This is a genomic window from Aureimonas sp. AU22 (assembly GCF_001463745.1).
Taxonomy (GTDB): Bacteria; Pseudomonadota; Alphaproteobacteria; order Rhizobiales; family Rhizobiaceae; genus Aureimonas.
In genome coordinates this window covers 225557-278198 of sequence record NZ_BBWJ01000004.1, presented here as the reverse complement: position 1 = coordinate 278198, position 52642 = coordinate 225557, and the positions used below count along the sequence as shown (strand labels likewise).

Sequence of the window (52642 nt, the reverse complement as noted above, 5' to 3'; positions counted from 1 at the left end):
GGCGTGCGTCTCCTCGATGAAGCGGGGCAACTCGCCGACGAGCGCGTCCAGTTCGTCCGCCCAGTCATTGCCCTGCGCCGCCATGGCAAGGACGGCCAGGGTCGCGACATAGCTCGACGTGCCGCAGAGGAAGGGCGCGAGGTCCGGGATGTCGAGTGAAAACCGCGCAAGCCCGAGTGCGCCGATCCGTCCGCCCATGCCGTTGGTGAGCAGCGAAACACTAGCGCCGGCAGCAAGTGCCGCCTCGGCGGCTTCCAGCGTGCGGTCGACGTTGCCGGACATGGAAATCCCGATGGCACGGTCCCTCGCGCCGAGAGCAGGTGCTGTGTTCAGGAGGAAGTCCAGCCCGCTGACGCCGCTGGCCCCGGTGCCTCCGAATGCGGCGCGGGATGCGAACCAACCGTCTCCGCTCCCAAAAGCATAGAGACGCCCGCCCGCATCCGGCGTCAATGCGTTCTGGGCGAAGGCGGCGATCTCGTCGCGGCGGGCAAGGAGGCCGGCCAAGACCTGCGGTTGGCGGCGGATGTCGGCGAGCATCGGCTCGAAGCTCGGGGAGACGGCGGCGGGTTGGGGGAGGGGCATCGTTGGGCTCGTCGAGATCGGAATGAACGTCGTGTCAAAGTTTTCCAACCGAAGCCTATCCCAGCACAAGGAAAGTTTTCGAAAATTATGGTTTCGATGTCTTTCGATTTAGATGATTGTGAAAATTTATGCGATCGCGACTTCCAGACCGGACGCCTTCAGTTCTCGAATGGTGTCGGCGGAGGCGCCTTTGTCGGTGATGAGAAGGTCGGCTTCCTCCAGCGCCGCGATGCGAGCGGTTGCGACGTGTCCGAGCTTGGAGTGGTCGGCAAGAAAGATCACGCGGCTTGCAGCCTGGATCATCGCCTTCTTGATTTCCGCCTCCTGCCAGTTGCTGTTGGTGAATCCCTTACGAGGCTCGACGCCGGCGCAACTCATGAAGGCGACGTCGGCATTGATCTCAGCCAGAAGAAGGGTCCCGAACGGGGATACGAGCGAATTGAGTTGTGGGCGGACCGTCCCGCCCGTCACGATGACCGTGACCCCGGGATGGTTCGCCAGCGCTGTCGCAACGTTCAGGGCGTTGGTGACGACCGCTACGTCGGTGAGGCTGCGGGGGAAGGCTGTGGCAAGCGCCGCCATGGTGGAGCCTGTATCGATGATCACGGTTTCGCCGTCCCGGATCATCTCCGCCGCTACGGCCGCGATGGCGTCCTTCTCCTCGCCGTGCAGTGAAGCATTGAGATCGATCGGACGTTCGTAACGACTGGGGCGCACGGCGATGGCGCCGCCCCGGATCCGGCGAAGGACTTGCGCTTTCTCGAGATACAGGAGATCGGCGCGGACCGTCACCGAGGATACGCCCAGCGCTCCGCAAAGGTGTTCGACGTCGACCCGCCCATCCGCCTGAAGCAGGTCGATGATGCGACGGTGTCTTTCGATAGCTTTCAAAGATGGCATCTGGTAAAGCCGAATGGAGGAAAGTCGGGTCGGGTCTCCCGATTATGCTAGCCGATTCTCCTTTTCGCCGCCGAATTTTCAGCCTTTGCGAAAGATCGATCCTTGCGAGCCACCATGTCTCGACCTCTGCCTTCTGTGATCGCGGCCCTTCAGTTTCCCCCCTTCCGAGGCGGAAATCGAATGCCGATCTCCTGGTACGAGGACTATCTTCTCGCCAATGCGGAGGTGTTCATCCAAGGCGGGATCCGTGCGATCAAGATTCAGGACGAGACAGGGGAGACGGGGCCCGCGACGCAGCAAACCGTGGCCCGGATGTCGGTGCTGGGGCGTCTCTTCCGGCGCAGCTTTCCGGATATCCACCTCGGGATCATCGTTCAGGCCCATGACGCCATTGCGCCTCTCGCCATCGCCGATGCGGTAGATGCTGACTTCGTAAGGCTCAAGATCTTCGTCGGGGCGGCTGTCAACGCGGAAGGATTGCGACAAGCGTTGTCGGTCGAGGCGACCGACTATCGTTCGCTGCTGGAACGCAAGGATATTCAGATTCTCGCGGACGTCCACGACCGCACATGCCAACCTTTGTCGCCTGTGCCCCACGAAGCCGCGGCGCTCTGGGCACAGAACATGGGGGCCGATGCTCTTGTCCTCACGGGCGCGACCTTCGAAGACAGTCTGGCGCGCGTCACCGCAGCGCGGAATGCCGGCGTCTCGCGTCCGATCGTGATTGGCGGAAGCGTCACCGCGCAAAATATCCGTCAGGCACTGCAGGTTGCCGACAGCGTTGTGGTCAGCACATCGCTCTTGAAGCGCGGTGCGAGAGACGACCTGGTACAATGGGACGTGGCGGAAGTGGAAAAGCTGGTCGCAGCCGTAGAGGCGGACGGTCCCAGCACTGGGGGCCGCCCGTAACGAAAGCTCGCGTCGAGCGTAGCCTGCTGACGATCGAACCACGGTTCGGCTCGCTCATCGCCAGACATCGCCACATGCTCGTTCGGCCCCGTCTCAGTTGCCCTCGACGCTTTCTTCCCCGTCTGCGTCGAGTTGGTGGGCACGCGCTCACTCGGTCGCCCTTCGCGGTCTCACCTGCCGCAGCATGCCGCCCGTCGATAGATGGCAGTGAGAAGCTAGATTAGATGCCTGCAATCGATAAATGAAATTGGCGGCGGAGGACTCTGGCGGAGGGAGGGGGATTCGAACCCCCGATACGGTTTCCCGTATACACACTTTCCAGGCGTGCGCCTTCAACCACTCGGCCACCCCTCCTGACCGGTCGCGGCTTCGGGCTTGTGGCCCGGGCCTCGGTACGGTGGGCGCGGACTATCACTGGAACGCTTGCTCTGGCAAGCGGTTTCATAGGGGCGCGGGACAAAAGCCACGGGGGCGAGGCGGCGGGCATCCTTCCGCGTTCGCCGCGGTCGACGTTGCGCCGGCGTCGCGCGGAAACCATATCTTGGCGAGACGCCGCACCGCCGCAAGGTGCCCTGTGATATCGACAGGCCGCCGGGTCGCGGTGACCGGTTCGAGGAGGAGGCGAGACGATGCGGCTGCTGGCCTGGTTGGTGCGGATTGCGGGATGTCTTCTCCTGGCGGCGGCAACGGCGCTTGCGGTCGGCGACATTGCCCGGTCGCTGGCATCCGGGACGACCATGCTGATGCCTCTGGAAGCGGCGGCGCGCACCGTGGGCCTCGGCCTCTTCGACGCTGCGACCGGAACCGCGTCAGCCAGCGGCGTCTTCGCGGCGGAGGGGCGGGGCGCCACTCTGGCCAGCGAGATCGGCCGCCAGCCTGCGTCCATCGTCATCGGCCTTGCCGGAATCCTGTTTCTTTTCGTCGGCCGGCCGCCTCGCCGGCCCGCGCGAACCCTGAGGTGAACCCATGTCCTTTCTGGATCGACTGATGAAGAAGACGACCCTGCCGACGGCCGACGAAGCGCTGCCGCGCCGCGCCGGCGCCATCCCGACGGCGGAGACGCATTTCGTGTCGGGCGCGCCCCTGAAGGGCCCGTTCCCCGCGGGCACCCGGACGGCCGTCTTCGGTCTCGGATGCTTCTGGGGCGCCGAGCGCAAGTTCTGGCAGCTGCCCGGCGTGGTGACGACGGCGGTCGGCTATGCCGCCGGCTCGACACCCAACCCGACCTATGAGGAGGTCTGTTCGGGTCGCACGGGGCACAACGAGGTCGTGTTCGTGGCCTACGATCCGACTGTTGTCTCCTACGAGACCCTGCTGAAGACCTTCTTCGAGTCCCATGACCCGACGCAGGGAATGCGTCAGGGCAACGACGTCGGCACGCAGTATCGCTCCGGCATCTACTGGACGGACGAAAGCCAGCGCGTGGCGGCCGAAGCTGCCCGCGATGCTTATCAGGTGGCACTCGCGAAGGCCGGGCATCGCGGCGAGATCACCACCGAGATCATGACTGCGCCGGAATTCTACTACGCCGAGGATTATCACCAGCAGTATCTCGCCAAGAACCCGCGGGGCTATTGCGGCCTCGGGGGCACGGGCGTGAGCTGCCCCGTGGGTCTGGGTGCGGTGGCGGCGGAATAGCTGGGGCCACCGCCTCGCTCGCCCTTGCGGGTGGCGGGGTTCTGCGTTCAGTATGATGGCCAGCCATGCCAGTCCGCGGACTGGCATGGCTGGCCTTTTCACGTGGGGCGATCGCCTTTCGTGATCGGCCGTGGCCGTCTTCGCGAAACAGGGACAGACCCAACCCATGAAGCATCTTCTCGCCGGCCTGATGGCCGCCTGCTCGCTTGGTCTCGTCGGCCAGGCGCTCGCCGCCGAGTTCAAGCCCGCCGTGATCTTCGATCTGGGCGGCAAGTTCGACAAGTCCTTCAACGAGGCGGCCTTCAACGGTGCCGAACGCTTCAAGGCGGAGACGGGCGTCGCGTATCGCGAGTTCGAGATGCAGAACGAGACCCAGCGCGAGCAGGTGCTGCGGCGCTTCGCGCGGGACGGGCACTCGCCGATCATCGGCGTCGGCTTCGCGCAGCAGGCGGCGATGGAGAACGTCGCCAAGGAATATCCCAACCTCCAGTTCGCGATCATCGACACGGTGGTGGATCGTCCGAACGTGCGCTCGATCCTCTTCAAGGAGGAGGAGGGCTCCTACCTCGTCGGCATGCTCGCGGCGCTGAAGTCGCAGACGGGCACGGTCGGCTTCGTCGGCGGCATGGACATCCCGCTGATCCGCAACTTCGCCTGCGGCTACAAGGGCGGCGTGCTCGCGGCCAAGAGCGATGCCAAGTATCTCGAGAACATGACCGGTACCACGGCCGCGGCCTGGAACGATCCGGTGCGCGGCGGCGAACTCGCCCGTTCGCAGATGGACCAGGGCGCCGACGTCGTGTTCCACGCGGCGGGCGCCACCGGCATCGGCGTGCTGCAGGCGGTGGCGGATGCGGGCAAGCTCGGCATCGGCGTCGATTCCAACCAGAACATGCTGCATCCCGGCAAGGTCCTGACCTCCATGGTCAAGCGCGTCGACAACGCGGTCTACCAGGCCTTCAAGGACGCGCAGGGCGGCCAGTGGACGGCCGGCACGCAGACGCTCGGCCTCAAGGAGGACGGCGTCGGCTACGCGATGGACGACAACAACAAGGACCTCATCACGCCCGAGATGACGGCGGCGGTCGAGAAGGCCAAGGCCGACATCATCGCCGGCACGATCACCGTCCACAACTACAACACGGACAACGCCTGCCCCTATTGATCGGGGCGGCCGGTCCGGCATTCGCGGCGGCGCCCCCTTCGGGCGCCGTTTCGCGTTCCGGGCTGCGCAATGCTATGCGCGGGACCGGACGCATCAGGAGGCCGACGTTGCGCAAGATCATCTTCGATACCGACCCGGGGCAGGACGACGCGATCGCGATCCTCGCGGCGCTCGGTTCGCCCGAACTCGAGGTTCTCGGCATCGTAGCGGTGGCCGGCAACGTGCCGCTGCACCTCGCCTCCGCCAATGCGCGGCGCATCGCCGAACTCGCGGGGCGGGCCGACATTCCGGTCCATGCCGGGGCCGAGCGGCCGTTCCTTCGACCGCTCGTCACCGCCGAGCACGTGCATGGCGAGACGGGGCTCGACGGGCCCGACCTGCCGCCGCCCGCCAATCCCCTGGCGCCAGGCCATGGCGTCGACTTCATCATCGACACGGTGCGCGCGCACGAGCCGAAGACCGTGACCATCGCCGCGCTAGGCCCGCTCACCAATGTTGCGCTGGCGCTCCTGAAGGCGCCGGACATCGCCGAGCGGCTCGAAGGCATCGTCCTCATGGGCGGCGCCTATTTCGAGGTCGGCAACGTGACGCCGACCGCCGAATTCAACGTCTATGTCGATCCGGAGGCCGCAGCATCGGTCTTCGCCAGCGGCGCCGACATCACGGTCCTGCCGCTCGACGCGACGCACGGGATGCACTCGACAGCGCCGCGCATCGAGGCGTTCCGGGCCATCGGCAACAAATCGGGCGCGGCCGTCGCGGCGATGCTGTCCTTTTCCGAGGTCTACGATCTCCAGAAGTTCGGCTGGGACGGCGCGCCCCTCCACGACCCGTGCGTGACCGCTTTCCTCGTCAAGCCCGAGCTTTTCGAGGGGCGGCAGGTGAACATCGAGGTCGAAACCGGCAGCCAGCTCACGCGCGGCATGACAGTGGTGGACTACTGGGGCGTCACCGACCGGCCGAAGAACGCGTTCTTCGTCCGATCTGGAAATGCGGACGCCTTCTATGCGCTTCTGACGGAGCGGGTGGCACGGCTACCTTGATCAATAGTGCGGCGGCCGGGTCGCCTCCGCGCTGGGCGCCGCGCTTTCCTCGAGGGCCAGAAGACGCTGGACGAGTGCCTTCAGCGTCTTCTCCAGCCGCTCGATGCGCTGCCCCTGCGCCGCCATCTCGGCGGACAATTCCTCCACCGTCCGGTTCTGATGGGCGAGATCGATCTCGAGTTCGGTGATGCGGGTCTCGTCGCTCATGGCTGCAGCGCCTTCAAGGCATCGCGCAAAACCTCGGGCACGGGTGCCGGCCGGCGGCTCGCCTTGTCGACATGGACATGCACGAACAGGCCCTCGGCCGCCGCCAGATCCTCGTCGTTGCGGAAGATGCCGATCTCGTAGCGGATCGAGGACGCGCCGAGGTGGCCGATCCTGAGGCCCACGCTGACCCGGTCGGGATAGCCGACCTCCGAGAGGTAGCGGCAGCCCGTCTCGGCCACGAAGAACATCGATTCATCAGCTGACAGGCCCGTCCCGAACAGCCAGTTCGTCACCGCCGTATCGAAGAAGGCGTAGTAGGCCGCGTTGTTCATGTGGCCGTACATGTCGTTGTCGGACCAGCGCGTCGTCACCTCGACGAAGGCGCGGTAGTCGGCGCGGCTCTGGCGTTGGGGGCGTGGTGTCTGCGACATGGGCTTTCCCGAGAAAGGCGGTTCAACGGCCCACATGGCCGAGCGCCGGCTGTGGATCAAGGCCGGTCCCGGCCCACTTCACCCCGTGTGCCCGTCTGGCGCTCGGGCACGCACGTCGATAGTCTGGCGAAAACGTAGGAATGGCGACGGGATCGGCATGGCGTCTGCGATCGAGCTGATCGGCATCTCCAAGAGTTTCGGCGTGGTGCGCGCCAATCGCGACATCAACCTGCGTGTGGAAAAGGGCACCATCCACGGTATCGTCGGCGAGAACGGCGCCGGCAAGTCGACACTGATGTCGATCCTCTACGGCTTCTACCAGGCCGACGAAGGCGAGATCCGCGTCGACGGCAAGCCGGTCGCGATCCCCGATTCCAATGCGGCCATCGCGGCCGGGATCGGCATGGTCCACCAGCACTTCATGCTGGTCGAGCCCTTCACGGTGCTGGAGAACATCATGCTCGGGGCCGAGCAGTCGGGTCTCCTGTCGCCCGGCATCCGCCGCGTGCGGGCCGAACTCCTGCGCCTGGAGAAGGAACACGGGCTGGCGATCGATCCCGATGCCGTGGTCGAGACGTTGCCCGTGGGTCTCCAGCAGCGCGTGGAGATCCTGAAGGCGCTCTATCGCGGCGCCGAGATCCTCATCCTCGACGAGCCGACGGGCGTGCTGACACCCGCCGAGGCCGACCAGCTCTTCGCGGTCCTCCGGCAGCTTCGCGCCGAGGGCAAGACGATCGTCCTGATCACCCACAAGCTGCGCGAGATCCTGGACGTCACCGACAATGTCTCGGTGATGCGACGTGGCGAGATCGTCGCGACCCGGCCGACGCGCGAGACCAATGCCGGGGAACTTGCCGAACTCATGGTCGGTCGGCGCGTGCTCCTGCGCGTCGACAAGAAGCCCGCCGCGCCCGGCGCGCCGCTTCTCGAAGTCGACGGCCTGTCCGTGCGCGATGGGCGCGGCGTCGCGATGGTGGAGGACGTGTCGTTCACCGTACGCGCCGGAGAGATCGTCGGCATCGCGGGGGTCGCCGGCAACGGGCAGTCGGAGCTTCTGGAGGCCCTGTCGGGCATCCGGCGCGCCGAGCGGGGCGCGATGCGCCTGAAGGGCGAGGCGCTCGATCCTACAAGCGCGCTCGACCCGGCCGAGATGAGGGCGAGGGGGCTCGCCCATGTGCCCGAAGACCGGCACCATGTCGGCCTCGTCCTGCCGTTCCAGGAATACGAGAACGCCGTTCTCGGATACCATCGCGATCCCGCCTTCGGCTCCGGCCCCTTGCTCGACGTCAAGGCGATGCGCAGGGACGCCGAGGCCAAGATCGCGGCCTACGACATCCGCCCCCCGTTGGCCGAACTGAAGACCGCCAACTTTTCCGGCGGCAACCAGCAGAAGATCGTGCTGGCGCGCGAGATGGAGCGCGATCCGGCCGTGCTCCTCATCGGCCAGCCGACGCGCGGCGTCGATGTCGGGGCGATCGAATTCATCCATCGCCGCGTGGTCGAGATGCGCGACGCGGGCAAGGCCGTGCTTCTCGTCTCCGTCGAGCTCGACGAGATCCGGTCGCTTGCCGACCGCATTCTCGTGATGTTCGCCGGGCGCATCGTCGGCGAAGTCGGACCCGAGGCGGACGAGGGCGAGATCGGCCTCCTGATGGCCGGCGAGACGCGGCGCGAGGCTGCCGAATGAGGGACGCCCGCGTTACGCTCGTCACGCTCGGCGTCTCCGACCTCGCGCGCTCCGCCGGCTTCTACGAGGCGCTCGGCTGGACACGGACGAATGCCGGCAACGACAAAGTCGTCTTTGTGCAAGGGGAGGGGATCGTGCTCTCGCTCTTCGGCGTCGACGATCTCGCCGAAGACGCCGGACTTTCGGCCGAGCCGCTGCCGCGCTTCCGGGGCATCGCGCTCGCCATCAATCTGCCGTCCGTGGCGGAGACCGACCGGCTCTTCGCCCGCGCGGTCGAGGCTGGCGCCGATCCCGTGAAACGGCCAGAGACGGTCTTCTGGGGCGGCTATTCCGGCTATTTCGCAGATCCTGACGGGCACCTTTGGGAGCTCGCACACAACCCGTTCTTCCCGCTCGACGCCGATGGGCGCATCGACCTGACCCCGCCTTCCGAGGAGCCGGCATGAGCCGACCCTATGCCAAGCTGCCCGCCTGGATCGACCACGGCGTGATCCCGCTTCTCAACGTCGTCGTCGCCTTTCTGGTCGCGGGGCTCGTGGTGCTGGCCGTCGGCGAAAGCCCGGTGGAGGCGGCCCGGCTCATGCTGCGCGGCGCCTTCGGCTACGGCGAAGGCGTCGGCTTCACGCTGTTCTACACGACCAACTTCATCCTGACGGGCCTGGCCGTCGCGGTCGCCTTCCACGGCGGCCTGTTCAACATCGGCGGCGAGGGGCAGGCCTATGTCGGGGGGCTCGGGGTCGCGTTCGTGGCGCTGAACCTCGGCTCGGTGCTGCCATGGTGGCTCAATCTGCCGCTCGCGGTCGTCGCGGCCTTCGCGGTCGGCGCCGCCTGGGCGTTCCTGCCGGGCTATCTCCAGGCGAAGCGCGGCAGCCATGTCGTCATCACCACCATCATGTTCAACTTCATCGCCTCGGCGCTGATGGTCTATCTCCTGGTCGGCCCGTTGCGCCCGATCGGCACCATGCAGCCCGAGACGCGCCAGTTCGATTCGGGTGGCCAGTTGCCGAAGCTCGGGAGCCTGTTCGACGCGATGGGGTTCGACCTCGGCGGCGCTCCGCTCAACGTCACCTTCTTCGTCGCGCTCGCCGCCGCCTTCGCGGTCTGGGTGCTGATCTGGCGCACGCGCCTCGGCTACGAGATCCGCACGCTCGGTTTCTCGCCGTCGGCCGCGCGCTATGCCGGCATGAAGGAGACGCCCCTCGTCGTCACCATCATGCTGATCTCGGGCGGCCTCGCCGGCATGATGGCGCTCAACTCGGTGATGGGCGACCAGTATCGCCTCCAGCTCAACTTCCCGGCGGGCGCCGGCTTCGTCGGCATCGCCGTGGCGCTGATGGGCCGGGGGCATCCCGCCGGTATCATTCCGGCTGCGCTCCTCTTCGGCACACTCTACCAGGGCGGCGCCGAACTCGCCTTCGACATGCCCACCATCTCGCGCGACATGATCGTGATCATCCAGGGCCTCGTGATCCTCTTCGCGGGCGCGCTGGAAAACATGCTGCGCCCCGGTGTCGGCGTCATGTACGGCTTTCTGCGCCTGCGAGAGACGGGGCCGAAACCGGTCGGCGGGGAGGCGCGCTGATGGATTTCGCCGGTCTTCTCAATCTCCTGGACTCCACCATTCGTCTGTCGACGCCGCTGATCTTCGCGGCGCTCGCGGGCCTCTACTCCGAACGGTCCGGCGTCTTCGACATCGGCCTCGAGGGCAAGATGCTGGCCGGTGCCTTCGCCTCCGCCTCGGCGGCGGCCGTGTCGGGCTCCGCCGTTCTCGGGCTTCTCACGGGCGTCGGCGTCGCCGTCCTCTTCGCGCTTGTGCACGGTCTTGCTTCGATCACCTATCGCGGCAACCAGATCGTCTCCGGCGTCGCGCTCAACTTCATCGCGTCGGGCCTCACCATCATCCTCGGCAGCGCCTGGTTCATGCAGGGCGGCGTCACGCCGCCGCTCGGGCCGGACCAGCGCTTCCTGGGGATCGAGCTGCCGGGTGCCGAAGCGGTGCGCGACGTACCGGTCCTCGGCTTCCTGTATTCGGGACTCCTGTCGGGCCAGAACGCGCTGGTCTGGCTCGCCTTCCTCGCCGTGCCCTTCACCTGGTGGGTGCTCTACCGCACGCGCTTCGGCCTGCGCCTGCGCGCTGTCGGCGAAAATCCCGGCGCCGTGGATACGGCCGGCATCTCCGTCGCCTGGCTGCGATACCGGGCCGTCGTCATCTGCGGCGTGCTGACGGGGCTGGCCGGCACCTATCTCGCGATGGCGCAGTCCGCGGGTTTCACGCGCGAGATGACGGCGGGGCGCGGCTATATCGCGCTGGCCGCGCTTATCTTCGCCAATTGGAAGCCGGTGCCGACGCTTCTCGCCTGCCTCCTGTTCGGCTTCCTCGACGCCGCCTCGATCCGTCTCCAGACGACGCCGCTGCCCGGCATCGGACAGATTCCGCCGCAGTTCGTCCAGGCGCTGCCCTATATCCTCACCGTGATCCTGCTCGCCGGCTTCGTCGGCAAGTCGCGCCCGCCCAAAGCCGGCGGCGTGCCTTACGTCAAGGAGCGCTGATCGCGCGCCCTCCTCCAACGCTCGAGTCCGCCATGTCCGAAGACCTCTTCCTCAAGGCCCGCGCGGCGATGCGGAAGTGCCACGCGCCCTATTCGAACTTCCCCGTGGGAGCCGCGCTGCGCACCGAGGACGGCCGCATCTACGCGGGCTGCAACATCGAGGTCGTGAGCTTTCCGGAGGGCTGGTGCGCCGAGACGACGGCGATCGCCCACATGGTCATGGACGGCGGCGGCAAGATCGCGGAGATCGCCGTCGTGGCCGAGCGCCTGCGCGCGTGCTCCCCCTGCGGCGGTTGCCGGCAGCGCATCGCAGAATTCGCCCGTCCCGAAACGCGCGTCTTCCTGTGCGATGCGACGGAGGGCGTGATCGAGACCGTGCTGATGGACGAACTCCTGCCCAAGGCGTTTCCAAAGGACGCCGTCTGATGAGCGCGTTGGCCGACGCGCTGCGTTCCCATCTCGGCGCCCGCGTGCCGCGGGTCGCGCTGGTGCTGGGGTCCGGGCTCGGCGCGCTGGTCGAGGCGGTGGAGGACGCGCGTCACATCCCCTATGCCGCCTTGCCCGGCATGCCTGTGTCCGCCGTCAGCGGTCATGCCGGCGAGGTCGTGATCGGGCGGCTGGGCGGGGTCGAGATCGTGATCCTGTCGGGGCGCATCCACTACTACGAAGCGGGCGATCCGGCCGCCATGCGCCCGGCGCTGGAAGCTTTGAAGGCCATCGGGATCGAGATCCTCGTCCTCACCAACGCCGCCGGTTCGGTGAACCCGGCGATCGGACCGGGCGAGGTCATGCTGATCGAGGACCACATCGCCTTCTCCGGGCGCAACCCGCTGATCGGGGAGGCGACCGACGCACGCTTCGTCGGGATGACGACCGCCTACGACGCGGCCCTCAGAACCGCCATGCTGCGCGCGGCGGTGAAGGTGGAGGAGGGGCTCCACCGGGGCGTCTACATGTGGTTCTCCGGTCCCTCCTTCGAGACGCCGGCCGAGATCCGCATGGCGCGGGTCCTCGGGGCCGATGCGGTCGGCATGTCCACCGTTCCGGAGACCATCCTCGCCCGCTTCCTCCAACTTCGGGTCGTCGCGGCCTCGGTGATCACCAACATGGGGGCCGGCATCACCGGCAACGAATTGAGCCACACGGAAACCAAGGAGGTCGCCCCCACCGGCGGGGCGCGTCTCGCCCGTATCCTGCGCGAAGCCCTGCCGGACATCGCCGCGTGATCCTGCCGCAGGAGATCATCCGCCGGAAGCGCGACGGCGGCACCCTCTCCGCCGCGGAGATCGTCGAGTTCGTGGCGGGCGTCACAGAGGGGACGGTGAGCGAAGGGCAGATCGCCGCCTTTGCCATGGCCGTCTTCCTGCGCGGCATGCGGGCGGACGAGACCGTCGCCCTGACGCTCGCCATGCGCGATAGCGGCGAGGTGCTGGACTGGTCCGACCTGCCCGGTCCCGCCGTCGACAAGCACTCGACGGGCGGCGTCGGCGACAACGTGTCCCTGATGCTCGCCCCGATCCTGGCGGCTTGCGGCGCGTACGTGCCCATGATCTCCGGCCGTGGCCTCGGCCATACCGGCGGCACGCTCGACAAGCTGGAGGCCATTCCGGGCTATGGCGTGACGCCTGGGCCCGACGTCCTCCGCCGCACGGTGCGCGAGGCCGGCTGCGCCATCGTCGGCCCCAGCGCCCGCCTCGCCCCGGCCGACGGACGCATCTACGCCGTGCGCGACACGACGGCGACGGTGGAATCCATTCCCCTCATCACCGCCTCGATCCTGTCCAAGAAGCTCGCCTCGGGCGTCAGAACGCTGGTGCTCGACGTGAAGACCGGCTCGGGCGCCTTCATGCCGAGCCTTGACGCCGCCGCGTCGCTGGCCCGCACCCTGGTGGACGTCGCCAAGGGCGCAGGCATCGCCTGCAGCGCCCTTCTCACCGGCATGGACGAGCCGCTCGCCCGCGATGCCGGCAACGCGCTGGAGGTTCGCAACGCCGTCCGTTTCCTTCGCGGCGAGCACCGCGATCCGCGACTGGAAGCCGTGACGCTTGCGCTGGCTGCCGAGGCGTTGAGGGGAGGCGGTCTGGCCGGCGGCCTGAGCGAAGCCGAGGGCGCGGCGCGGCAGGCCCTCGACAGCGGGGAGGCGGCCGAGCGGTTCGCACGGATGGTGGCAGCGCTCGGTGGACCGTCGGATCTTCTGGAGCGTCCCGAGCAGCATCTGGCGGCAGCCCCGGTGGTCCGGCCGGTGCGTGCGGCGCGGGCGGGCGTCGTCGCCGCCATCGACACCCGTGCCTTGGGTCTCGCCGTCGTGGAACTCGGCGGCGGTCGTATCCGCCCGGGCGATCCGATCGATCCCGCCGTCGGTCTGGAGCGCATCGCGCCGATCGGCACCGTCGTGGCCGAAGGGGACCCGATCTGCCTCGTCCACGCGCGGAGCGAAGCCGACGCGAACCGTGCCGGGAGCGCGCTGCTGCGCGCCGTCACCCTGTCCGAGACGGGGGCGGCGACGCAGACGGTTCTCCAGCGCTTCGGCTGAGCCGCGGGGGCGTTCGCCCGATCGCCTCGTCGCCGTGCTTCAATTCAGGACGCGGCGATCGGCCGGCGCGTCGAGCGAGAAGGCGGGGATCTCCACCTCGAAGAGGGTGCCGTCGATCGACTGCATGCGGTAGTGCCCGCGCATGATGCCGGACGAGGTCGTGAGCGGACAGCCGGACGTGTAGGTGAAGCTGTCGCCGGGCTCCAGGATCGGCTCCTCGCCGACGACGCCCGGCCCTTCCACCACCTCGACGCGGCCCCGCGCATCCGTGATCAGCCAGCGGCGGGCGCGCAGCTGCACCGTCTCGCGCGAGCCGTTCTCGATCTCCACCTGATAGGCGAAGACCCAGTGACCGCCCGACGGATCGGACTGGTCGCTGAGGTAGGAGGGTGTGACCCTCACCGTGATATGGCGCGTCGTCGCCTGATACATCTTCGGTTTCGCGTTCGGCGCGGACTGGCGCGGGAAAAGGATGGGCCGCACTCGCCAAATGATTGCGGCAAATCCGAGATCAACGCCCCTGAAGGCCGCGGCGACGCGGTCAGATGGCGGCGAGGGCCCGCTCGATGTCCTCCACGAGATCGGCCGCGTCCTCGATGCCGGCCGACAGCCGCAGCAGCCCCGGGCCGATGCCGAGCTCGACCCGCGCCTCTTCCGTCAGGCTCTTGTGCGTCGTGGTGGCCGGATGGGTGATCAGGCTCTTCGCGTCGCCGAGGTTGTTGGAGATCATGATGATCTCGAGCGCGTTGGCGAACCGGAAGGCCGCTTCCTTCCCACCCTTGAGATCGAGCGCCAGCAACGTCGAGCCGCCCTTCATCTGGCGCGCGATGACCTCCGCGTCCGGGTGGTCGGCGCGACCGGGATAGATGACGCGCGAGACCTTCGGCGAGGCTGCGAGCGCGTCGGCGAGTGCCGCCGCGTTGGCCGTCTGCTGGGCGACGCGCAGCGGTAGCGTCTCCAGGCCTTTGAGCAGGCACCAGGCGTTGAACGGCGAGAGCGAGGGGCCGGTGTGGCGGAAGAAATCCTGCAGCTCTTCGGCGATCCACTGTGCGTCCGAGAGGATCACGCCGCCGAGGCATCGGCCCTGGCCGTCGATATGCTTCGTCGCCGAATACACGACGACGTCCGCCCCGAGCTCCAGCGGCTTCTGCTGCATGGGCGTGGCGAACACGTTGTCGACGATGAGCCGCGCGCCGGCCTCGTGGGCGATGTCGGCGACGGCCGCGATGTCGATGACTTCCAGCGTCGGGTTGGTCGGGCTTTCCAGGAAGAAGAGCTTGGTCTCCGGTCGCACCGCCGCCTTCCACTGCTCGAGGTCGCGCCCATCGACCAGCGTGCAGGCGACGCCCGCGCGCCCGAGCACGGTCTCGATGATGTAGCGACAGGAACCGAACAGCGCCCGCGCGGCGACCACGTGGTCGCCGGCCTTCACCGAGCACTGCAGTGCGGCCGAGACCGCCGCCATGCCCGACGCGGTGGCGCGCGCGTCCTCGGCGCCTTCCAGCGCCATCATCCGCTCCTCGAACATGCGCGTCGTCGGGTTGGCGTAGCGCGAATAGACGAAGCCCGGCTCCTCGCCCTTGAAGCGCGCCTCGGCGGCCTCGGCGCTAGGATAGACGAAGCCCTGCGTCAGGAAAAGCGCCTCCGACGTCTCGCCGAAGTCGGAGCGCATCGTCCCGCCGTGGACCATGGCGGTCGCCGGGCGAAGGGGGCGAGGCGCATCGTTCTTCTTCAGCATGGGACGTCTCCGCGGCCGCTTGGAACAGGGCAACAGACGCAGGAAAGCCGCTCGAAGTGACGCGAAACGGCCTTTAGCGACTTGTTTTACGTGGCTGCAAGCCGGCCGGCAAATCACCACGAACGGTGTCGAGCCTTAATCCTGTCCGCAGCCGAAATCAATCGCCCGTTCCCAAGGCCCGCACGGCCTGCTAACGCGTTGGAGGTTGAGGAGTTGAGTTCATGACCGGCGGCATCCTTCCCGATCGCGAAATCGCGCGTTTGCGTAATGACGGACGCATCCGCTGCGAGCGCCCCTTCGACGCCGACCAGATCCAGCCGGCGAGTCTCGACCTGCGGCTCGGAGCGAAAGCCTACCGCGTGCGCGCGAGTTTCCTGCCGGGGCGAGGCAATCCGGTGGAGGCCAAGCTTGGGCGCCTGTCCATGCATGAGATCGACCTTGCCGGCGGCGCGGTGCTGGAGACCGGCTGCGTCTACGTCGTGCCGCTGCAGGAGGGGCTCGATCTGCCCGCCGACATGCGCGCGGCGACCAACCCGAAAAGCTCCACCGGCCGGCTCGACATCTTCACCCGCGTCCTCGCCGACGGGACGCAGGAGTTCGACAAGATCCCGGCCGGCTACCGGGGGCCACTCTATCTCGAGATCAGCCCGCGCACCTTTCCGATCGTGGTCCGCCCCGGCTCGCGCCTGACGCAGATCCGTTTTCGCACCGGCGACGCGCAGCTCGGGGAAGGGGACCTCGCGGCCCTTCACGGCACCGAGCGCCTGACCAGCGCGGCCGACGCCAACATCTCTGGCGGCGGCATCGCCCTTTCGATCGACCTTGCGGGCGACGACACCGGCCTCGTCGGCTATCGCGGCAAGCGGCACACGGGCGTCGTGGACGTCGACCGGCGCGGGGCGCTGGCCGTGCTCGACTTCTGGGAGCCGATCCGGCGGGGGACCGTCGGCGAGCTCGTTCTCGATCCGGACGAGTTCTACATCCTGGTCTCCAAGGAGGCGGTGCATGTGCCGCCGGCCTATGCCGCCGAAATGACGCCGTTCGATCCCCTGGTCGGCGAGTTCCGCGTCCACTACGCCGGCTTCTTCGATCCGGGCTTCGGCCATTCGGCGGCCGGCGGTTCGGGCAGCCGCGCCGTTCTGGAGGTGCGCAGCCACGACGTGCCGTTCATTCTGGAGGACGGACAGATCGTCGGCCGTCTCGTCTACGAACGCATGGCGGGTCTGCCCGACCGGCTCTACGGCACGGACCTCAGATCCAACTACCAGGCGCAGGGCCTGAAACTCTCCAAGCATTTCGCCTGAAACCCCGCGAGCGCCGCTTGACGGCCGCCCTGCCTTGCGGGCAGTGTCCAACCTGAGCGCGGGCGTAGTTCAGCGGTAGAACGCCAGCTTCCCAAGCTGGATGTCGTGGGTTCGATCCCCATCGCCCGCTCCAACAATTTCAAGCACTTAGAGCGATAGTCGGACCTTTGGTCCGCACCCGTGGTCCCGATATGGTCCCAACGGGCGCGAACAGGGGCGAACAATCACGCCCCCTTCGACGCTATGAACGCTTCGATTTCGGAAGCCCGCCAGCGCTTGCACCGCTTGCTGAGGCGGATCGCAGCCGGCAGCTCGTTCCTTTTTTCCATCTCCCATAGCGTGGTCCGCCCGACGCTGAGGCGGGTCATCACTTCGTCGGTGGAGAGAAGCATTTCGGGAGCCTTGATCGGATCAGGCATCATCGCTCTCTCCCCTTGGTGCCAGTCTCGACCGGCTCGAACGGGCCGTGCGGGTGAGGGTGGCGCGCCGATCCGAGCAACTCGCTGACCGACAGCACGAACGGGATTGCCTGAGGACGTCGGGCCAGCACGTAACCCTCGACCGGCTCGCACATCACTCGGATCGGGCCGCCGGGCGACATCCAGCGTTTAGGGATCGGCGCTCCAGGCGAAATGGCAAATGACTTGCTCATGGCCGCTTCCGCTCGATCGGGAAGCCGTCGGGGCTGACGCGATGGAAGATGCCCCAGCAGGCTTCGTCGAACTGCTCGGCTGTCACGACGAGATCGACCGGCGCAAGCTCGTCATCGGATAAAGCAATGACGTCGCCGAGCGCGGCGGCCCACATGATGCGGAAGGTGCCGGTCACTGGATCGCGGAAGGCGTAGAAGCCGTCGTCCGCGAACTTCTCCGAACCGGTCAGAGCGGCGCGCGGGAGGGTGAGGGCGCCCATCACGAGGCCTCCCCATCGCGCGCAAGAATGAACTCGGCAGCTTCCCGCAGCCGCACTGTTCCGAATGCGGAGCGGATCGCCTGAGCGCGGGTCAGAAAGGCCGACGGAGTGTTGTCGAGGATGGGCGTCGCTTCGTAGAGGCCCCGCTTCCCATCACTCTGCCAGATTGAGAAACGGCAACCGAGTGTTTCCAACCCGACGACGTAATCCTCCGCAGTGAGGTCGGCGGTCGGTTCGGGCGCTCGATCTGGCGCGACATACGCAACGACCTCGCCACCTTTCACGATCGGCACGAAACCCAGGTATTCGGCCGAACTGCGAATACGCCCTGCCTCGTCGGGATTGGCGTCAAGGAAGTTCGCCATCACGCCGGCCTCGCATCGAAAAAGGCGAGGGCAGAGCGCACGAGGGCTTCGTCGAAATCATAAAGGTTCTGTTCTGCGAGCACGACGCGTAGCACCATCGCTACGCCCGCCAAGCTTGTGCAGGCGGGCATCTTATGCGGCTCGGCGTTGATCTCTTCGAAGAAGGGGCCCCACGTCTGATCACGCAGGGCGTTCAGATCCTCGTCACTGATGCCCGTGGGAGTGTTGTTGAACGCCTCCATTTGCGCCCGATAGGTCGTCAGCAGATCGAGCGCGGGATCAGTCCGTTCGGCGGCAGGGGCCTCGACTGGTGCGCAGCCCGGCGCTGCAGCTACGACGGCGGCACAGAAGCCGAGCGCCATCCCGGCGCCCGTGCTGGAAAGGAGGGCTCGCCGGTTCATTGGGCGATCTCCCCACTGGAACGATCGCAGATGCCGCTGTTCCAGAACTGCAGCCAGAGATCATCCAGCATGTGAGCAGCTTCGAAGATGTCGGCAGCAAGCGTCGTCATGCCATCGGCGACTTCCTCCTTGAACTCCGAAGTCCCGCCTTCAAGGTAGGTCTCCGCAAGGAAGCGTTGCAGCTTCGCTAGGCGATGGATGCGGGAGATCGTCGGCTCGAGGTTGCTAAATGCGCCTTTGGCGTCGACGAATGGGGGGAAGGGAGCGCGGTTCATTATGCGGTCTCCCGCCGGGAAGCGTCGAAAGCGCGCTCCCATGCTTCGAACACCGTGCTTCCGGCCCTCTGCGAGCGGTAGGCGATGAACGTCAACATCTCCGCATGCTCGTGCTGAAGTACCGTCGAGCCGTCTGGCCCGTTCGAAACGATCAGCTCTTCAACGAGGAAGCCAAGGACCATTCCATAGATCCGGGCATCGTGTGCGACTGGCTCCATATCGAAGATTTCGCCGAAGGCCGTTCGTTTCTCCGCTTGATCGGGAATTGCGGACGCGGGGGTAGCGGTGGTATGTCTGCGACCGTTCATCTCGGTCTCCTGTGAAGGGGTGGTTGGGGTTGGGCCGCGGCTCGGAGGGATTGCCGTCCCTGCCGAGCCACTTTCTTTCCTGCGCCGAGGCGGGGAGAGATTTGGCGCTATTCCGCGCTCGCCGGCTGGTGGCCGACGTCAGGCGTTTCGATACGAGCGGATGGCGTTCTGGAGCCGGCGGCGGGCGTTGTACTCAACGCGCTTCGCCTTCTGGGCATCCTGATATTCGACGGTCGTGGCGGTCATCATGGCGGCCCACTCGGGGCTGTCGCGTTCGACCTTTTCCAGACGGTTCACGGCCTTGTGGTAAACGTAGGCCGACTTCAGTTCCTCGTCGTGCGCCTTGCGCTGACGGGTGGCGTCGTCGAGTTCGATCGAGCGCCTAGCGATGTCGAGCAGGCCGGTGAGCTGCGCGAGCGACGATGCGGGCGCGAGGCTGACGGGCTGGGGGTGTTCGGTAGAAGCGGGCATATGGCCTCCATCGGGTGACGGATGTCATATAGCCACAACGGCTAAGTCTGTGTCAACATGGTTAAGCTAATTTGGCTAAGTCGTCAGACCTTAGGCTCCACGTCGCTTAGCTGTTCGGCAGGGAAGGCGAACCTGACTTCGCCCAGAACCCAAAGGTCGTGAACGTTGAGACCGTGGATCATTCGCCCGTTGACGGGCTGAATATCCGCACCTTTCTCCGTCGAAATGTCCACTAGGAAGCCGGCGCGAGCTTCGTCGGAGGACGTCCAGACTACGACTAGCCGTCCCCTGTACGCCCACGCATCCTCCTGCACGACTGGAACGAAATACAGCTTGTCTTGGTCGTGGAAGAATGGCCAGCAGCCGTCGCCCTCAACGATCACCCACTCGCCAATGTCATCGCCAAATGGACGGTCGTGAATATCGATGTCAAATTCGTCGAAATCGTTGTTCTCGTCCCGGAAGTCATCAAACCGGCCGTTGGCCTGGAGCGCGCCAACAATAGTGATGACCCGTGTGTTTGGGCGGGTTGACAGCAGATCAAGAGCATCAACGCCTAGCGCGTCGGCGATAGCGCCCATGTAGCCGACGTGGAGCTGGATCTTGCCACGCTCCAGCTTCGACAGGGTGATCGTATGGATACCCAGCTTATCCGCGAGTTGGGTCTGCGTCAGGCCCTTGGCCTTCCGAAGCTCCGCTATCCGATTGCTGTGCTCTCTCGCCATTTAGCCGTTCTCGCTTACCGTTGCTCGCATGTATATGGCTAATTCGGCTAAGTCGCTCTTGAAATCACTAAGCCGATACGGCTATCTGATCGTACGGTTAACGATCGATGGCGACTATGACACCAAGGCAGTGGCGGACAGCTATCAAGCTCACCCTGGAAGAGGCGGCCGCGGCTGTCGGCATTTCCGGCAAGAACCCGGCCAGGACTTGGCAGCGGTGGGAGGTGGGCGAACGTGCTCCGCCCGCGACTGTCGTGGCTCGGGTTGAGAAGCTTAGCGACAGTCGCGTCAAGGCGTCGGACTGGCCGTCGATCGTAGATGGTCGGAGGCGCGCCGCGTGATTACCATTCAGCTTCAGAACGTCCAGTGCGCCGAGGTGACGACCGGCCAGGCCGGAGCTTTCGTCACGCTGCGCTTCGGCAACAATGATCGCGTCGTCTACCACGCGCGATCGGCCACCGACGCCCGCGCCCTGGCCGCCATCTTCAACGGCGCGCTTCAGCAGGACGCTTCGCACGCACATACGGGTGCGCCCGCACGCGAGGGGGCGCCGGAATGAACGGCTCATACGAAATCGATATTTCTCTCGTCGAGCGCGGCACGCGTTTGCGGGACGAGGACGAGGCCCAAGTCTCTACGCTGATGAACAGCATCGGGGCGGTGGGTTTGCTCCATCCGATTACGGTCTACCAGCGCCCCGTCATTCGAGGATCCAACACCGTGTCAGGGTTTGGCCTTGTCGCGGGGCTCCACAGGCTCAGCGCCTGCCGGGCTCTTGAGTGGATCACGATCCCGGCGATCGTCGTCACCTTGGGCGAGCTGGAGCGGCAGATCGCCGAGTGCGACGAGAACCTTTGCGGCCCTCGTCTCAGCCCGTCCGACCAAGCACTGTTCACGCGGCGGAGGAAGGAAGCATACGAAGCGCTCCATCCCGAGACGCGGCACGGAGAAAACCAGCACACGAGCAGTCGCCAAGTTGGCAACTCCTCAAGTGAACGCTTCACAGCGGATACCGCTGCCGCAACCGGACGCTCCGAGAGAGCTGTTCAACGCGATGCGGAACGTGGGCAGAAGGTGTCTCAGGACGCTCTCGACATCATCCGCCACACGAAGCTGGACACCGGGTCATATCTCGACAAGCTGAAGAAGCTCCCGGCCGAAGAACAGGTTCGATCCGCCAAACGCGACCTCGTCATCAGCGAGAAGGCTGATCGTGCCGAGGATCGAGCAAAATCCGTCGGCGCGCGACCGCCCGCCGCCGAACCCGAACCCGTAGACCAGTTTGCCGCGTGGGTGGATCTGACGGAGCAGACGGCCGAGTTGACCGCCGACGCGATCTTCGCTGCCTGCCCAGTGCGGTCACGTCCGACGCTGTCTCAGCGGTGCGAGGCGGTGCGCGCCATCATCGACCGCCTAGACGAGTTGATCGAGAAACCGCCAGCACGTGGAGGCGCCGCATGAGCGGGTCGGCGATACGCTGGGCGCGAGCACAGAAGATTGAAAGCGCGTCCTTGAAAAGCCTGCTGCGCGCTATCGCTGACCGGTGCAATCCGGCGGGCGTAACGACGGCGTCTCAAGCGACGCTTGCGGCCGACATGTCGATCTCGGAGCGTCAGGTACGGAAGACGCTCGCTGTTGCCGAGCGGATGGGCCTGATCTCCCGAACGAAACGCAGCGCTGGGGCGCGCGGGCGGACAAGCGACGCCATCGCCCTGACGGTCTCGCGGGACTTCAATCTCGCAGCTTCCGACGTCGCCGCAGCCGCCGAAAAGGGGGTTCGTAACCGGAAGCTTTCGAAGCTCGCAACCGGAACCCTACTACCGGTAGCGTCGAAATCGCAACCGGAACCGGGGTTCCGGGGAATAGAGTATATATCTACTACGGGCAGCGCCGAGCCGAAAACTCAGCAGTCGTTCCAAGGGGTGAGAGCTGCGGATCGTCGAGCCCAATCGGCTGACGTTGCCGCCCCGGTCGACGGTGTTGCGATGCCGCCCGAAACCTCACCCCATGGAACGATTTCTTCGCGACGCTGGACGGGTAGCATCTACGCGAGGCACCGGGCACTGACCGCACGCACGACGCGGGGGACGGTCCATTGATCGGCGACCTGTGGCCTCACCAGAAGCGCGGCCTCGAGGTTCTGCGCGCATCCCTCATGGCTGGCTGCCGTCGACCGATGGTCCAGGCGGCGACCGGCGCCGGCAAGACGCTGTTCGCCACGAAGATCATCGAAATGGCGCTCGCGAAGGGCAAGCGGGTTGCGTTCGTCGTCCCGTTCCTCTCGCTGATCGGCCAGACCGTCCGCGTCTTGCGGGCGCAAGGCATCGACGCAGTCGGCGTGATGCAGGGTATCCACGAACTGACGGATGCGACGCAGCCGGTCCAGGTGTGCTCGATCCAGACCCTGAGCCGCCGGGCGCTGCCGAAAGTGGACCTCGTCATCGTCGACGAGGCGCACGTGATGTACCAGTTCCTGCGGACGTGGATGGCTATGCCGGAATGGTCTCGCGTCCCGTTCGTCGGCCTGTCGGCGACGCCATGGGCGAAGGGCCTAGGCAAGCACTACGACGACCTCATCGTGATGGCGACCGCGGCCGAGCTGATCGAGGCGAAGCGATTGTCCCCCTATCGGGTCTTCGCACCGTCGCACCCCGACTTGTCGAAGGTCCGCACGACGGCCGGCGACTACAACGAGGGCGACCTATCCGAGGTGATGTCGCAGCCGACGCTGGTTGGCGACGTCGTCTCGACATGGCTGCGCCAAGCGGAAGAGCGCCCGACGCTCGTCTTCGCCGTCGATCGAGCGCATGCCCGGCGACTGGCCGACGAGTTCGAAGCCGCTGGCGTGCCGTCCGAGTACGTTGACGCCAACACCCCGATCGAGGAGCGCGACGCGATCGGCGAGCGCCTTGCCGATGGCCGGATCAAGGTTGTGGTGAACATCGGCACGTTGACCACTGGCGTCGATTGGGACGTCCGCTGTATCGTCCTGGCACGGCCGACGAAGTCCGAGATGCTGTTCGTCCAGATCATCGGACGGGGCTTGCGGTTGGCGGATGGCAAGACCGACTGCCTCGTGCTCGACCACAGCGACACGACGCTGCGCCTCGGCTTCCCGTCCGAGATCCACTACGACAGGCTGGACGACGGCAAGCCCAAGACCTCGACGCAGGCGAAGCGCGAGAAGTCGACGCCGCTCCCGAAGGAATGCCCGAGCTGCACACGGCTCAAGCCGGCTGGGGTGCGCGAGTGCCCAAGCTGCGGGTTCGCCCCGGAGAAGCAATCCGGGATCGAGTGCTTCGACGGCGATCTCGTTCCGCTGAAAGGGTCAAAGGAGAAGAAGCGGCGGGAGCCGACGCCGCATTCGCCGCAGGAGGTCTACGGCATGCTGCTGTGGCACGCGAACGAGCGCGGCTACAAGCCAGGCTACGCCATCGCCAAGTTCGTCGATCGGTACGGATCGTACCCCGACAAGATGGGGGTAAAGCGCCAGCCGATGGAGCCGGACGCGGCCTTCCTCGGCTGGATACGATCCATGCAGATCCGGTACGCGAAGGGGATGGAAAAGAAGCGCCGGGAGGACCCGACCCTTGCGCTTTGAGCCCCTGAAGGAACGCTGCAAGGGTCGTTGGCAGAGCATCCTGCCAGCGGTCGGCATCGCGTCGAAGTTCCTCCGCAACACCCACGGCCCATGCCCTATGTGCGGGGGGAAGGATCGCTTCCGATTTGATGACAAGGGCGGTTACGGCACATGGTTTTGCGGCCAGTGCGATCCGCAGTCCGGCGACGGCATCGAGATCGTGAAGAAGTTTCTCGGCCTCGACTTCAAGGCCGCGGCCGCCCGCATCGAGCCGTTGATCGGAACCGCGGTCGTCATTGAGAAAGTCGGGGGGCTGACGGACAAGCGCGCCGCCGAGCTGTCATCGCGGCTCTGGCGCCGGGCGAAACCGATCACAGCCATCGACCCTGCCGGGATCTATCTGTCCGAGCGATGCGGGCTGATGTCGTTTCCCGAATGCCTGCGGTACGTGCCGGATGAGCGGTACACGGAGGACAAGGGCAAGCGGCCGACCTACCACCACTGCATGGTCGCGCGGATGATCGCCCACGACGACAGCAAGGCGAAGCTGCATCGCACGTATCTTACACATGACGGCCTCAAGGCGCCGCTCGCGCGGCCTCGGGTCATGATGCCCGGCGAGACGCCTGTTGGGTCGGCGGTTCGCCTGATGCCCTGCGACGACATCGTGGGCATCGCTGAGGGGATAGAGACGGCGCTCTCGGCGTCCCGGCTTCACGACGGCATTCCGGTCTGGGCGGCTCTGACCGCTCATCTGCTGGAGAACTGGATACCGCCGGCAAGCGTCCAACACGTGATGATCTTCGGCGACAACGACGCCAGCAACACGGGGCAGGCTGCGGCCTTCGGGCTGGCAAAGCGCCTGACCGCGAAGGGCGTCGTCGCCGACGTCTGCCTGCCGCCCTTTCAGGGGCACGACTGGAACGACGAATGGGTGAAGAAGGGGCGACCATGAAGGCGACGAACGACAACGTGGGCGGCTTGGCGATGGCATTGGTCAAGCTTCGCCTCGTCACGAACGATAGTGTGTGCGACGCGATGGAAGCAGTTGACCACCTGACGGATGCCGAACTCGACGAACTGGAGCGTCGGTGCAGCTACGTCGGCGTCGACATGGACCTCACCTACGAGGCCATTCGTTGCGAGCGACTAATCCGAAAAGATCGTCCTGACCTGGGTGGAGACGTCGCGTAATGGCTAAGCCATCGAAGCCGAAGAAGAACCCCAACGGCGAGAAGCCCGGCCCGGATGGCACGGTCTACCAGCCGCGCCGCGTCCGCACGGGGACGCAGGCCATCATGACTACGAAGGTGCGCTGCCGCCCGGGCACGTTCGAATGGCGATACGGCCGCCTGGGCAACGCCCTTTACCACGCTGGGTCATCGTTCGCCCGTCTCTGGGAGAAGGCTGGCATCGCCTCGGCGGGCTCGTCTGCGATCGGCGTAGGTGGAGGTGAGGGGGCCTGGCGCGGGATGCCCGACGGACGTGTGGTTGCCCTCGACGAGGTGCAGAAGATCAGCGCCGAGCTGGGCGGCCCAATCATGCGGCGGCTGGTGTCCTACTGCGTAGAAGGGCGCACGCCGCGCGAGATCGCGGCCACGTATCGGCAGCAGGCGGACGAGCGGCAGATGGGGTTCGTGTTGCAGCAGGATCTGACCGACCTTGCACGCGCAATGAAATTTGCCGCTTAGGACTAGATACCTGCCGTTAGGACCGTTGACCTTTCGTGACGGATGCTCTAGGTGTTTCTTCAGGTGTCGCACTGCGACTGAAGGGCTCGCTTCGGCGGGCCTTTCACGTTTCTGACTGGCGAAATCGCCAGTGACAGCATCAGGACGGCGGGGCTTCGATCCCTCGCCAGGGCGCCACGTCAGGACGGTGGAACGCCATAGACGATACGATGAATGTCAGGGTAGACGCCGTCCGCCAAGAGGGTGGCATCTCGAGCGACCGCAGCTTCCTTCTCGGATACCCGCTCGATCGCAAGGATATGGATTGTCCGCAGCGGTGTCCTGCCGCCCTCGATGTCCTGGATGCCGCGCAACTTCATCCCGAGGATGTGGGCCAACTCGCCCTGCGTCAGGTTGAGCTTCTTCCGAAGGCTGATGAACTCTTGCAGCGTCATTGATCGGTAACCCTTCGCGATCTATGTTGGGTGCTGCAACCGGGGGACCCGAAGGCCCCCCGGCCGCTTCTTACCTCAGAGCGATGATGAGGGCCGCGAAACCGATCATCACGCTCAGGGCTTGAAGGATTAGGCTGGCTGTCTCGTAGGACATTGCCTTCTCCTTTGCAGTCAGGCGGAATTGCCTGACCCGTTCTTTATGCACGAATTTCGTGTATGATGCAATGGGTAATGCACGAAATTCGAATATTCTTCGGCCCCGTCTGGCTTCGGCTTGGCGGGGTTTTCGTTGCGCTCTTCGAGGGCTGGCAGCCGATATGGCGCATCACGACCCACATGACGGACGTCTGCGCGGAAGGCGAGGCGTCAAGCAGCGTGCCAGGCGCCTAGCAGCTGAGCCCTTATGTCGTGATTGCGTGGCGCTCGGGCTCGTCGTGCCTGCCGCAGTGCCCGACCACATCGTCCCCCTGGCTCAAGGCGGGAAGGACGAGGACGACAACATCCGGTGCCTGTGCGCCGAGCATCACTTGAAGCGGACGGCCGAGCAGTTCGGTCTTCGGTATCGAGCCCCGGTCGGCGCAGACGGTTGGCCCCTCTGAGACCTCGTCATGTCGAGGTGTGATAAATCGGTCACAAAAGGGGGGGTAGGTCGAAAGTCGAGGCCCCTGGGGGCGGACACCGCTTGGGGTACTAACAACTCGCAAAGCCAGATTGATGTTTGAGGCCTGATCAACATGGCGACCCGAGGCGCGAAGCCGAAACCCGAGCACCTGCGCCTCGTCGACGGCACCCATCGCAACACCCGTCATGGCGCTGCTGCGAAGGCTCGGGAGGCGGTTGAAGGCGCTGTCGAAGCCTTCGGGGTGCTGACGAAGCCGAAGCAGATGCGCGGCCATGCGGCCGATGCCTGGAAACGATACATCGCCCCGGCCGGCTGGCTGGACGCGTCGCGAGAGCCTGCTGCAATCGCCTTCTGCGAGCTGTGGGACGAGTTTCGATCGGCGCCGCTCAAGTTCCCGGCTGCCAAGCACGGTCAGCTGCGCGCCTACATGAGCGAGCTGGGCCTCACCGACGAGCGGAACCGGGTCGAGAAGGAAGACAAGCCCGGTGACGAGTTCTTCGACGACTGACCGTGCGACGGCCTACGCCGAGCGCGTCGTTTCCGGCGACCTCGTTGCGGGGCCGCATGTGCGCAATGCCTGCCGGCGACACCTGGACGACCTTAAGCGAGACGACCTTGTGTTCGATCCGGAGAGTGCCGCCCGCGCGCTGCGGTTCTTCGAGACGAAGCTGAAGCTGAGCGAGGGCCAGTTCGAGAACCGGCCGTTCGCATCCCAGCCGCCGCAGGACTTCATCATCGGGTCGCTGTTCGGCTGGCGACGGCTGGACGGGACGCGTCGTTTTCGACGGGCGTACATCGAACAGGGGAAGGGCAACGGCAAGTCCCCGCTCGCGGGTGGGATCGGCCTCTACGGTCTGATGGCCGACGGCGAGGCGGGCGCGGAAATCTACTCGGCCGGCGCGACAAAGGAGCAGGCTGGCATCCTCTTCCGCGACGCGGTGAAGATGGTCGGTAAGTCGCCGGATCTGGAGAAGCGCCTCAAGACGAGCGGCGGGCCCGGCCGAGAGTTCAACCTCGCATATCTCCGGAACGGATCGTTCTTTCGGCCCGTGTCGCGCGAGACGAAGAAGACCGGCTCGGGACCGCGCCCTCATTTCGCGCTGGTGGACGAGTTGCATGAGCATGCCGATGCCGGGATCATCGAGATCCTGGAGCGCGGCTTCAAGTTCCGCCGACAGCCGCTGCTGCTGATGATCACCAACAGCGGGTCCGATCGCAATTCGGTCTGTTGGGTGGAGCACGAGCATGCGGTCCGAGTGGCGGCCGGCAACGTCGACGCAAAGGACGACGATGCGCACTACCTCGGCGAGCGGATCGACGACACGACGTTCTCCTACGTCTGCGCGCTCGACCCCGGCGACGATCCGCTGAACGATCCGTCCTGCTGGGTGAAGGCAAACCCGCTGCTCGGCACGACGATCACGGAGGAATATCTGGCCGGCGTCGTCGCCCAGGCGAAGGCCATGCCCTCCAAGCTGAACGGTATCCTGCGGCTTCACTTCTGCACCTGGACGGAGGCGGAAACGGCGTGGATGACGCGGGCGGTACTGGAGCCAGCCCTCGACAATTTCGACCCGGCGCAATTCCGAGATCAGGACGTCTGGATCGGCTGCGACCTGTCGCAGAACAAGGACATTACGGCGCTCGCCGCGGTCGTGAAGACCGGCATGGTGACCGTGCGTGCCGAGCGCGATGGCAAGATGCAGGAGGTCGAGAAGCCCACCTTCGCAGCGTGGGTTGAGGCCTGGACGCCTGGGGACACGATCGCCGCCCGCGCGCTTCGCGACAAGCAGCCCTACGAGGAATGGGCGCGCGTCGGACATCTGCATGCGCCGAAGGGGGTCAGCATTCGCTTCGACCATGTGGCGCAAGCTCTGGCGGAATACACGAACGCCTACCGGGTGCAGTGCCTCGCCTACGATCGGTTCGCCTTCCGGCGCGGGTTCGAGCCCGAATGCGAGCGTCTCGGCATCGATGTCGAGTTCGTCGAGCATCCCCAAGGTGGCACGAAGAAGGGCAAGCCGAACGAGCCGATGAAGCAGGCGGCGGAAGCCGACGGGCGCGACCCGGAAGGCCTCTGGATGCCCGGCTCCGTTCGCGAGCTTGAGGACGCGCTTCTGGAAGGCCGGATCAGGATCCAGCGTAACCCGGTCCTGATCTCGGCGATGATGTCGGCGGTGACGGACGAGGATCGCTGGGGGAACTACTGGCTCGCGAAAGAGCGTGCCTCGAACAAGATCGACTGCGCGGTCGCCCTCGCGATGGCGTTGGGGGCTGCCGTTTCCTACGCCGGCACCGGCTTCGACGCCGACGACTGGATAGCGAGCTACGCATGAAACTGATCCAGCGTCTTCTCCGCCTTGGCGGCACCAAGGACATTGAACGCGTCAACGGGCGTCATGTATCGACGGAGAACGGCGACAACTTCGTCCGCAATCAAGTCAGCGTCGCCGACTATCGGGACCTCCAAGCAGCGCAGGGATCGAGCGCCATCGGCCTCGCAGCGACATGGGCATGCGTTCAGCTGATCGCCGGAACGATCGCATCCCTTCCGCTGATGGTCTACCGGACGGACGCGCAGGGTATCCGTCGGGTGGCGAAGGATCACCCGCTCTATTTCGTGCTCCACGACAGTCCGAACTTCGACCAGACCGCAGTCGATTTCTGGGAGGTCATGGCTGCCAGCCTCGAGCTGGAGGGGAACGCCTACGCCGACATCACCCGCCGCGCTGGCGGGGTCATCAATTCTCTGACGCCCATCCGACCGGATCTCGTCAAAGCTCGCCGCCGCGACGACGGGTCGATCGAGTACGAATGGACCGAGAACGGCAGCCGGGTGGTGCGCCGGGGCGAGGACGTCCTGCACATCCGCGGGCCACTCGGTGACGCTCTGTCCGGGGCATCGACGCTGTCGGTGTGCCGCAGCGTCTTCGAGGGAGCGGTGCACGCCGATGTCGCCGCAGCCTCGATGTTCAGGAACGGTGTAAACCCGAGCGGCATCCTGTCCACATCGGACACGGTTCGGTTGACCGGTCCCCAGCGTCAGGAACTCGAGGACAAGCTCCGTACGAAATACATGGGCTCGATCCGCCAAGGCACTCCGATGCTGCTGGATGGCGGGCTGAAATGGGTGCCGCTTTCGATCAATCCGGTCGACGCGCAGATGCTGGAAAGCCGGAAGTTCAGTGGCGAGCAGATCTGCACGGTGTTCGGTGTCCCGCCCGCGATGGTCGGCTTCGGCGACAAGGCCTCGAATTGGGGAACGGGCAAGGAAGTCGACGTCCTCGGCTTCCAGAAGTTCACGCTGCGCAAGCGGCTGAAGCGGATCGAGCAGGCGCTGACGAAACAGCTGGTGTCGCTGGCGGAGCGCCGGGCGCAGGGCATCACGATCGAGTTCAACCTCGAGGGCCTTCTGCGGGGTGACACCGCCAGCCGGTACGAGGCGCACGAGCGCGCGATCGGCATGGGCCTGATGACCCGCAACGAATGCCGGGCGCTAGAGAACCTGCCCCCGGTCGACGGTGGCGACGTCATCACGGTGCAGATGCAGGACATCCCGCTGGCACAGGCCATCAAGCCCAAGGCGGACGGCGAGGGCGGTTCGAGCCCGGCGGCCGCGCCGCAGGCTTAGGAGACGACGATGGACAAGACGACCGCTCCACTGCTCGAGATCAAGGCCCTGAAGGACAGCGGCGAGTTCGAAGGCTACGGATCGACTTTCGGCGGCGAGCCGGACGCCTATGGCGACGTCATTGCGGCGGGCGCCTACACCGACAGCCTCAAGTCGCATCAGGCCAAGGGCACGATGCCCAAGCTGTTCTGGCAGCACAATCCGAGCGAGCCGATCGGGAAGTGGCTGGATGCGAAAGAGGACGGGCACGGGCTGCTCCTCAAGGGCAAGCTGAACATGGACGTTCAGCGCGGCCGGGAAGCGCATGCGCTCCTGAAGGCGGGCGACATCGATGGTCTATCGATCGGCTACCGGATCAAGGAATACAGCGTCGACACCGAGACGAGCGTCTGGACGCTTGAGAAGCTCGACCTCGTCGAGGTCAGCATCGTGTCGGTCGGCGCCAACGAGAATGCGGTCGTGCAGAGCGTGAAGGCCGCCAAGGCTGCGCACGACCTTTTCGAACGACTGAAGGCCGGGGACCGGCTGACAGAGCGTGAGTTCGAGACCTGGCTCAAGGGATTGGGCCTGTCCAACTCGCAGGCGGAGCGCGCCGCGCGTCTCCACCTGAAGGGGCAGGGGGAACCTGCCGAAGCGGCTGACGACGGCGTCGCATTCCTGCGCGCCTTGAAGGGCTGAAAGCCCGCTTCAACCAGATCAGGAGGTTCCCATGTCGGAACAGAGGACCGCGGCCGAGCTGGCCGCCGAGGTCAAGCGCGACTTCGAAACCAAGCATGACAAGGTCAAGGAGATCGCCGAGAAGGCGCTTGCCGAGGCCGAGAAGGGCACGCCGCTGTCGAAGGCCGCCAAGGAACTGGCGGACGAGGCTCTGACCGGCATGAACGAGACCAAGGCGCGTCTCGACGAGCTGGAGCAGAAGCTGGCCCGCGGCGGTAGCGGCAACGAGGGCCCGCGCACGGCCGGCGAACGCTTCGTCGAGGACGAGCAGTTCAAGGCGTTCGCCGGCCAGACCCGTCCGCGCGGGCGCGTGCTGGTCGAGGTCAAGGACATCACTTCGCTTTCGACCGACGCGCCGGGATCTGCTGGCGCGCTGGTCAATTCCGACCGCCGCGGTCTTCAGGTCGAGCTTCCGCAGCGCCGACTGACGGTTCGATCGCTTCTGCTGCCTGGCCAGACGGCCGGTAATGCGATCGAGTACGAGCAGGAAAAGCTGTTCCAGAACAACGCGGCCCCCGTCGCCGAGGGTGTTCTCAAGCCGCAGTCCGAACTGCAGTTCGAGGATGCGACGGCCACCGTCCGGACCATCGCGCACTGGATGCGGACGTCGGTCCAGATCCTTGCCGACGCACCGGGCCTGCGTTCCATCATCGACCAGCGTTTGCGCTACGGCCTGTCGCTCGCCGAGGAGACCCAGCTTCTCAACGGCTCGGGCGCCGGTCAGAACCTGCTCGGCCTCGTGACGGCGGCGACGGCCTACGCGGCTGCGGGCAGCTTGTCGGCAACGACGCAGGTGGACATCGTCCGCCTGATGATCTTGCAGGTCGCGCTGGCCGAGTACCCGGCGAACGGCATCGTGATGAACCCGATCGACATGGCGGCCATCGAACTCTCGAAAGACGCTGGCGGCAACTACCTGATCGGCAATCCGCAGGGCACGATCCAGAAGAACCTCTGGGGCCTTCCGGTCGTCGAGACCCAGGCCATGGGCGTCGACAAGGCGCTCGTCGGCGCCTTCAACCTCGCTGCGCAGATCTTCGATCGTCAGGACGCCACCGTGGACGTCTCGACCGAGGACCAGGACAACTTCGTCAAGAACAAGGTGACGATCCGCGCCGAGGAACGCCTCGCACTCGCGATCTATCGTCGCCAGGCGCTGGTCTACGGCGATCTCGGCCGCGTCGCCAACAACTAAGCCGATCGGCTCATCACGAGGGGCGGGCCAAGTGCTCGCCCCTCTCATGAACCGAAGGAGCGAACCAATGATCAAAGCCATCACGATCAAACCTCTCGACGGCGATCCCAAGGGCACGGAGCGGGAGTTCGACAAGCCGGACTTCGAGCGCCTTGTCGCGCTTGGCGCAGTACGAGCTGCCGGAGAAGTCGAGGAAGAGGGCGAGAAGTCCGCCCCGAACGTCGCGAACAAGGTGGCTCCTTCGGTCGCGAACAAGGCAGCTCGCAAGCCCGCCGACAAGGCCTCCTGAGCCATGACCGTCGTCGTCATCGACAAGCCGGCGCCCATCGTGACGCCGGCTGACGTGCCGGGCGCTCATGCGGCAAATGACCCGCTGGTGACGATGATGATCGCGGCCGCTCAGGCGCACATCGACGGGCCGTCCGGTTGGCTGGGGCGATGCCTTGGAGTGCAGCTGCTCGAGTGGTGCGGGAGCGACTGGCCCTGGCCGGTCATACTGCCGTATCCGCCGCTGATCGAAGTTCTTGGCGTCCGCTACATCGACCCGGCGGGCGTGATGCAGACACTTCCCCCCGAAGATTTGATTGAGCTAGTCGATCTTCCTGACGTGCGTGGGGATCGTCACGATGTGAGGATCCTCTACCGAGCCGGTTATGACGATCCGCCGGCCAACGCGAAGGCTGCTGTCATCCTCATGGCGATGGGCCTCGCATCCACGACCGAGGCGAACGGCGGACTTCGCGCCTTCACGGTCGACGGCGCCTTCTCGCGCCAGTTCAACAGTCCGGAGCTCGTCGCCCGCGTCCGCACGCAAGCAGTCGAGAACCTGCTGCAGCCGCTCCGGGTGTTCTCGTGAGCGTCGCAGCCGAATATGCGGCGCTCTTCGAGATGGGCGGCCGGCGCGTCACGATCGAACGGCATGTCGACGGCGCCCCAGTCCAAGTCCCGAACGTGCGCGCGCGCATCCGAGGCGCAGGCGGCGATCCAGTCGAGGTCTCCGCCGGCAACAACTCGATCGAGCGTAAAATCCTGATCCTCGCGTCGGACGTGCCGGTGAGCTTCCGTCCGCTTCGCCAGAGTGACGACGTGCTCGTGGATGGTCTCCGCTTGACCTTCATCGGTCGTCCGGATGATCAGACGCACCGAGACGGTGACATGCTCCTGGCCTACGACGGTCTGGCAGTCGGCGCATGATGAAGCTTGAGGCGTTCAACCGGCAGGTTTCGGTCTTCACCAGCGACCTGAAGTCGCCGGCCGCGCGCTCGGCGCGCCTCGCCCAGGTTGCAGAGGACGGGATCACTGAGATCCGGCAGTCGAACCGCGCGCTGACCGGCGCCAATCCGACGCCACGCGTCTACGTCGACGGGCGGGAGGGCGCGCCGCTGGCGAGTGTCCGGCCCGACGGCGTGATCGTCGCCAACTTCGACCCGGTGCGCGGCGCCCTGGAGTGGATCGGAGAGCAGCTGATCCTGGAGAGCCCGCGACTGACCGGAAAGTATCAGCGCAGCCACGTCCTTGAGATCGACGGCGTCGCCTGGGACGCGATCGGCCCCATGCCGGACGGCGAGCGCTACGTTTTCCGCAACACGCAGCCTTATGCCCGGAAGATCGAGCCTCGCGAGCGCACTGTTTCCGAGCGGGCGTTCTTCGGCGACCGGCGCAAGTTCCGCAAGCACAAGCGAACCGACGTCGGCCAGTCCTATCAGGCACCGGACGGCGTCTATGCCGCTGTCGCCGTGGTGGCCCAGACCCGCTTCGGCGAGGTCGCCCGGATACTCTACACTCTGAACAACTACGACGCCGCGACGGGCTATTCCCATCCGGCCATTATCGTCTGGCCGTACTGATGGCGCACCCTTCGGTCATCTCCGCTGTGGAGGCGCGGCTGCGGGGCAGCTTCGACCGCTGTCCGATCGTGACCGAGAACGTTTCGTCCAGCATGCCCGACGACGGCGGCCCCTGGCTTCTTCTGGACTTCCCGTGGTCGCGATCGCAGTGGCAGAGCGATGACGAGTTCCTGGAGGAGGGTGGGTTCCGCCTGCGGCTCCACATCAAGGCCGGCCGGAGCACCGACGAGGGGCGCGGATGGCTTGAAGACCTCACGACACTGTTCCGCGGGACGGCGTTCGACGGGGTGCAGTGCTATGCGCCGCAGTCGCCCGCCTCGGACGACCGGAACGAGGTGGCTGGATACTTCCGCCTCGAGATCACCGTTCCCTACGCAACTGTCATCATCGGATAGGAGGCCATCATGGTCCAGGTCGCCAACATCTCGCACATCGTCCAGCGTCTCACCGACAAGGCGGGCGAGGTCCACGAGATCGAGCCCGGCGAGCACGCCACCATCGACATCGACAAGGATAATCCGCACGTCGAGGCGAAGGTGAACGCCCGCCTGATCGAGATCGGCGGCTCCGAGAAGCAGGCGGCGCGCGCGGCGCGCGAGAAGTCGCCCGTCACGGCCGGCGCCGAGAAGCCCACCGAATAGCGGTTCGCCGCTCCCGCATCTCGCATCCCGCGAGACCCATGGCCGCCCTCTGAGGCGGCTTTTTCTTTGCCATCGTCAGAAGGAACAAGGTCATGGCGAACAACCCCTTGCCGGTCGCGCGCACGCGCATTTCGATCGGCGGTGCAACGGCCGACTACACGCAGACCGCGCTCGCGGCCGACACATACAAGAAGATCGGCGGCGTCCGCTCGGTGCCCGGCACCGGCGACACCTACAACGACATCACGGTCGAGGAAGTCGAGGACGCCCGCGCCCGTCACGCCAAGGGCACCGCAAACGCCCAGGCGATGGACATCGTGTGCTCGCGGCGTGCCGGCGATGTCGGGCAGATCGCGTGCCAGGCGGCCGCCGACAGCCTCGCGTCGTTCAACTTCAAGATCGAAGAGCCGAACGCCGACGGCACCTTCTCGGTCACGTACATTTCCGCACTCGTCATGGGCAAGCCGCGCGGTCGCGGTGGTCCGAACGACACGCAGACGGTGACCTTCACCCTGCAGCCGAACGAGGCGCCGATCGAGGTCGTGACGCCCTAACAGCCTCTCTCGCGAGAGACGGGCGGGCGGCGTTGTCGGGGCGCCGTCCGTCCACCCCCGATCCCCGGCACCCATCCCGAACCCGGTAGGAACTTCCAATGTCCGCACAGACCCTTTCCGCTGGCGTCGTCATCACGCTGGGCGATGACGAGTATGAACTGAAGGCCAACCTCAAGGCCGCCACCGCCATCTCGAACCGTTTCGGCGGCTTCTCCAACGCCCTCGCTGCGGTCGCAGGCTCCGACCTCGCCGCAATCACGTTCGTCGTGCGCCAGGGCGTCCCCATGAGGGACGTGTCGAGCAAAGACCTAGAAGAGGCCGTGTGGCTCGCCGGCACCCGCCACCTGATGGGCGACGTGATGAGCTACGTCACTCGGCTCGCCAACGGCGGACGCGATCCCGACCTCGAAGCCGATGAGACCAAGCAGTCCGACGAGGGCGCAGAGGGAAACGGCTGATCACGCCTGAGGAGGCGTTGGAAAGCACCTACCGGGCGGCAATCGTCGCGCTGCCCGGCTGGACGGACGAGGCAATCGTCGAGTGCGACCTCGTCCGGCTGAACACGGCGATCAGGTCGGCGAACGACCGGATCGCGGCAGACTGGCGCCAGCGCGCTCGTCTTCGCGGGCATGACGTGCCCGAGCCTGAGGACGAGGCAGAACCGCAGACGGACGAAGAGTTCAATGCGCAGTTCCGACAGACGCTGGCTCGCTTCAAGCGCGCCGCAGCTGCGCCATCAGGAGAGCATCATGGCTGACGTCAGCTACGCAGAGGCCGGAAGCGGTCGCGTATCACATATCCGGCTACAGGAAGGCGAAACCGTATGGGGTTCGGCAGCGCCCGCGCTGGAGCCGATGCACTGGCTGCCTCTCGCCAAGGGGCGCTATGCCGACGTACCCGTGACCGGGACCAACGGCGAGACTTACCTCGTGATTAACTTCGAGGTGCCGATCGACCGGCAGGTGAAGCAGCTTCTGTCGGCCAAGCCAGGGGCCGGCCCCTTCGCGGTCCAGCCCGAGCAGATTAAGGCGGCGATCAAGCGCCTTGAGGCGAAGCTGGCCCTCGAGGCTCTGAGAGCCACAGCCGAACCGGTCGTCAAGTCCGGCCGTATCGTCGACGCGATGATCATCGACGAGCGCGAGAACGTCTATCAGCTCGGATCGAGCCCTGTTCTCGCGATCATGGACGGCGACGTCGTCCTGGAACCGTCCTGTTACGACATTCGGCCGGCCGACGGCACGATCCGGCTGAAACGGCCGCCAGCGTTCGGGATCAGGCTTCTGGTGCCGTAGGAACCGGGCCGAGATAGGTCTGATGGATTGCCCGAGCCACGCTCAGGGTGATCGGCGGATGTGAATACCCTTCGTCCTTCATGCCGAGCATCGTGACGATTTTCTTGATCTGCTCCGCGCCCTCTGCACTGGAGGCGTAGTAGCTTCTGGTGAGCTTGACGGCTTCAAGAGCCGAAATGCACCGATCGATGTCGCTGTAATCTGCCATGCGTCGTCCTCCGTTGACGCATCACACTCTCAGAGGGTGCTGATCTGAACCTGAAGGCCGGTGGGTTCGCTCACCGGCCTTCTTTCAATCGAAAATGTGCTCTAGCCCAGTTGGTATGCCCACACGTTTGCATTCGCGTAGCTGAACGGCTTTTTCGGCAGTCAGCTGACCGACCCGATAAGCGTTCGCAGCTTCGGAACAGGCTTGGAACAAAGCGACCTCGGCATCCTCGGCTTCTTGCCGCGCCGACGCCGCGGTGTAGCGGTCCCAGCTATAAAACGCGACGAACCCGATCACGGCCACACAGGCGACTGAGACTAACGCTTTGAACCACATGTGCCCCTCCCTTCGGTGGGCAGCTTGATACACGAGGCTCACCTTCCGGTGGGCCTTTTTCTTTGAGGTCTCCATGGCCAACCAAACCATCACGACCGCGACCTTCCGAGCTGAAGAGCAGGGGGTCGATGCCGTCGCCTCCAAGCTCGACAAGCTTAAGGGAGCGGCGGGTGGCGCGGCGCGGGGCGTAGACGAGTTCGCCCGCACTTCTGACACCTCCGCGAAACGGATCGGAACCGTCGAACGCGAGGTCGACCGCCTCCAGCGCCAGTTGGCTGGTGCACCCGCGGCGTGGGCCGCATATGAGCGCGGCATGCGTGCGGCGACGAACGGCCTGGATGCCGGGCGACTGACGGTCGAGCAATACGGCCGCTCGATCCAGCAGCTACAGCAGCAGTTGCAGCGCGTCGTTGCCCCCAACTTGCGCATGGACGTTGATGCGACAGGTTTGTCCTCGCTTCTGGGAAGCACGCAGAAGGTTTCGGCTGCACAACGCGAGGCCGCGACACAGACACTTCGGAACGCCCAGGCGCAAGAGGCTGCGATCAAAGCCCAGGCCGACGCGCAGACGCAGCTTGCCGCTGCTGCCGCCAAGCTGCGCGCCGAGATCGACCCAGTCGCCGTGGCCCAAGGGCGGCTGAACGCCGAGCTCGATCAGTACAACGCTCTTGCCCGCGCCGGGGCTATCGACAGCAGCGAGTTGGCGAAGGGTCATGCCCTGGCGAACGCGCGGTTCAAGGACGCGACGAAGAACCTCACGGCGGCGAACGAGAACCTTCAGCTTGCCGGCCACCAGATGTCGAACCTGAGGTCGCAGGGGATCGACATCGCAACGATGTATGCCGGCGGCGCTTCCATCGGCCAGATCGCTGCGACGCAAAGCGGCCAGATTTTCGAGGCGATCGCCGGCCAAAATGGGTTCAAGCAGGGCCTGAAGGAGATCGCCGGTTCCGCCCGCAGCGCGTTCGGCACCGTCGTCTCCGCCCTTGGACCGGTCGGCATTGGCCTGACGGCGGCGTCGGTCGCGGCCGCCGGGCTTTGGTACACCTTCCGCGAGAAGGTCGAGCCGATCGGCAACATCGTCGAGAAACAGGCGGAGAGCATCCGGGCGCTACGTCAGGCGTACGGGCTGGCGGAGGAAGGGGCCGACAAATACGGACGCCGTTCCATCGAAGCAATTCGGGCAAGTGCCGAGGCGAGGGTTCGTGAGGGGACGAAAAGCCAAGCGCGATCCGCCAGTGACGTACTGGAAAGCTTCGCCCCATTCGACGCGACTGGTCTGTCCCGTCGCACGGCCCCAGCGCTGGTCGACCTGAAGAAGGCAGCCGACGCGTTTCGGGCTTCTGTCTCGGCGGGCAATCCCGATTTCTTCGAACTCCATAGGGCACTTGGTGCAATCCAGTCGTCGACTGCGGATAAGGCGATCATCGCCTTTGCAAAGGCGACCCAGGAAAGCATCGAAGCCAACGTCACGGCCCAGCAGACCCTTGCTGGCACCAAGCGTTCGCTCGACAGCGTAGCAGTAGCCGCAGATCGGATGGCCGCCGCCTACGGTCGAGCGATGGGCGAGCTAACGTCCATGGCGCCAGACGCGCGCACCGAGGCCGAGCGCATCAACGCGGCATTCCAAGCGGCCGCTGATAGCGCTCGCACGATGGGTCAAGTCCAGGCCGCGGTCGCGGCGGCGAACGCGGCCATGAAGCCGATTACCGACGCGGCCAACGACAATCTACGCGAAGAGCGAGCAAAGCGTGCCGCCATTGGGCTCTCCGAAGAGGCGGCGGCCATTGCCGAGGTGAATGCGCGCTACGAAAAGCTGAAGGAGAGCGTCGCAGGGAACGCCGACGCCATCGCTGCCTACGATGCCGCCCAGCAAGAGGCCACGGCCGCCGTGCGCGAGCAGGCCAAGCACGACGCCGGCTTGAAGCGCGCCGAGGACGCGAAGGCCTACCTGAAGGCAGTGGAAGACCAGCGTACGGCCACCCTGGATCAGGTGGAGGCGATGCGCCGGCAGGTCGATATGTTCGGCCAGTCTGAAGGCGCCATGGCTTCGGCCGAAGCCCGCACGCGCATGCTGGCGGACGCCTACCGGCTGGCGCGGGAAAACAATCAGGTCGTCACCCCTGCCCAGGTCGCCGAGATCGAGGCGGCGGCGGCCGAGATCGGAACCCTGACCGACAGCTTGACGAAGCTGCGCGAGACGCAGGAGCAGGCCAAGCGGGTCAGCACAGCGTTCGACGATCTCGCCTTCGAAAGGTCCATCCTTGGCCTACCGGAAGCCGAGCAGCGCGTCCGCGAGTTCGTCCGGAGCACGGGGGTCGATTACACCAGCGCCAACGGGCAACGTCTCGCCGAAGAGCGTCGGTTCAACGATGCGCTGATCGAGACGCAGGACCGCCTTCAAGAAACCGGGGAGATCGGCCGCGACGCCTTGAGGGACATCGTCGACGGCTTCATGTCGGGCGAGAACGCGATCGACAGCATTCTCGGCGGTCTGAAAAACATGGCCCAGGCGTTCGCGCGGATCGGGTTGGAAAAGCTCGTCGGCGCATTCTCCGGAGGGTCGCCATCGTCGGGTTCGGGCGGCGGCCTTCTAGGTGCTCTCGGCACCCTCACTGCGAACGCCCCCCGCACTGCCGCAAACCAGAACGCCCCCGCATTCGGCGCCACCCGCGCCATCGAACAGACCTATGCCGCACCGATCGCGACGGTTCAGCGGAGCGTTCTTCCCGCGCTCACGAGTTTTTCCGGCGAACTAAACGCTGCGGCGAAGGCCATCCGCACGATCGAGAGCGGCTCGCCGGCCGGCAACTATTCCGCGCTCGGCCCGATCACGCGCACCGGCGACCGGGCCTACGGCGCTTATCAGATGATGGGCGCGAACATCCCGCAGTGGTCGAAGGAGGCGCTCGGGCGCGTCGTCTCCAACGTCGAGTTCCTTGGCAGCAAGAATATCCAGGATGCGGTGTTCAAGAGCCGCTTCGGGGATCGGTACGCAACGAAGTACGGCATGGTCGGGGCTTCGCAGGCATGGTTCGCCGGCGAAGGTGGGATGCGCAATCTTGCGGCGAAGGACGTCGTCGGCACATCCGTCAGCGGCTACAGCTCCAAGTTCGCCTCGCTGTTCAACAAGCACCTCGGCAGCACCAACGTCGCCTCGTCCACCAACGATCAGAAGATCGTTGCCAAGGGCGTATCCCAAGGCCTCGAGGATTATCAGCGGAAGCTCGGCGGCCCGGAGAGCTACACCAGCGGCCGGTTCGATGCAGGGGCGCCGCAGTCCGCGTCGGGCAGCACGGGCGGCCTGATGGGACTGCTGAAGTCGCCGTTCGGCCAGGGGGCTATGAACGCCTTGGGCGCTTTCGGCTCCGGTGCGTCGGGTGGGCCTTTGTCGGGGGCTCTGTCCGGCGGTCTCGGCGCAATAGGCATGGGCCTCGGCCCGGTCGGCATCATCGCGGGCATCGGCGCTGGCGTGCTCGGCGGTCTCGCCAAGAACCTCTTCAACAAGAAGGAGCGCGAAGCCGCGCACCGGCAGCAGGCCGCTGAGTGGGAGCAGATGCTTCCGCAGTGGCGCGAGTACCAGGAGCGCATGAAGTCGGGCGCTGTCCCGACCAGCAACCTGCGCAAGAGCTTCGCGGCCGACGACCAGGCGCTGTCCGATTTCATGCGGGTCGGCGGCAAGGCATGGAAATACGGCAGCGAAAACAGCACCGCGTTGCACTACCAAGTCGGCCTCGATCGCTACGCCTATCAGAACCGGGCGAAGTCCGCGTTCCGCGACAGCTTCGAGACGAACGAGGGCGGTCTCCTGGCGGGTCAGGGTCTTGAAGGCCCGTGGGCGAAGGCGCGCGACGCAATCCGGCAGGCGTCCGAAACGCTCCTGACCTTTGTCGACGACACGTCCGTCGCGTTCGGCGATGCGGCCGCCGAGGTGGATCGCGCCAAGAAGGCCGGTGTCGAGCAGCTGCGCGCGGCCCTTCGCGGGTCCGAAGACCTGACGGAGGTCCAGAGCAACGTCCTGGCGTTGGAAGGCGCTGCGGCGGCTCTGCGCACCGAACTGGTCAAGCTCGGCGTCGCCAGCGAGGACGTCGCGCGGATCGTCGAGGAAGACCTGACCTTCGCCATGACGAAGGCTCGCAGCGACTTCGAAACGGGCCTGCGCGACCAGCTCGACGACCTGAACGGGGAGGGCTACCTCACGCAGGCGCGCGACCTGATCAAGACGTTCGACAAGTCGAAGGAGGACGCCGCCAAGCTCGGCGCGGACACGTCGCTGCTGCCGACCATCTTCGCCAAGCAGGCGCAGCGGATCGTCGACGGGTCCGAACTGGCGGGCGACGCGTTCGATGCGCTGATCAAGGCCTTTCCGCAGCTGTCCGGCGTTGTGAAGGCCTTCAACGGCACGGCGCGCACCGCGGCGGAGTTGGCGCAGGACGCCAGGGACGCGGCGCTCGCCTCGCTCGACGCGTCGAAGTCGCAGCTGCAAAGCGTCTATCAGACGATCCTCAGCTACCGCGACGGGCTGCGTTCCTACCAGAGCCAGCTGAAGCTCAGCGACAGCTCGACCCTGAGCCAAGCCGACCAGGTGAAGGAGGCCCAGCGGGTCTACGGCGAAACGCTGGCGAAGGCCAACGCGGGCGACAAGGAGGCAATGGGCAACCTGACCGGCGCGGCCGGCGACCTTCTGTCGAAGGCCAAGGATTACTTCAAGACGAGCCCGGAATACGTCGCCATCTTCAACAGCGTCAGCGCGTCGCTGAAGGCGGCCGAGGGCAAGGCGACTAGCCAGCTCACCACCATGGAGAAGCAGGCGGCGTTCCTGAAGACGATCGCCGACACCAGCGTAAACGTAGAGAAGGCGCTCGCGGATTTACTGAAGAGCCAGCAGGCCGTCAACGACACCCGCAATTGGGGCCTGAACCCCCAACGCAACAAGGCCATGGTCAAGGCGGCGAGCGCCGCCGGCTACGACTACACGGGCGCTTTCGGTTCAGGCGGATGGAACGCATGGATTTCGTCCATGAAGCCGTCCGATCAGGCCATCCTGCGCGCAATTGAGCAGCGCTATGCGGGCATGAACTACGATGCCGGCGGCTACACGGGGCCGGGCGGCCGCAAAGAGGTGGCCGGTCTCGTCCATCGAGGCGAAGTCGTTTGGAACCAGGATGACGTGGCGCGAGCTGGTGGTGCGCAGAAGGTCGACGCAATGCGCCTCGGTCTCGTTCGTGACCCGTACCCCCGGACTGAGATGCTTCGGCGCACGGCGGCCAATCTAAACGGCCAGAGCGGCTTCGCCTCACGAGGCGACATGCGCGACGTCACCATGCGGCTCGACCGTATCGTGGACACGCTGGCCGAGGGGTTCGGCGGATCGATTGACGCCACCAATCGCATGTCCAGCGCGGCGGAACAGGCAGCCTTCGCGTCACGGCGCGCTGCGATCAAGTCGAAGAAGAGCGCATGATCATCCTGGTTGAGATCGACGCCGTCGACGAGACGACTGGCGCGGCGGAGACGTTGCGCTTTGGCTCCAAGCCCTACACGACAGAGCCTGGCGACACGCCGGCCAACGCGGTGTTCCGGTCTCGGCTCAAAGACCCCGGAAACTTCGAGCGGCATCTCTTCGGCGAGGGGCGGACCTACGGTTCGAGCGAGGTGGGCGTCGGCGAGGTCGTCCTGAACAATGCCGACGGCAAGCTTGACGGGATCGAACGCCTGGCGCTCGACGGACGAGCAATCCGCATCTGGTCGGTGAAGCGATCAAACAGCCCGTGGGCTTCGCGCGAGACGGTGCTGATCGGCACCATGGACCTCGCCAGCTTCAACGGCCGGGACGTGCAGATCCGGCTCATGGATCGGTTGGAACTCCTGCGCGAGGCGATCCAGCCGCTCGCCTATCTCGGCACGACGATCAACGGTGGGCTTACGGTTGCCGAGGGTAACGTCGACCTCAAGGACGTGAAGAAGCCGATGCTGTTCGGCCGGGCGCTGTCAATCGCGCCCGTCATGGTCGACCAGTTCGACAATGTCTATCAAGTCGCGAGCAACGCCCTGGCGCTGATCGAGAACGTGCGCGACGGCGGCGTGAAGCTACAGGCCTCGCAGGACTATCCGACCCTAGCCGCGCTGAAGGCTGCGACGGTGGCAGCAGGCCAGTACGCCACCTGTCTCGCGCTCGGTCTCCTGCGCACAGGCTTGCGACCTGACGGTACGCTGACGTTGGACGCGGCAGAAGGTGCGACGGCGGCCGACCGCTCTACGGCGCGGGTTTCTCGACGCATCCTCGGCTCGCTAGTTCCCGTCGACGAAGCGTCCTTCGACGCACTCCACGCGGCCAACCCTGCCGAATGTGGCCTGTGGATCAGCCAGGGCGAGACAACTGTCTTGGCAGCGGCCACGACGATACTCGCGTCGGTCGGCGGCTGGCTCCTGCCGGATCGCTTCGGCGTGTTCGTGACGGGCCGCCTTGAACTGCCGGCCGGCGTGCCGGTTACGGTCCTGACGCGCAATCGGATCATCGATCGAGGCGAGGGGTTCGCCCGCCTGCCGACGGAGGACACGGGCGAGGGGATGGCAGCAAAAAGCCTGACCGTTCGTTTTGGGCGGGCCTACACGACGTTTTCTGAGAGCGACCTGAAAGAGGTCGCCAGCGACGACGCCTTCCGCACCTTCGCGAAGGAGGAGTGGCGTCAAGTGAAGGTTGAGGCACCCGAGACCGCCGCGCTCCATCCGCGCGCGATCGAGATGCTGTTCGAGACCTGTTTCGTTCAGGAGGCAGATGCGCGAGCCGAGGCGGATCGGCTGCTTGCGATCTACCGCGTGACGCGCCGCCGCTTCCAGATCGTCCAGGCGAGCCAGACGGTCGCCCATGTCGAGCCGGGGGCCTGCGTCACATTGCAGGTGAACCGCTACGGCCTCGATGAAGGACGATTGGCCCGCGTGCTCGGCATCGCTCCGACCTACGGAACCAACCTCACCACGCTGGACGTCTGGGCATGAACGATCCCCGCATCCTGAAGCTGTATTACGACAACAAGTCGGACCTGGCCTACGCCGGCCGCTTCGGTCAGATCCCAGGTGCGACATTGTCTGGCGGGGAGTGGGTGATCCCGCTCGCCAACCTGCAGGACCCCGAACTCGGGCTGATCGCGCGCTCTGCGTCGGCTTCGCCGGACGATGCGCGCTTTACCATCACCTTCACCAACCTGACCAAGCTGTCGGCGTTCTTTCTCTGCAACACGAGCCTGTCGATCTCAGCCCAGATCGGATTGACCGGATACTACGATGTCGGGCGCACAGACATCGCGTTCGAGACGGTGTTCGACGCCTACCCCACAATCGGCGCCGAGCCTGGGCTTGAGTGGGGCGACGAGACGATCTGGGATCAGAAGGCGCGGTCGAAGGATCTTGAGGGCCTGACGCAGAACGCTTTCACGATTTTCGATGACGACGTGCGCGTCTCGGCGCTGGATGTGCAGATCTTCGACGAAGACAACCCTGACGGCTTCATCGACCTTGGCCGGCTGCTGTGCATGTCCGGTTGGCAGCCAGCGCGCAACCCGCTGATCGGTAGTTCACTTGGCATTGAGACCGACACGACGGTCGAGAAGTCGATGTCCGGCGCGGAGAGCTTCGACCGACGTGAGCCGTTCCGGGTCTACCAGCTGAACTACGGCTATCTGCCCGAGCAGGAGACGCTGGATCAGGGCCTAGAGATGGGCCGTCGTATCGGGGTCGACGGCGAGGTGTTCGTTGTCAACGACTTCCGGCCAGCCAACCTGCACCGGCTCAGCTTCCTCGCGCGACTGCGCCAGCCGCCTACGTGGGAGCGCTCCGCCCCGCGCTTGGCCAACATCTCCTTCCAACTCAAGGAACGGCTTCCATGAGCCTGACGCCCGACGAAAACGCATCCGGCGACCGCCTGCTTCAAGTCAACGACGCCCCATGGGATCGGCTCAAGAACATCTTCGGCTTGGGGCGAGATGGTTACAGCCGCGGCGTGTTCACCGGGGCGCTGACGGACTTCGTGCGGTTCGCCCAAGGCGTGGTTCGTGTATCGGCGAGCGCCTTGGCTGAGATCAAGAGCATCGCTGATCGCTTCGAAGCTGCCGTCGCGGCGATTGAGGCTGGGCCAGTGACCAGCGTCAACGGACAGTCCGGCGCCGTCGTCATCGACCTATCGACTATCTCGGCGGAGGTCGAGGCGCAACTCGCCGAACTGGAGGCAGCGCAAGACGCCTTCTCCGCACGCATCGCATCCACCAACGCTTATTCTCTCGCCTTCGGAGGCTAAACCATGTCCAACACCAAAGCCGAAGGCGGGGTCTCGCTCACGACCGGGCTTCAGACCGTCGTCGTCAACGCCGAGGCTGACGCCAAAGTGCGGACGTACGAAATCCGGTTCTCGAACATCGACGGTGCGGCTAGCGTTGACCTCACGCAGTGCCTGCTGATCGACAAGAGCGCGTCTAGTGCATCCCGGCCCATCCTGCCGGTCAACGCCACGGTGAAAGCGCGGGATGCGCTTATGACGCGCATCACACTTGACCCTGGCGATAGCGTTCAGGCCTCGGCTTCGGCCGCTGGCGACCTTTATGCCCTCGCTACGAAGATCTTCGAGGAGGCGGCCTGATGGATGCGCTGATGGCGGGGATCGGGCGCCCCTTCGAGCGGTTGAGCGATCGGCGAAGTGGTTCATCTCCTGCGACGATCATTGGAGTTGGCCCAGCCCAGTTTGTGGAAGCAACCCAGTCCAACTTCCTCAAGCCGATCACGCTTCTAAAGCCAGCCAACGTGGCGTCGGGTGACTTCCTACTGGCGGTCTGGATGTCTAGCTCGAACGGCGTGAAAGTAGTGACAGATAACGCTGGATGGTTCGTGCCGGGACCATACGACATCTACGGCGGATATCAGCTTGATATGATTGCCAAGATCTCGGAAGGCTCGTCTGAGGCGAACCCTGTCTTCAACGTCCAGACCGGTGGCGTCAGCTGGTGGGGTGTCCTTATTGCTCTTCGCGACACTGAGTTCGTCGGCTTCCCATCGTCGAGAGGTTTCGGAAATCAGACTAGCATTGCGGTGCCATATTCAGCGAAGTCGAGTGACGTCCTGAGCTTTGTTTCCGCGAGAAGTTCCAACGTCGCTCTTGGCCTAGAGCGATCAGATACGCTTGCCTCTGGCCAGACTAGTCTGATGAGCTTCGCGGCGTTCCTAACGAGAGACGTGCCTCCCGGTGTTCAGACGCTCGGGATAACTCCGTTGCGCACGAACAACGGCAACCAACAAGCTATTCGGGTGGCGGGAGCATGATTGATCTTTACCGACGCAACGATGGTCCGCCGGAAAAGCTGCCGGAACGCGCCTACACTGTGGACGGGCTTGCGCGCACAGACCTAGCCAACCAGCCGGACAGCCGACGCGAGTTGGGGTTCGTAAAGTTTGGCTCCTACGATCCCTTGACGCAGGCTGTCGTCAAGCGCGGGGACGGCTACGCCATCGTGCCGATCGAGGCGGCGAGCGATCCCGATCCGGCGGACCTGCCTATGTTGGTCGAAGCCGAAAAGGTGCGCAGGATCGAGGCTGGCTTCCCCTTCATGGGCAAGGTCATCCAATCCCGCGCCGAAGACCGGGAGAACATCGCCGGGGCGAAGTCGGCTGCGCAAGATGCAAAGCTTCTCGGCGCAGAGCCGGGCGAGCTGTCCTGGCAGAAGCGGCTCGACGCGGAAAAGGGGGCGGACGTCTTCGCATGGATCACGCTCGACAACTCGATGCTGCCGCTCGATGCCGACGCCATGATCACGATGGGCTATTCCGCGATGCTGCATAAGCAGCGGCTGATCTTCGTAGCGAAGGGCATCAAGGATCGGCTGACCGCCGGAGAGACAATCGCCGACGTGACGGCCGACGCGCTGTGGAGTTGAGCTATGGCGGGCGAACGATACCGACGCATTTCGCAGCCCGGTGACTGCAAGCCGGGCCTCCAGGCTGGCGATCACGATGGTTGGCTTCTCCTGGACGGGCGCACAGTCACCCGGAAGGCTTATCCGCAGTTCTTCGCCAAGCTGAAGCTGACCGGCGACGAGGCGGTGCTGCCCGACGCGCGCGATAGGCTTCTGATGGGGGCAGGCGGCAAGCTGAAGGTCGGGCAGACTAGCGGTTCGTCGAAGCTGACCCTGACCGCCGAACAGCTGCCGGAACACACGCATTCCTCGGCCAAGGTGACGACTGCGGCCACAGCCTCGCAGAAAGCCCTGCTGACAGGCATCGGCCTCGGCGACGTGACAAAGCCGCCGACGACGTCCGTTGTCGCTGGCGAGGCTCAGACGGGCACGGCAGGGGCAGGCAAGGCGATCGACCTACCCACGCCTCCGCACTTGGCGCTCGCCCTGTTCGTCTTCACCGGCCAATCGGGCTGATGGGCGCCTATACCGACGCGCCGGTCATCTTCGAACGGCTTGGAGGCATCCAGTACCGCCAGCACGGCGCGACACATTGGGAGATCGGCAGAAAGGGGTCGAACTACTGGTTCGAGGTGGATGACGGGACGCTTTTCGACGTCTCCATTCCAGCCGGCCCGCTTCGGCTCATCTTCGACCCGCACGACCCGCGATACCTGAAGGCGGCTGCGCTTCACGACGAGCTGCTGCGTCAGGGGTTCGACCGCGTCACCGCCGCCGGGGCGTTCAACCAAGCACTGAATGCCGACGGCGTGTCGGCAGCCAGGCGGTTCGTCATGACGGCCGCCGTCGCATTCTTTCGCTGGTCCTGACCGGCGAGAACTAACCACTCCACAGACCAATCACCGGGCGCCGCGAGCGCCCTTTTTCATGCCCGCACGGAGGCCTGCATGGCGTCGAAATCGAACTCCCAACGAACGAACAGCTACATCGGCGCCGGCATCATCACCCCTGCCGCGGGTGGCGGAGTGGTGCCCTCGGTTCCAGCAATCTACGGCCTCGTTACGAAGACGACGGACGGCTCGGTCGGGCAGACCTACACTGGCCCCAACTGGACCTCGCCGCAGTGGTATCGCGAGACGCTGGCGAGCCCGAAGCAGCGCACTGCCATTTCCGGGGCCATCAGCCGCACCTACACGGCGACGAACGACGACATTGGCTTCCGCCTCGTCATGGCCGGCACCGACGCTGGAACGCAGAAGGTCGCAGCGGCATGGAACCCGGTGCCTGTCACTGCGATCGTCCTTCAGGACTTCGCCACGACGACTGCGTGGTCGCCCGCAGGATCTCCGCTCCCGACCTTGGCGGTGGATTGGGGCAAGCTGGTCGTCACAGAAACTGGAGCCGCAGGCCGCGCATATAAGTCGATCGGCACGCAGACGCCTTCGGAGTGGGACGTCGTCACCTTTTTCCAGGACCGCGGCACCGACCCCGCCAAGAACCAGTCCAATGGCCCGACCTACGGCTTTGCGACGGACACGGCGTATCGCAATGCGATTGGCGGCGGGCCCAGGTCCGGCCTCGCGGACGATGGGACGTTGGGCGTCGTTTCAACGTCTCGCAATGTCAGCGAGGTCTCGACGCTGGCTGCGATCAACACGCCAACGGTCCTGAACATGTCCACTGCGGCTTCGTTCACCGGGTCCAATAATCTGACCGTGCGCAAGCACATCATGGCGCTGGCGAAATCGCGCGGCATGACCAAGGTCGCCATCACAATGGACGACGGGTATGACACGCAATACACGAAGAACGCAGGTCAGGCCGAAGCTTACGGCTTCAAATTGAGCTTCTTCGCCCCGTGGGAAAAATTCATCGGCGGCGCCGTGTCAACCAGCGGCCGCATGACGCTCGCGATGGTGAAGGATCTCTACGCGCGCGGTCACGCCATCTGCCTCGACGGGACGGCAGACGACGGGGTGATGACGGCGAGCAGCAATGGCATCACCCGTGCTCAGCCGTCGGACAACGTCGCAGAGATCGAGCGTGGTCGTGCATGGCTTGCTGCGAACGGCCTCGTCAACGGTCCGGGCGGGTACGGGGGTGATGGCATCTGCTATCCGGATGGGGTGTACGAGGATCGCACAACGGTCGGCGGCCCCTACGATCGCGGCAAACTGCCTGCGGCACTCAAAGGTGCAGGCGTGAAGCTCGCGCGGACGACGGACGCAGGCACCTACCCGACGCGCTATGGCTTCAACGACGGCTGTCTGCTGTTCCCGAGCTGCTCCACCTCGAACCTCGACGCCGACGCCCTGATGGTCAACGTCAATCGCGCCATCCAGCGCGGCGCGACGGTGATGTACCACTTCCATCAGCCGCTCGATGTGGACTTCACCACATGGCTTCAACGGCTGGCCCAGCTTCGCGACGCGGGCACGATCGAGGTCGTTACCATCCCGCAGCTTATCGCCGCGGACTACGGGGCAAGCTTCCCGAGCTAACTCGCCTTCACGTCACGAAGCTGATGCCAACGACGCTACTCTATTGCAGCATGCCGCAGGGTGATCTCTAGGGGTTCGGCCCCACCGTGGGCCGTGTCACTGTCCGCCAGCACATTCAGCTGGATCTCATAACCGCGACGCTGCAATTCACGAAGGATACCGCCAGCTAGTTCTTTCAGGCTATCCAGGAGCTGTTGTTCAGACATCTCGCGAAGGGTGGATGGGTCGCGGTAAGTGAATGGCATGTTAATATTCCTGTGAATTCCACCTCAATGTGCATCCGAGTTGTGCCTTCACACGTATAGGCTGAAGGTGTGGACCTTGGGAGAGGTGGTGTATGCCGCATGTGCAGAGCGCGAAGGCGAATATTAGGATCGACGGCGGTCTCGTATGGTGCCCCAAGGGCGACAAGTTTCACCTAGACGCGAACCTAGCATCGATCCTCGGGGTCTCCACCCAAAGCGTCGTCCTGGATGGGGAAGAGTATCGAACGTACGTTCACCCTAACGATCTGCCGAACGTCCGGCGCATTGCGCAAGCCGCTATCGTAGCTCGAGAGCCACTCCGTCTCACTTACGCGCTCCGCGATCGGTTCGGCGTATATCGCGATGTGAAAGTCGAAGGCTTTTGGATCGAAAATGAGGCGGGCGAACTGCAAGCCACATGTAATCGCATCGTGGAGCGGGACGATGCGGACGAGACATCTGCAGACAGGATTGCCGATCTCGCCTTGCAGATCATGACCCTAGCCGCTGGCGGGCAAGGGTTGCCGGTCAAGCTGATGGCGGAACACATCCTGATCCACCTGATGCGTCAGGACGCCGACGCCAAGACTTAGGGAGCCCCTCCGCTTTCAACTCGAAACGGCGTGGGTCTTAGCTGATGATCCAGCTGGCGACTTGCACCGTCGACCAGCCAAGACCGCCGATCACAGCAGCAATGGTGAGGAAGCCGCCGACCTGGATCAGCACGCAGACCCACATGGGATAGGGCACAACCTCGTCCCATAGGTCGTCCGCCCGAGCCGGTACGTTCGTCTGATCAGCTTCCATTACGGTAGGATGGGAGGCAGTAGGCGAACATCCGGTTAAAGCCCTGCAGCCCCCGTCTCAAATGGCAATTCGCCCGGGGCTAACGGCGCCGGACGAATTGCCTCGCTTAAGGGAAGCTGCACCTCAGGTCAGAGCGTGTTGCCTGCATGTCGATCGCCCCGCGGAGTGCTTGCCAGCGTCTGCCACTCTCGCGCAATCCTGAGGGACGTTGCGTCATCGAATGAGAAGGCAAATGGAGGGAGGCCTGCAGACTGACATTCTAAAGAGATCCGCCCGTCCGTCGCCAACACGAACGACGTGTTCGGGTCATTCAGCGTCAAAATCGGTGGCTCGGCCTTTACCGCAGCAGGGCCAGAGAGCGCTGTTACGAGGGTGCCGACAAGTTTCTTCAACTCACTCCGATCAAGATCCAGGAGGATCTCTCGGCCCCCACTTTCAAACCGCAGCTGATGGCCGCTGGCAGTCGTCTCGCAATGATACCGGATGCTAGCCATCAGTCCCTCCTCGGGCTCTTTGAACCGCGGGAGCAAACCAGCTTTATTCGAAACTGACTAGTAGCATGGGGCCTCATTAAGGATTTGAATTGTCTCCGTGCCTCGAATGCGAATCCGATACGTGCCCTATGCGAGCGGGTCGTTTGGTTTAAACAAGGGCACTATTCGCTCCCATCTGAGGGCGACCCACCCAGGAGTATCACTTACTGGGCGGGTCTTCGCGTCGTGACCGTAGGAGTGAAGACGCGATACCGCTAGGACGCGCCGCGCGACAGCTGGAGTCAACCTCACCTCATCAGCAACCACCAGCCAATTCAGATTTGCCCAGGCGGCAGGCGCGATCCCTCAGTCGACGCGTGAACATCGCGCCGGCACCGAAGATTTATCGGAACATTCAATGCCTTGCGCCTCTTCGATGAAGATACGCAGCAGGAGTGCGCCGAATGGGACTGCACGAGATCATTGAGGCGTATGAAGCGGGCGCCATGTCGGGCGCTGAAGCTTTGGAACTTTCCGGCTTCATGTCGTTACTCGACCTATACGAGGCAGAGTCCGACTTTCGCGCGATCTTGTCGTGGCCAGCTCGCCGCCTGTCGGAAAACGATAACGTTCGACGCTAGGGCGCAGATCGTACCGACCCTTTTCTAGAAGGCGACCCACCCGGTCGTGATGGCGTGTCCGGGTGGGTCTTCGCGTCGAGACCGTTGGAGACGCTTCGCGGCGCGATCAACGCAGGACGCGCCCGAATAGGGAGGGAGTCAACCGCCGCTCAAAAGGCGACCCGTCCGGGAGTATCAATTACCAGACGGGCCTTCACGTCATGAGTTTTAGGGACCCTACACGACGCGATTAGATCAAGACGCGCCCGTTGTCGGGCAGAGTCAACTCCACATCAAACGGCGGGGGAGCCAGTCCAACGGTCAGAACCGCTGTTCTTCGTCACGATTGGCGTGCGGAGCAACAGATCGCACAACCAACGCTTTGCCGATCTGATCTCCGTCGCCCAAAGCGGCGAGAACGGCACTGACAATACGCTGTGCTTTGAGCCGGCTCATGCCGTCCTCTTGGATCTCGAAGGCCAGGCGTCGCACGAGCTCGTCCATACAATGTTCCTCAACGCAGGCCGCAGGACATAGGTGCGACCGACATAGGGCTGCGTAAGCGGCGCAAGACAACGAAAGGCCAAGGTTTGTTTCCGCCGTATGTCGTGGCAAGCGTCGCAAGCATATTTGGGTGACGCCGCCCACACTTCATCTGAGGGCGACCCACCCGGTCGTGATGTTGAGGCCAGGTGGGTCTTCGTGGCGAGCCCGCTGGACGACGGACGCGATAGCGAATGTTCACCGGTTTTAAGACGCCCAGACAACTGACGTGCACCGTTCAATATTACGCTAGGGAACCCTGGGAACCGGCTTCGATTGTATCGTGCGCGTTGGTAACGTGGGGATGCGTATGGAGTTTCACCCGACCTATGGGCGTGCAGTCGTTCGTACGCGGGAGGTCTCGGACGGGGGCTGGACAGTTCGGATTGCCAGCGTCCCTCTCGAGGACGTCATGCAGCTCGTTGATGCTGGTTGGTCTGAAGATCGTATCCTGACGCGGTACAGCCTGATCATGAGATCGGATCTGCGACGGATTATTGCCCTGAGGGAGTTCGATCCAACGTAATTCGCGCGACGGTAGAGCTATGCACGTCCCGCACGTGTGTCGAGGGCGGAGTAAATTCGTAGCCCACGCCAACCACACGAACGATCTTCCGCCGAACGCGTGGCCGTGACCAAACTCGGCTCAGGATTAGGGTAAAC

At 65.0% G+C, this 52642-nt stretch carries 70 protein-coding genes, 2 tRNA genes and 1 riboswitch (1 of these 73 only partly in view); of the genes, 50 read left to right on the top strand and 22 right to left on the bottom strand.

Features of this window, described 5'->3' with window-relative positions; translation table 11 throughout:
• Positions 1-582: the 5' portion of an SIS domain-containing protein gene (locus AUL34_RS01880; protein ID WP_156420735.1), read on the bottom strand. Its footprint begins 507 nt before the window's first position; the window shows 582 of its 1089 coding nt (coding positions 1-582); its start codon is at positions 580-582; its stop codon lies beyond the left edge, outside the window.
• A 126-nt stretch (positions 583-708) separates the two neighbouring features.
• Positions 709-1473, bottom strand: a complete 765-nt coding sequence (locus tag AUL34_RS01875; protein WP_202814926.1) for a DeoR/GlpR family DNA-binding transcription regulator — start codon at positions 1471-1473, stop codon at positions 709-711.
• 189 nt (positions 1474-1662) lie between these two features.
• Here AUL34_RS01875 and AUL34_RS01870 point away from each other — a divergent pair, with 189 nt between their 5' ends.
• A complete protein-coding gene (locus tag AUL34_RS01870) occupies positions 1663-2391 on the top strand; it encodes a BtpA/SgcQ family protein (RefSeq protein ID WP_061930260.1) in 729 nt (242 codons plus the stop codon).
• Between the two features lie 264 nt (positions 2392-2655).
• Here AUL34_RS01870 and AUL34_RS01865 read toward each other — a convergent pair.
• Positions 2656-2745 (bottom strand) — tRNA-Ser (locus AUL34_RS01865).
• 275 nt (positions 2746-3020) lie between these two features.
• Between AUL34_RS01865 and AUL34_RS01860 the strand changes: the two genes are divergently transcribed.
• From AUL34_RS01860 to AUL34_RS01845, 4 genes are all read left to right on the top strand, one after another.
• Positions 3021-3353 (top strand): hypothetical protein, encoded by a 333-nt coding sequence (locus AUL34_RS01860; protein ID WP_061930256.1) that lies wholly within the window; start codon positions 3021-3023, stop codon positions 3351-3353.
• A 25-nt stretch (positions 3354-3378) separates the two neighbouring features.
• Positions 3379-4029 carry a peptide-methionine (S)-S-oxide reductase MsrA gene (msrA, locus tag AUL34_RS01855; RefSeq protein ID WP_244492410.1) on the top strand — a complete coding sequence of 217 codons (651 nt, stop codon included), beginning with the start codon at positions 3379-3381 and terminating at the stop codon, positions 4027-4029.
• A gap of 166 nt (positions 4030-4195) precedes the next feature.
• Positions 4196-5194, top strand: a complete 999-nt coding sequence (locus AUL34_RS01850; RefSeq protein ID WP_061930250.1) for a BMP family protein — start codon at positions 4196-4198, stop codon at positions 5192-5194.
• Between the two features lie 74 nt (positions 5195-5268).
• Positions 5269-6237: a nucleoside hydrolase gene (locus AUL34_RS01845; RefSeq protein ID WP_061930631.1), complete on the top strand. Its 969-nt coding sequence runs from the start codon at positions 5269-5271 to the stop codon at positions 6235-6237.
• Here the strand turns inward: AUL34_RS01845 and AUL34_RS01840 are convergent, their stop codons facing one another.
• Both AUL34_RS01840 and AUL34_RS01835 read right to left on the bottom strand, forming a co-directional pair.
• Entirely contained in the window at positions 6238-6444 is a 207-nt protein-coding gene (locus tag AUL34_RS01840; protein WP_061930246.1) for a SlyX family protein, read from the bottom strand. It abuts the gene before it with no gap.
• Positions 6441-6875, bottom strand: a complete 435-nt coding sequence (locus AUL34_RS01835; RefSeq protein WP_061930243.1) for a thioesterase family protein — start codon at positions 6873-6875, stop codon at positions 6441-6443. Before AUL34_RS01835 ends, AUL34_RS01840 begins: the two co-directional genes overlap by 4 nt.
• 157 nt (positions 6876-7032) lie before the next feature.
• Here AUL34_RS01835 and AUL34_RS01830 point away from each other — a divergent pair, with 157 nt between their 5' ends.
• From AUL34_RS01830 to deoA, 7 genes are read left to right on the top strand one after another with little or no spacing between them, the layout of a single operon-like run.
• Positions 7033-8562: an ABC transporter ATP-binding protein gene (locus AUL34_RS01830; protein WP_061930240.1), complete on the top strand. Its 1530-nt coding sequence runs from the start codon at positions 7033-7035 to the stop codon at positions 8560-8562.
• Positions 8559-9008 (top strand): VOC family protein, encoded by a 450-nt coding sequence (locus AUL34_RS01825; RefSeq protein WP_061930236.1) that lies wholly within the window; start codon positions 8559-8561, stop codon positions 9006-9008. The genes AUL34_RS01830 and AUL34_RS01825 overlap by 4 nt, the downstream gene beginning before the upstream one ends.
• Positions 9005-10144 carry an ABC transporter permease gene (locus tag AUL34_RS01820; RefSeq protein WP_061930233.1) on the top strand — a complete coding sequence of 380 codons (1140 nt, stop codon included), beginning with the start codon at positions 9005-9007 and terminating at the stop codon, positions 10142-10144. Before AUL34_RS01825 ends, AUL34_RS01820 begins: the two co-directional genes overlap by 4 nt.
• Positions 10144-11112 carry an ABC transporter permease gene (locus AUL34_RS01815; protein WP_061930231.1) on the top strand — a complete coding sequence of 323 codons (969 nt, stop codon included), beginning with the start codon at positions 10144-10146 and terminating at the stop codon, positions 11110-11112. Before AUL34_RS01820 ends, AUL34_RS01815 begins: the two co-directional genes overlap by 1 nt.
• Positions 11113-11144: 32 nt before the next feature.
• Positions 11145-11537 (top strand): cytidine deaminase, encoded by a 393-nt coding sequence (locus AUL34_RS01810; protein ID WP_061930228.1) that lies wholly within the window; start codon positions 11145-11147, stop codon positions 11535-11537.
• Positions 11537-12337, top strand: coding sequence for a purine-nucleoside phosphorylase (locus AUL34_RS01805; protein WP_061930224.1), 801 nt, complete (start codon positions 11537-11539; stop codon positions 12335-12337). The genes AUL34_RS01810 and AUL34_RS01805 overlap by 1 nt, the downstream gene beginning before the upstream one ends.
• Positions 12337-13644, top strand: a complete 1308-nt coding sequence (deoA, locus tag AUL34_RS01800; protein ID WP_061930629.1) for a thymidine phosphorylase — start codon at positions 12337-12339, stop codon at positions 13642-13644. Before AUL34_RS01805 ends, deoA begins: the two co-directional genes overlap by 1 nt.
• Before the next feature lie 39 nt (positions 13645-13683).
• On the opposite strand, the gene apaG is transcribed toward deoA, so the two are convergent.
• Positions 13684-14076: a Co2+/Mg2+ efflux protein ApaG gene (gene apaG, locus AUL34_RS01795; protein WP_061930221.1), complete on the bottom strand. Its 393-nt coding sequence runs from the start codon at positions 14074-14076 to the stop codon at positions 13684-13686.
• 109 nt (positions 14077-14185) lie between these two features.
• A complete protein-coding gene (locus AUL34_RS01790) occupies positions 14186-15382 on the bottom strand; it encodes an O-succinylhomoserine sulfhydrylase (protein ID WP_061930218.1) in 1197 nt (398 codons plus the stop codon).
• 54 nt (positions 15383-15436) lie between these two features.
• A riboswitch (SAM riboswitch) is annotated at positions 15437-15512 on the bottom strand.
• Positions 15513-15603: 91 nt separating this feature from the next.
• On the opposite strand from AUL34_RS01790, the gene AUL34_RS01785 reads away from it, so the two are divergent.
• Both AUL34_RS01785 and AUL34_RS01780 read left to right on the top strand, forming a co-directional pair.
• On the top strand, positions 15604-16686 hold the full coding sequence (locus AUL34_RS01785) for a 2'-deoxycytidine 5'-triphosphate deaminase (protein WP_061930215.1): 1083 nt from the start codon (positions 15604-15606) through the stop codon (positions 16684-16686).
• Between the two features lie 58 nt (positions 16687-16744).
• Positions 16745-16819: transfer RNA gene (locus AUL34_RS01780), tRNA-Gly, on the top strand.
• Positions 16820-16910: 91 nt separating this feature from the next.
• On the opposite strand, the gene AUL34_RS01775 is transcribed toward AUL34_RS01780, so the two are convergent.
• From AUL34_RS01775 to AUL34_RS01740, 9 genes are all read right to left on the bottom strand, one after another.
• Positions 16911-17108, bottom strand: a complete 198-nt coding sequence (locus AUL34_RS01775; protein WP_061930212.1) for an AlpA family transcriptional regulator — start codon at positions 17106-17108, stop codon at positions 16911-16913.
• Positions 17105-17338, bottom strand: coding sequence for a hypothetical protein (locus AUL34_RS22115; protein ID WP_156420734.1), 234 nt, complete (start codon positions 17336-17338; stop codon positions 17105-17107). The genes AUL34_RS01775 and AUL34_RS22115 overlap by 4 nt, the downstream gene beginning before the upstream one ends.
• Positions 17335-17598, bottom strand: coding sequence for a hypothetical protein (locus AUL34_RS01770; RefSeq protein ID WP_061930209.1), 264 nt, complete (start codon positions 17596-17598; stop codon positions 17335-17337). The genes AUL34_RS22115 and AUL34_RS01770 overlap by 4 nt, the downstream gene beginning before the upstream one ends.
• Positions 17598-17963: a hypothetical protein gene (locus tag AUL34_RS01765; RefSeq protein ID WP_061930206.1), complete on the bottom strand. Its 366-nt coding sequence runs from the start codon at positions 17961-17963 to the stop codon at positions 17598-17600. The genes AUL34_RS01770 and AUL34_RS01765 overlap by 1 nt, the downstream gene beginning before the upstream one ends.
• On the bottom strand, positions 17963-18325 hold the full coding sequence (locus tag AUL34_RS01760) for a hypothetical protein (protein WP_192845672.1): 363 nt from the start codon (positions 18323-18325) through the stop codon (positions 17963-17965). Before AUL34_RS01760 ends, AUL34_RS01765 begins: the two co-directional genes overlap by 1 nt.
• Before the next feature lie 35 nt (positions 18326-18360).
• Positions 18361-18639 carry a hypothetical protein gene (locus tag AUL34_RS01755; RefSeq protein WP_061930198.1) on the bottom strand — a complete coding sequence of 93 codons (279 nt, stop codon included), beginning with the start codon at positions 18637-18639 and terminating at the stop codon, positions 18361-18363.
• Positions 18639-18947 carry a hypothetical protein gene (locus tag AUL34_RS22110; protein ID WP_156420733.1) on the bottom strand — a complete coding sequence of 103 codons (309 nt, stop codon included), beginning with the start codon at positions 18945-18947 and terminating at the stop codon, positions 18639-18641. Before AUL34_RS22110 ends, AUL34_RS01755 begins: the two co-directional genes overlap by 1 nt.
• Positions 18948-19085: 138 nt before the next feature.
• Positions 19086-19418, bottom strand: a complete 333-nt coding sequence (locus AUL34_RS01745; protein WP_061930190.1) for a hypothetical protein — start codon at positions 19416-19418, stop codon at positions 19086-19088.
• Between the two features lie 83 nt (positions 19419-19501).
• On the bottom strand, positions 19502-20143 hold the full coding sequence (locus AUL34_RS01740) for a helix-turn-helix domain-containing protein (protein ID WP_061930188.1): 642 nt from the start codon (positions 20141-20143) through the stop codon (positions 19502-19504).
• Between the two features lie 107 nt (positions 20144-20250).
• Here AUL34_RS01740 and AUL34_RS23060 point away from each other — a divergent pair, with 107 nt between their 5' ends.
• From AUL34_RS23060 to AUL34_RS01705, 8 genes are read left to right on the top strand one after another with little or no spacing between them, the layout of a single operon-like run.
• The gene (locus AUL34_RS23060) at positions 20251-20484 is read left to right on the top strand and encodes a helix-turn-helix transcriptional regulator (protein ID WP_061930186.1); all 234 of its coding nucleotides are present in this window, start codon (positions 20251-20253) and stop codon (positions 20482-20484) included.
• On the top strand, positions 20481-20702 hold the full coding sequence (locus AUL34_RS01730; protein WP_061930183.1) for a hypothetical protein: 222 nt from the start codon (positions 20481-20483) through the stop codon (positions 20700-20702). Before AUL34_RS23060 ends, AUL34_RS01730 begins: the two co-directional genes overlap by 4 nt.
• Positions 20699-21604, top strand: a complete 906-nt coding sequence (locus AUL34_RS01725; RefSeq protein ID WP_061930180.1) for a ParB/RepB/Spo0J family partition protein — start codon at positions 20699-20701, stop codon at positions 21602-21604. The genes AUL34_RS01730 and AUL34_RS01725 overlap by 4 nt, the downstream gene beginning before the upstream one ends.
• On the top strand, positions 21601-22242 hold the full coding sequence (locus tag AUL34_RS23055; RefSeq protein WP_370539015.1) for a helix-turn-helix domain-containing protein: 642 nt from the start codon (positions 21601-21603) through the stop codon (positions 22240-22242). The genes AUL34_RS01725 and AUL34_RS23055 overlap by 4 nt, the downstream gene beginning before the upstream one ends.
• On the top strand, positions 22239-23744 hold the full coding sequence (locus AUL34_RS01720; RefSeq protein ID WP_061930177.1) for a DEAD/DEAH box helicase: 1506 nt from the start codon (positions 22239-22241) through the stop codon (positions 23742-23744). The genes AUL34_RS23055 and AUL34_RS01720 overlap by 4 nt, the downstream gene beginning before the upstream one ends.
• On the top strand, positions 23734-24678 hold the full coding sequence (locus AUL34_RS01715; RefSeq protein ID WP_061930174.1) for a toprim domain-containing protein: 945 nt from the start codon (positions 23734-23736) through the stop codon (positions 24676-24678). The genes AUL34_RS01720 and AUL34_RS01715 overlap by 11 nt, the downstream gene beginning before the upstream one ends.
• Positions 24675-24917 (top strand): hypothetical protein, encoded by a 243-nt coding sequence (locus AUL34_RS01710; protein WP_061930171.1) that lies wholly within the window; start codon positions 24675-24677, stop codon positions 24915-24917. The genes AUL34_RS01715 and AUL34_RS01710 overlap by 4 nt, the downstream gene beginning before the upstream one ends.
• The gene (locus AUL34_RS01705; RefSeq protein ID WP_061930168.1) at positions 24917-25414 is read left to right on the top strand and encodes a hypothetical protein; all 498 of its coding nucleotides are present in this window, start codon (positions 24917-24919) and stop codon (positions 25412-25414) included. The genes AUL34_RS01710 and AUL34_RS01705 overlap by 1 nt, the downstream gene beginning before the upstream one ends.
• A gap of 179 nt (positions 25415-25593) precedes the next feature.
• Here the strand turns inward: AUL34_RS01705 and AUL34_RS01700 are convergent, their stop codons facing one another.
• On the bottom strand, positions 25594-25848 hold the full coding sequence (locus AUL34_RS01700) for a helix-turn-helix transcriptional regulator (protein ID WP_061930165.1): 255 nt from the start codon (positions 25846-25848) through the stop codon (positions 25594-25596).
• Positions 25849-26072: 224 nt separating this feature from the next.
• Here AUL34_RS01700 and AUL34_RS23050 point away from each other — a divergent pair, with 224 nt between their 5' ends.
• The 16 genes from AUL34_RS23050 (at position 26073) to AUL34_RS01625 (ending at position 36347) form a co-directional block, all read left to right on the top strand.
• Positions 26073-26447, top strand: coding sequence for an HNH endonuclease signature motif containing protein (locus AUL34_RS23050; protein WP_082653075.1), 375 nt, complete (start codon positions 26073-26075; stop codon positions 26445-26447).
• Positions 26448-26582: 135 nt separating this feature from the next.
• Positions 26583-26978, top strand: a complete 396-nt coding sequence (locus AUL34_RS01695) for a hypothetical protein (RefSeq protein WP_061930162.1) — start codon at positions 26583-26585, stop codon at positions 26976-26978.
• Entirely contained in the window at positions 26956-28806 is a 1851-nt protein-coding gene (locus tag AUL34_RS01690; protein ID WP_061930159.1) for a terminase large subunit, read from the top strand. The genes AUL34_RS01695 and AUL34_RS01690 overlap by 23 nt, the downstream gene beginning before the upstream one ends.
• Positions 28803-30101, top strand: coding sequence for a phage portal protein (locus AUL34_RS01685; protein ID WP_082653074.1), 1299 nt, complete (start codon positions 28803-28805; stop codon positions 30099-30101). Before AUL34_RS01690 ends, AUL34_RS01685 begins: the two co-directional genes overlap by 4 nt.
• Positions 30102-30110: 9 nt before the next feature.
• The gene (locus AUL34_RS01680; protein ID WP_061930156.1) at positions 30111-30779 is read left to right on the top strand and encodes an HK97 family phage prohead protease; all 669 of its coding nucleotides are present in this window, start codon (positions 30111-30113) and stop codon (positions 30777-30779) included.
• Positions 30780-30810: 31 nt separating this feature from the next.
• Positions 30811-32013, top strand: coding sequence for a phage major capsid protein (locus AUL34_RS01675; protein ID WP_061930153.1), 1203 nt, complete (start codon positions 30811-30813; stop codon positions 32011-32013).
• 67 nt (positions 32014-32080) lie between these two features.
• Positions 32081-32302 carry a hypothetical protein gene (locus AUL34_RS01670; protein ID WP_061930150.1) on the top strand — a complete coding sequence of 74 codons (222 nt, stop codon included), beginning with the start codon at positions 32081-32083 and terminating at the stop codon, positions 32300-32302.
• Positions 32303-32305: 3 nt separating this feature from the next.
• Positions 32306-32869 carry a hypothetical protein gene (locus tag AUL34_RS01665; RefSeq protein WP_061930147.1) on the top strand — a complete coding sequence of 188 codons (564 nt, stop codon included), beginning with the start codon at positions 32306-32308 and terminating at the stop codon, positions 32867-32869.
• Positions 32866-33207 (top strand): hypothetical protein, encoded by a 342-nt coding sequence (locus AUL34_RS01660; protein ID WP_061930144.1) that lies wholly within the window; start codon positions 32866-32868, stop codon positions 33205-33207. The genes AUL34_RS01665 and AUL34_RS01660 overlap by 4 nt, the downstream gene beginning before the upstream one ends.
• The gene (locus AUL34_RS01655) at positions 33204-33860 is read left to right on the top strand and encodes a hypothetical protein (RefSeq protein WP_061930142.1); all 657 of its coding nucleotides are present in this window, start codon (positions 33204-33206) and stop codon (positions 33858-33860) included. Before AUL34_RS01660 ends, AUL34_RS01655 begins: the two co-directional genes overlap by 4 nt.
• Positions 33860-34255, top strand: a complete 396-nt coding sequence (locus AUL34_RS01650) for a phage tail terminator-like protein (protein WP_061930140.1) — start codon at positions 33860-33862, stop codon at positions 34253-34255. The genes AUL34_RS01655 and AUL34_RS01650 overlap by 1 nt, the downstream gene beginning before the upstream one ends.
• A 9-nt stretch (positions 34256-34264) precedes the next feature.
• A complete protein-coding gene (locus AUL34_RS01645) occupies positions 34265-34501 on the top strand; it encodes a hypothetical protein (RefSeq protein ID WP_061930137.1) in 237 nt (78 codons plus the stop codon).
• A gap of 92 nt (positions 34502-34593) precedes the next feature.
• Positions 34594-35055 (top strand): hypothetical protein, encoded by a 462-nt coding sequence (locus tag AUL34_RS01640; protein WP_061930135.1) that lies wholly within the window; start codon positions 34594-34596, stop codon positions 35053-35055.
• 98 nt (positions 35056-35153) lie between these two features.
• The gene (locus AUL34_RS01635; RefSeq protein ID WP_061930133.1) at positions 35154-35513 is read left to right on the top strand and encodes a hypothetical protein; all 360 of its coding nucleotides are present in this window, start codon (positions 35154-35156) and stop codon (positions 35511-35513) included.
• 17 nt (positions 35514-35530) lie between these two features.
• Entirely contained in the window at positions 35531-35812 is a 282-nt protein-coding gene (locus tag AUL34_RS01630) for a hypothetical protein (RefSeq protein ID WP_061930130.1), read from the top strand.
• Positions 35805-36347: a hypothetical protein gene (locus AUL34_RS01625; RefSeq protein WP_156420731.1), complete on the top strand. Its 543-nt coding sequence runs from the start codon at positions 35805-35807 to the stop codon at positions 36345-36347. The genes AUL34_RS01630 and AUL34_RS01625 overlap by 8 nt, the downstream gene beginning before the upstream one ends.
• On the opposite strand, the gene AUL34_RS01620 is transcribed toward AUL34_RS01625, so the two are convergent.
• Complete coding sequence (locus tag AUL34_RS01620; protein ID WP_061930124.1) at positions 36328-36555, bottom strand: hypothetical protein; 228 nt, start codon at positions 36553-36555, stop codon at positions 36328-36330. The two genes, AUL34_RS01625 and AUL34_RS01620, sit on opposite strands and share 20 nt — an antisense overlap.
• 84 nt (positions 36556-36639) lie before the next feature.
• A complete protein-coding gene (locus AUL34_RS01615) occupies positions 36640-36891 on the bottom strand; it encodes a hypothetical protein (RefSeq protein WP_156420730.1) in 252 nt (83 codons plus the stop codon).
• Between the two features lie 73 nt (positions 36892-36964).
• On the opposite strand from AUL34_RS01615, the gene AUL34_RS01610 reads away from it, so the two are divergent.
• From AUL34_RS01610 to AUL34_RS01570, 10 genes are all read left to right on the top strand, one after another.
• Positions 36965-42355, top strand: a complete 5391-nt coding sequence (locus AUL34_RS01610) for a phage tail length tape measure family protein (protein WP_061930117.1) — start codon at positions 36965-36967, stop codon at positions 42353-42355.
• Positions 42352-43890, top strand: a complete 1539-nt coding sequence (locus AUL34_RS01605) for a hypothetical protein (protein WP_061930114.1) — start codon at positions 42352-42354, stop codon at positions 43888-43890. The genes AUL34_RS01610 and AUL34_RS01605 overlap by 4 nt, the downstream gene beginning before the upstream one ends.
• Positions 43887-44777 (top strand): hypothetical protein, encoded by an 891-nt coding sequence (locus tag AUL34_RS01600; protein ID WP_061930111.1) that lies wholly within the window; start codon positions 43887-43889, stop codon positions 44775-44777. The genes AUL34_RS01605 and AUL34_RS01600 overlap by 4 nt, the downstream gene beginning before the upstream one ends.
• The gene (locus AUL34_RS01595) at positions 44774-45184 is read left to right on the top strand and encodes a hypothetical protein (protein WP_061930108.1); all 411 of its coding nucleotides are present in this window, start codon (positions 44774-44776) and stop codon (positions 45182-45184) included. Before AUL34_RS01600 ends, AUL34_RS01595 begins: the two co-directional genes overlap by 4 nt.
• A gap of 3 nt (positions 45185-45187) precedes the next feature.
• Entirely contained in the window at positions 45188-45523 is a 336-nt protein-coding gene (locus AUL34_RS01590; RefSeq protein WP_061930105.1) for a hypothetical protein, read from the top strand.
• Positions 45523-46200 carry a hypothetical protein gene (locus tag AUL34_RS22105; RefSeq protein WP_156420729.1) on the top strand — a complete coding sequence of 226 codons (678 nt, stop codon included), beginning with the start codon at positions 45523-45525 and terminating at the stop codon, positions 46198-46200. Before AUL34_RS01590 ends, AUL34_RS22105 begins: the two co-directional genes overlap by 1 nt.
• Positions 46201-46259: 59 nt before the next feature.
• On the top strand, positions 46260-46811 hold the full coding sequence (locus tag AUL34_RS01585; protein ID WP_192845670.1) for a DUF4376 domain-containing protein: 552 nt from the start codon (positions 46260-46262) through the stop codon (positions 46809-46811).
• A gap of 3 nt (positions 46812-46814) precedes the next feature.
• Positions 46815-47306, top strand: coding sequence for a hypothetical protein (locus AUL34_RS01580; RefSeq protein ID WP_061930100.1), 492 nt, complete (start codon positions 46815-46817; stop codon positions 47304-47306).
• A complete protein-coding gene (locus tag AUL34_RS01575; protein ID WP_061930097.1) occupies positions 47306-47659 on the top strand; it encodes a DUF1353 domain-containing protein in 354 nt (117 codons plus the stop codon). Before AUL34_RS01580 ends, AUL34_RS01575 begins: the two co-directional genes overlap by 1 nt.
• A gap of 78 nt (positions 47660-47737) precedes the next feature.
• Entirely contained in the window at positions 47738-49291 is a 1554-nt protein-coding gene (locus AUL34_RS01570; protein WP_061930095.1) for a hypothetical protein, read from the top strand.
• Between the two features lie 35 nt (positions 49292-49326).
• Here AUL34_RS01570 and AUL34_RS01565 read toward each other — a convergent pair whose 3' ends face one another.
• Positions 49327-49536, bottom strand: a complete 210-nt coding sequence (locus AUL34_RS01565) for a hypothetical protein (protein ID WP_061930093.1) — start codon at positions 49534-49536, stop codon at positions 49327-49329.
• A 92-nt stretch (positions 49537-49628) separates the two neighbouring features.
• Here AUL34_RS01565 and AUL34_RS01560 point away from each other — a divergent pair, with 92 nt between their 5' ends.
• A complete protein-coding gene (locus AUL34_RS01560) occupies positions 49629-50129 on the top strand; it encodes a PAS domain-containing protein (RefSeq protein ID WP_061930091.1) in 501 nt (166 codons plus the stop codon).
• 37 nt (positions 50130-50166) lie between these two features.
• Here AUL34_RS01560 and AUL34_RS22100 read toward each other — a convergent pair whose 3' ends face one another.
• Positions 50167-50343, bottom strand: a complete 177-nt coding sequence (locus AUL34_RS22100) for a hypothetical protein (RefSeq protein WP_156420728.1) — start codon at positions 50341-50343, stop codon at positions 50167-50169.
• A 937-nt stretch (positions 50344-51280) separates the two neighbouring features.
• Here AUL34_RS22100 and AUL34_RS22480 point away from each other — a divergent pair.
• A complete protein-coding gene (locus tag AUL34_RS22480) occupies positions 51281-51457 on the top strand; it encodes a hypothetical protein (RefSeq protein ID WP_192845669.1) in 177 nt (58 codons plus the stop codon).
• A 300-nt stretch (positions 51458-51757) separates the two neighbouring features.
• On the opposite strand, the gene AUL34_RS01555 is transcribed toward AUL34_RS22480, so the two are convergent.
• Complete coding sequence (locus AUL34_RS01555; RefSeq protein ID WP_061930088.1) at positions 51758-51940, bottom strand: hypothetical protein; 183 nt, start codon at positions 51938-51940, stop codon at positions 51758-51760.
• Positions 51941-52642: the final 702 nt, after the last annotated feature.

Bases quoted from the DNA above. Each gene is read 5' to 3' on its own strand.
- AUL34_RS01870 (WP_061930260.1), top strand. From the start codon at position 1,663: ATGCCGATCTCCTGGTACGAGGACTATCTTCTCGCCAATGCGGAGGTG.
- AUL34_RS01860 (WP_061930256.1), top strand. From the start codon at position 3,021: ATGCGGCTGCTGGCCTGGTTGGTGCGGATTGCGGGATGTCTTCTCCTG.
- msrA (WP_244492410.1), top strand. From the start codon at position 3,379: ATGAAGAAGACGACCCTGCCGACGGCCGACGAAGCGCTGCCGCGCCGC.
- AUL34_RS01850 (WP_061930250.1), top strand. From the start codon at position 4,196: ATGAAGCATCTTCTCGCCGGCCTGATGGCCGCCTGCTCGCTTGGTCTC.
- AUL34_RS01845 (WP_061930631.1), top strand. From the start codon at position 5,269: ATGCGCGGGACCGGACGCATCAGGAGGCCGACGTTGCGCAAGATCATC.
- AUL34_RS01840 (WP_061930246.1), bottom strand. From the start codon at position 6,444: ATGAGCGACGAGACCCGCATCACCGAACTCGAGATCGATCTCGCCCAT.
- AUL34_RS01835 (WP_061930243.1), bottom strand. From the start codon at position 6,875: ATGTCGCAGACACCACGCCCCCAACGCCAGAGCCGCGCCGACTACCGC.
- AUL34_RS01830 (WP_061930240.1), top strand. From the start codon at position 7,033: ATGGCGTCTGCGATCGAGCTGATCGGCATCTCCAAGAGTTTCGGCGTG.
- AUL34_RS01825 (WP_061930236.1), top strand. From the start codon at position 8,559: ATGAGGGACGCCCGCGTTACGCTCGTCACGCTCGGCGTCTCCGACCTC.
- AUL34_RS01820 (WP_061930233.1), top strand. From the start codon at position 9,005: ATGAGCCGACCCTATGCCAAGCTGCCCGCCTGGATCGACCACGGCGTG.
- AUL34_RS01815 (WP_061930231.1), top strand. From the start codon at position 10,144: ATGGATTTCGCCGGTCTTCTCAATCTCCTGGACTCCACCATTCGTCTG.
- AUL34_RS01810 (WP_061930228.1), top strand. From the start codon at position 11,145: ATGTCCGAAGACCTCTTCCTCAAGGCCCGCGCGGCGATGCGGAAGTGC.
- AUL34_RS01805 (WP_061930224.1), top strand. From the start codon at position 11,537: ATGAGCGCGTTGGCCGACGCGCTGCGTTCCCATCTCGGCGCCCGCGTG.
- apaG (WP_061930221.1), bottom strand. From the start codon at position 14,076: ATGTATCAGGCGACGACGCGCCATATCACGGTGAGGGTCACACCCTCC.
- AUL34_RS01790 (WP_061930218.1), bottom strand. From the start codon at position 15,382: ATGCTGAAGAAGAACGATGCGCCTCGCCCCCTTCGCCCGGCGACCGCC.
- AUL34_RS01785 (WP_061930215.1), top strand. From the start codon at position 15,604: ATGACCGGCGGCATCCTTCCCGATCGCGAAATCGCGCGTTTGCGTAAT.
- AUL34_RS01775 (WP_061930212.1), bottom strand. From the start codon at position 17,108: ATGATGCCTGATCCGATCAAGGCTCCCGAAATGCTTCTCTCCACCGAC.
- AUL34_RS22115 (WP_156420734.1), bottom strand. From the start codon at position 17,338: ATGAGCAAGTCATTTGCCATTTCGCCTGGAGCGCCGATCCCTAAACGC.
- AUL34_RS01770 (WP_061930209.1), bottom strand. From the start codon at position 17,598: ATGGGCGCCCTCACCCTCCCGCGCGCCGCTCTGACCGGTTCGGAGAAG.
- AUL34_RS01765 (WP_061930206.1), bottom strand. From the start codon at position 17,963: ATGGCGAACTTCCTTGACGCCAATCCCGACGAGGCAGGGCGTATTCGC.
- AUL34_RS01760 (WP_192845672.1), bottom strand. From the start codon at position 18,325: ATGGCGCTCGGCTTCTGTGCCGCCGTCGTAGCTGCAGCGCCGGGCTGC.
- AUL34_RS01755 (WP_061930198.1), bottom strand. From the start codon at position 18,639: ATGAACCGCGCTCCCTTCCCCCCATTCGTCGACGCCAAAGGCGCATTT.
- AUL34_RS22110 (WP_156420733.1), bottom strand. From the start codon at position 18,947: ATGAACGGTCGCAGACATACCACCGCTACCCCCGCGTCCGCAATTCCC.
- AUL34_RS01745 (WP_061930190.1), bottom strand. From the start codon at position 19,418: ATGCCCGCTTCTACCGAACACCCCCAGCCCGTCAGCCTCGCGCCCGCA.
- AUL34_RS01740 (WP_061930188.1), bottom strand. From the start codon at position 20,143: ATGGCGAGAGAGCACAGCAATCGGATAGCGGAGCTTCGGAAGGCCAAG.
- AUL34_RS23060 (WP_061930186.1), top strand. From the start codon at position 20,251: ATGGCGACTATGACACCAAGGCAGTGGCGGACAGCTATCAAGCTCACC.
- AUL34_RS01725 (WP_061930180.1), top strand. From the start codon at position 20,699: ATGAACGGCTCATACGAAATCGATATTTCTCTCGTCGAGCGCGGCACG.
- AUL34_RS23055 (WP_370539015.1), top strand. From the start codon at position 21,601: ATGAGCGGGTCGGCGATACGCTGGGCGCGAGCACAGAAGATTGAAAGC.
- AUL34_RS01710 (WP_061930171.1), top strand. From the start codon at position 24,675: ATGAAGGCGACGAACGACAACGTGGGCGGCTTGGCGATGGCATTGGTC.
- AUL34_RS01705 (WP_061930168.1), top strand. From the start codon at position 24,917: ATGGCTAAGCCATCGAAGCCGAAGAAGAACCCCAACGGCGAGAAGCCC.
- AUL34_RS01700 (WP_061930165.1), bottom strand. From the start codon at position 25,848: ATGACGCTGCAAGAGTTCATCAGCCTTCGGAAGAAGCTCAACCTGACG.
- AUL34_RS23050 (WP_082653075.1), top strand. From the start codon at position 26,073: ATGGGTAATGCACGAAATTCGAATATTCTTCGGCCCCGTCTGGCTTCG.
- AUL34_RS01695 (WP_061930162.1), top strand. From the start codon at position 26,583: ATGGCGACCCGAGGCGCGAAGCCGAAACCCGAGCACCTGCGCCTCGTC.
- AUL34_RS01685 (WP_082653074.1), top strand. From the start codon at position 28,803: ATGAAACTGATCCAGCGTCTTCTCCGCCTTGGCGGCACCAAGGACATT.
- AUL34_RS01680 (WP_061930156.1), top strand. From the start codon at position 30,111: ATGGACAAGACGACCGCTCCACTGCTCGAGATCAAGGCCCTGAAGGAC.
- AUL34_RS01675 (WP_061930153.1), top strand. From the start codon at position 30,811: ATGTCGGAACAGAGGACCGCGGCCGAGCTGGCCGCCGAGGTCAAGCGC.
- AUL34_RS01670 (WP_061930150.1), top strand. From the start codon at position 32,081: ATGATCAAAGCCATCACGATCAAACCTCTCGACGGCGATCCCAAGGGC.
- AUL34_RS01665 (WP_061930147.1), top strand. From the start codon at position 32,306: ATGACCGTCGTCGTCATCGACAAGCCGGCGCCCATCGTGACGCCGGCT.
- AUL34_RS01655 (WP_061930142.1), top strand. From the start codon at position 33,204: ATGATGAAGCTTGAGGCGTTCAACCGGCAGGTTTCGGTCTTCACCAGC.
- AUL34_RS01650 (WP_061930140.1), top strand. From the start codon at position 33,860: ATGGCGCACCCTTCGGTCATCTCCGCTGTGGAGGCGCGGCTGCGGGGC.
- AUL34_RS01645 (WP_061930137.1), top strand. From the start codon at position 34,265: ATGGTCCAGGTCGCCAACATCTCGCACATCGTCCAGCGTCTCACCGAC.
- AUL34_RS01640 (WP_061930135.1), top strand. From the start codon at position 34,594: ATGGCGAACAACCCCTTGCCGGTCGCGCGCACGCGCATTTCGATCGGC.
- AUL34_RS01635 (WP_061930133.1), top strand. From the start codon at position 35,154: ATGTCCGCACAGACCCTTTCCGCTGGCGTCGTCATCACGCTGGGCGAT.
- AUL34_RS01625 (WP_156420731.1), top strand. From the start codon at position 35,805: ATGGCTGACGTCAGCTACGCAGAGGCCGGAAGCGGTCGCGTATCACAT.
- AUL34_RS01620 (WP_061930124.1), bottom strand. From the start codon at position 36,555: ATGGCAGATTACAGCGACATCGATCGGTGCATTTCGGCTCTTGAAGCC.
- AUL34_RS01615 (WP_156420730.1), bottom strand. From the start codon at position 36,891: ATGTGGTTCAAAGCGTTAGTCTCAGTCGCCTGTGTGGCCGTGATCGGG.
- AUL34_RS01610 (WP_061930117.1), top strand. From the start codon at position 36,965: ATGGCCAACCAAACCATCACGACCGCGACCTTCCGAGCTGAAGAGCAG.
- AUL34_RS01605 (WP_061930114.1), top strand. From the start codon at position 42,352: ATGATCATCCTGGTTGAGATCGACGCCGTCGACGAGACGACTGGCGCG.
- AUL34_RS01600 (WP_061930111.1), top strand. From the start codon at position 43,887: ATGAACGATCCCCGCATCCTGAAGCTGTATTACGACAACAAGTCGGAC.
- AUL34_RS01595 (WP_061930108.1), top strand. From the start codon at position 44,774: ATGAGCCTGACGCCCGACGAAAACGCATCCGGCGACCGCCTGCTTCAA.
- AUL34_RS01590 (WP_061930105.1), top strand. From the start codon at position 45,188: ATGTCCAACACCAAAGCCGAAGGCGGGGTCTCGCTCACGACCGGGCTT.
- AUL34_RS22105 (WP_156420729.1), top strand. From the start codon at position 45,523: ATGGATGCGCTGATGGCGGGGATCGGGCGCCCCTTCGAGCGGTTGAGC.
- AUL34_RS01580 (WP_061930100.1), top strand. From the start codon at position 46,815: ATGGCGGGCGAACGATACCGACGCATTTCGCAGCCCGGTGACTGCAAG.
- AUL34_RS01575 (WP_061930097.1), top strand. From the start codon at position 47,306: ATGGGCGCCTATACCGACGCGCCGGTCATCTTCGAACGGCTTGGAGGC.
- AUL34_RS01570 (WP_061930095.1), top strand. From the start codon at position 47,738: ATGGCGTCGAAATCGAACTCCCAACGAACGAACAGCTACATCGGCGCC.
- AUL34_RS01565 (WP_061930093.1), bottom strand. From the start codon at position 49,536: ATGCCATTCACTTACCGCGACCCATCCACCCTTCGCGAGATGTCTGAA.
- AUL34_RS01560 (WP_061930091.1), top strand. From the start codon at position 49,629: ATGCCGCATGTGCAGAGCGCGAAGGCGAATATTAGGATCGACGGCGGT.
- AUL34_RS22100 (WP_156420728.1), bottom strand. From the start codon at position 50,343: ATGGAAGCTGATCAGACGAACGTACCGGCTCGGGCGGACGACCTATGG.
- AUL34_RS22480 (WP_192845669.1), top strand. From the start codon at position 51,281: ATGGGACTGCACGAGATCATTGAGGCGTATGAAGCGGGCGCCATGTCG.
- AUL34_RS01555 (WP_061930088.1), bottom strand. From the start codon at position 51,940: ATGGACGAGCTCGTGCGACGCCTGGCCTTCGAGATCCAAGAGGACGGC.